Origin of the sequence: Stenotrophomonas sp. YIM B13575, from assembly GCF_042787595.1 — a bacterium.
Taxonomy (GTDB): domain Bacteria; phylum Pseudomonadota; class Gammaproteobacteria; order Xanthomonadales; family Xanthomonadaceae; genus Stenotrophomonas; species Stenotrophomonas lactitubi_B.
Window position 1 is genome coordinate 1 of record NZ_JBHZOP010000092.1, and the last position, 46,252, is coordinate 46,252.

The window sequence follows — 46,252 nt, forward strand, 5'->3', positions numbered from 1 at the left end:
CCCCGCCACCCCGCGGAACGCCGCTGTTGCGGTTGCCGTTGATTCGGCAGGTGCAGGGCGCAGCCCTGCCGAACCCCCTTTACCCCCGCGGTCGCCCGCGCGAGGGCACCAGTGCGAACGTATCCACTGCCAGCTTCTCGGCGTGGTTCAACCACGCGCGGATTTCCAGATCGTCCACTTCGTGGTCAAGGCCGAACGACACATTGATCTTGCCGTCGGCATCGGGCTGCACCCACTGCTGGGCCAGCACCACCTTGCGCTGCGAGGACACCGCTTCGATCCAGAAACCACGATCTGGGCGCGTGCTCGCCACCAGCTGCAGCATGTACTGGCCGGCGCGGGTACGGCGGCCCTTCTGGGTGATCATGTGTGCCTGGCGCACGCTGGGGCGGGGGCCCTGGAACGCATCCAGCGGTGCATCCACGTCGATTCCGTTGCGCAGCTGGCCATCGCGGTACAGCTTGATGCCGTTGTCGCGGTTCACCAGCAGCGCGCACCAGTCGCCGTCGGCCGAGCCATCCTCGAACGCGGTGCAGCGATCGACGTAGGCGAGTGTGTTGTCCGGGTCGGCGTCGTCGAACTGGCGCGAGGTGTTTTCCAGGTACACCGATTTCAGATCCCAGTCCTTGTCGTACTCCAGCAGCACCGGCGGCTGCACGTGCTGCAGGCCGACCACCACCTGGTCGTCACCGTCGATCTTCAGCTGCCGCGTCGGTTCACCCAGCCACAGCGAGCGGGCGAAGGCGAGGTACTGCGGGTAGTCGCGGCCGCCATCGCGGCGCGCGGCGGCGCTGGCACTCGGTGTGCGCTTGTCATCCAGCAGCGAACGGCCGAAGCCCATTGTCTGCAGGTTCGGATCGAGCAGGCTGAGCAGGGTGGCACCCGAGTCCAGCGTCGAGCCGTCTTCGGCGGCCAGCTGGCGCGGGGCCACGCCGTCACCCAGGAACAACAGCAGGTTCTCGCGCTTCTGCTTGGTCAGGATATGGCTGAGGTCATTGGGCATGGCCAGGTGATCGGAGGCGATCACGATCAGCGTGTCCTTGCCATACGGGCTGGCCTGGATGCGCTCGACCAGCTGCGAGATCAGGCGGTCGGTGCACTTGAGTGCGTTGAGCATGCCGATGTTGCCGTACTGGCTCTGGTAGCGCTCGCCCTTGCAGGCCACCGGCAGATGCCCGGCCGGGTGGTGCGTGTCCATTGTCAGCGTGGTCAGCATGAACGGTGCGTCCTGCCGCGACAGCTGTTCGAAGCGCTGGTAGGCGGTGTCCAGCAGCACGTCGTCATGCACGCCCCACGCCGAGTAGTGGATGCGGCCGATCTTCTTCTGCTGCTTGAACCATGCCAGGTCATGCACTTCGTCGAAGCCATGACTGGCCAGGAACTGGCCCTTGCCGGCGAACTGGCCGTTGGCGCCACCCAGATAGTGGTTGGTGTAGCCCTGCTGCTTCAAATAGTCGCCCAGGCACACGGCTTTGGGCAGGAAGCTGCCCATCCGGTCCATGCTGTTCTCATCGCCCTGCGAGGTGGTCAGCGGCACGCCGCACATCGATGACACCAGACCGGCGATGGTCCAGCCGCCGCCCTCGGCCGAGGCCAGCCCGCGGACATCGAGTGACTTGGCGGCCAAGCGGTTGAGATTGGGCATCAGGCCGGGAAACACGGCCTCATCCAGATAGGTGCGTTCCAGGCTCTCGCCGTAGATCCACACGATGTTGCGCGGGCGCTGCAGGGCCTGCGTGGGGATCTGGTACTCGGGAGCGATACGGGCGAAATCCACCGGGCGCAGTTGCTGGTACAGGCGTTGGCCATCGCGCGCCAGCGGGCTGATCATGATCGTGGCCACCCACAGCGCGGCGAAACCGGCAAACCACGCACCACCGGCCGTGGGTCGGCGCCAACGCTTCACCCGCGTAGCGAACAGCGGCAGCAGCGACACGGCAGCCAGCACGATGAAGCCGGCGATATAGCCCTTGAAGTCGGCGACACCGGCGCCTTCCATGTCCGCACCCAGGTGGTACAGGGTGGCGGCGTTGAGTCCGTCGCCGGACAGCTTGTCGATCAGCCACCACGCACTGAGCGCCAGCAGCAACAGCGAGAACAGACCTGCTTTCCACCACACCCACTTTGCGGACGCGAGGAACAACCAGGACAACAGCAACAGCGACAGTAGCAGAATCCAGAGCATAGGCAGCTTCGGCAGTGACGGGGTGGCGATGGACGTCGTACCGACGCGTGTCCATCCGACCGGCGCTGCTGCAAGCACATCTGCATGACAGGCCGATGACCCGATAGTGCATGCACGAACCTGACTGAAATGTTTGTTGAAATCGCGCGTGCGATATCACGCCGCGAACGTAAATCGAGCGTGAAAACTCACGCTCGATTGCATTAAAAAACGCATGAATGCGCTGTTTTCGTAGATCCACGACACGCGTGGATACGACAACGCATCAACGCTATCGATGTCCACGTTCCTCGCGCGAACGAGCACGCCGATCGAACAACAAGGCGCTGGTCACGATGCCCAGCCCAAGCACCACGCCGATCAACAGCAGCACCAAGGCGATGGCGGGATAGCCGAACACATGCCAGCCGGTATCGATCTTCATCATCATCGCCGCCGCCATGATCAACGCTGCGCTGATGATGCCGGCGGCCACGCGGTTGGCGATCTTCTGCAGGTTCTCCATCAGCCGCGACTCTTCCAGCCCGGTCACCTTCATCTGCAGGCGGTTCTCGGCCAGCAGCGCCATGATGTCCGAGAGCTTGCGTGGCCCATCGCGCAGCAGTTGCTGCACCTCCATGGCTTCGCTGGCCAGGTTGGCGGCCGACAGCGACTTCTTCAGGCGCGCGCGCATCACGTGCTGCAACTGGCGCTCGACGATGCGCCGCGTATCCAGGTCCGGTGCCAGCAGGCGGCATACGGTTTCAAGATTGAGCAGCGCCTTGCCGAGCAGGCTCAGCTCCGGCGGCGTACGCAATCCGGATGAGGTGGCGATGCGCACCATGTCCAGCACCACACGTCCTTCGGAGAAATTCGCGCTGGCCGCATAGCGTGCGATCAGCTGGCCGGTCTCGCGCAGGTAACGCTCTTCATCGAACGCCTCCAGCCGCGTGCTGATGCTGATCAGGTCGTCGGCCACTTCCTCGCCGCGGCCATCGACGGCGGCGAACAGGATTTTCAGCAGCCGCTCGCGCAGGCGTGGCGGCATGTGCGCGACCATGCCCAGATCGAAGATCGCCAGGCGCCCGTCGGGCATCACCCGCAGATTGCCGGGATGCGGATCGGCGTGGATCTCGCCGTGCACGAAGATCTGGTCCAGGTAACCGCGGATCAGCGCCGCGGCCAGCGGGTCCATCGCTTGTTCGGTACGCCGCACATCGGGAATGGCATCCACGCGTACGCCACTGGCCAGTTCCATGGTCAGCACGCGATGGCTGCAGTAATCCCACAGTGGCTGCGGAATCCACAGGCGCCGGAACGGCTTCAGATGGCGGCCGAAGCGCGACAGGTTCTCGGCCTCGGCGTGGTAATCCAGCTCCTGCATCAGGGTCTTGGAGAACTCGTTGAGCCAGTCACGCAGGCGCACGCGGCGACCGATCTGGGTCAGATGGTCGGCGGCCAAGGCGAAGCTGCGCAGCACGTCCAGATCCGAACGCAGCTGCGCGGCCACTTCCGGCTTCTGCACTTTCACCGCGACCTCGCGGCCGTCATGCAGCACCGCGCGATGCACCTGGGCGATCGACGCGCAGCCCAGCGGTTGTGGGTCGAATGCGGCGAACAGCTTGTTCACCGGCGCGCCCAGCTCCTGTTCGACGATGGCGTGGATGCGTTCGACCGGGATCTCGGCGACCTTCTCCTGCATCCGCTCCAGCGCGGTGGCGAACTCCACCGGCACCATGTCCGGGCGCGTGGAGAGCATCTGCCCGAGCTTGACGAAGGTCGGCCCCAGCGCTTCCAGGTCACTGACGAACTGCTCGGGATTGCCGTCGGGTGGCACATCGGTGTGGCTGCCGGCAGCGTCCAGGTTCATGCCGGAGAACACGCCGGAATGGCGGTAGCGCATCAACAGGCGCAGGATCTGGCTGCGCCGGTTCATGCCCCGGATCAGCGGGGGATTGCCTGCGGCGGTGGGCGGCTTGCTCAAACAGAACTCCTCGAAAGCGACGACCCGGCGGCCGTGATCTGGCGGCCGGGTAGCGCCGGGCCATGCCCGGCGGGATCGGAATACGCTTGCAGTGTCCCTGTGCAACGGTAGGCGCGCGGTGAATCCGCTACCGCAGGCGGCGCAGGATCGGTCAGAATCCGCTCATTCCCTTTACTGGATCCCCCATGGCCGGTGCCAGCCTGTTTGCCCTGCTCGACGATATCGCCTCCCTGCTCGACGACGTCTCGGTGCTGACCAAGGTCGCCGCCAAGAAGACCGCCGGCGTGCTGGGCGACGACCTGGCGCTGAACGCGCAGCAGGTGACCGGCGTCAATGCCAACCGCGAACTGCCGGTGGTGTGGGCGGTGGCCAAGGGCTCGCTGGTGAACAAGGTGATCCTGGTGCCGGCTGCGCTGGCGATCAGCGCATTGGAAGCCTGGCTGCACAGCCGTGGCTGGAACGTACCGCTGATCGTGCCGCTGATGATGATCGGCGGTGCCTTCCTGTGCTTCGAGGGCGTGGAGAAGCTGGCACACCGGTTCCTGCATTCCGCCGATGAGGACGCCGAACACCAGGCCGAGCGGCGCAAGGCGCTGGCCGATGCGCAGGTGGACATGGTCGCGTGGGAGAAGGACAAGGTGAAGGGCGCCATCCGCACCGACTTCATCCTCTCGGCCGAAATCATCGTGCTGTCGCTGGGTGTGGTCGCCACGGCGTCGTTCATCAACCAGGTCAGCACCTTGGTGGTGATCGCGCTGGCGATGACCGTGTTCGTCTACGGGCTGGTCGCCGGCATCGTCAAGCTTGACGACCTGGGCCTGTACCTGTCGCGCAAGGGCGCGGCGCTGGCGGCGGTCGGCCGTGGCCTGCTGGTATCGGCGCCGTGGCTGATGAAGTTCCTGTCGGTGGCCGGTACCGCGGCGATGTTCCTGGTCGGTGGCGGCATCCTGGTGCACAACGTGCCGGCGCTGCACCACGCGGTGCAGGCGCTGGGCGGCGAAGGCCAGTGGGGCTGGCTGGTCAACGCGCTGGGCAACATGGTGGTCGGCATCATCGCCGGTGCGATCGTGCTGGCGGTGGTGACCGGCGTGCAGAAGCTGCGCGGCAAGTAGCGCAGGGGTCTTGCCCGGTAGAGGCCGACCTTGGTCGGCGGTTTGTTTGCCGCGCGTGCCAACCAAGGTTGGCACCTACCAAGCGGTTTCCGGCACCTTGCCCGGTAGGGGCCGACCTTGGTCGGCGGTTTGTTTGCCGCGCGTACCAACCAAGGTTGGCATCTACTCGCGAACTATCCCGCGTGCACCCGGTTCTTGCCTTCGCGCTTGGCCACATACAGGGCGTCATCGGCGCGCCGCAGCAACGTATCGGCATCGTCGCCCGGCTGCCATTGCGAAAGCCCGGCACTGAAATGCACCGGTACCCGCCGGTCCTGCACGGTCAGTACGCGATGCGCCAGTGAACGCTGCAGCCGCTGCACCGTGGCCATGCTATCCGCGCCGGGGGTTTCCGGCAGTACCAGCACGAACTCGTCGCCGCCCAGCCGGGCGATGCCATCGGTGGCACGCAGCAGCAGGCGGCACACCCCCACCAGATGCTGCAGCAGCGCGTCGCCGCCGGCGTGGCCGTGTTCGTCGTTGGTCTGGTGGAAATCATCCAGGTCGATCACCGCCAGCCCCAACGGCGAGTTGTTGCGTGCGGCGCGGGCCAGTTCACGTTGCAGCAGTTCGTCCAGGCCGCGCCGGTTCAGGGCCTGGGTCAGCGGATCGATACGCGCCAGATCGCCGGCTGCGCGCAGATCCTGTTCCAGCTGGTTGATGCGATGTTCCGCGCGTTCCACTTCCTGCCGTGCGCTGGCCAGGTGATCGCGCGCCTGCGCGGCCTGCTGCTGCACCTTGCCGGTGTCCTGCATCACTTCCTGCAGCAGGTGGTTGAGGTCGGCGATGCTGCGCGCCTCGCGCAGCTGCAGCGCGTAGCTGCCGATGCGGTCGTGGTATTCACCGGTACTGGCAGCCATGCCGTCCATGCGCTCGATGAACTCGCCCATCAAGCTACGCATGGCCGCTTTCGAATCGTCGATTCCCTGCCGCAGCAGGCCCTGTTTGTAGATCACCTCGCGCAGCTCGGCGCGGGTGCGCTCGACCGATTCGGCTTCCAGCGGCCCGGCCAGCAGCTGGCGCACGGCTGCGATCTGGCCCTGCAGCCAGCTGCGGTCATCCAGCAGCTCGCTGACGTTCTCCAGCAGCAGTGCGAACAATTCCAGCAGCAGTGCCTGCTGTTCCTGCCAGCTCTCGGCGCGCACGCCGATCTGGTGACCCAGTTCGCGCGCACCTTGTTCGATCGGCTCCAGTGCCGCGCCCGGTTGCCACTGGCGCAGGCGTACGGCCAGTGCCTCGGCCTGCTCGCGCAGGTCGGGATCGTGCTGCAGCAGCGCCACCACCGCGCCGCCCAGCAGCAACCGCAACTGCTCGGACAGGCGCAGGCTGTCGGGCTGGCCATCGGGCGAATGCTGGTCGATGGTGCGGATGTACTTGTCGATCAGCTGCCGCATCGCCCGGCCATAGCGCGGCCAATCGGCACTGGCCTGCGCCGACTGCAGGCGGTCGCCCATGTCGCCCAGCTCGCCGGGCAGGGTGGCCATGCCATTGGCGAACGCGGCCAGCAGCGGCTCGGGTGCATCGGCTCCGGCGAACAGCTGCTGCAATGCCACGCCGCTGCCGCCCTGCAGTACCACCCGATCGCCGCGCCCGTCGTCGACCACCGCGCGCACGCGCGCAGGCGGTCCGATGGCGGTGCCGGGGGCAGGGCGGGGGTCGGGCTGGTCCGTCATGGAACGAATCCTGGGGTGGCAGGGAGGCTGGTCACAGCATATCGGCGCAACTGGCGGTGGCTTGAACCGATAGGATGGGCGACAGGATGCCGCAGTGGAGGTGGGTATGCGTGTGATGTTGCTGGGGGCGACGGGACTGGTGGGCGGGCTGGCCCTGCCGATGCTGCTGGACGACCCACGCTGCCGCGCTGTGGTGGCCCCGACCCGACGGTCGCTGGACCTGCGCGACCCGAAACTGCACGCCCCGGTGCTGGACTTCGATCAGCTGCCGGATGGGCCCGGCTGGGCACCGGTGGATGCAGTGGTCTGCGCGCTGGGCAGCACGATGGCCCAGGCGGGAAGCCGCGAGGCCTTCTACCGGATCGACCACGACTACCCGCTCGCCTTCGCCCGCCTGGCCAGGACCCAGGGCGCGCGTGCCTTCGTACTGAATTCGGCGGCGGGGGCCAATCCGGGTTCGGCCATCTTCTACAGCCGGGTAAAAGGCGAGCTGGAGCGCGACCTGCGCGCGCTGGGCTTCGCTTCGCTGACCCTGGTCCGGCCGGGCCTGATCGGCGGCCACCGCCCACAGGCGCGCCGCGGCGAACAGTTTGCCCTGCAGGTGCTGGGTGCGTTGCGGCCGGTGCTGCCGCGAGCGTGGCGTATCAACCCGGCCACGCGTATCGCGCGCGCGCTGGTGAACGCGGCACTGGCGCCGGCACCGGGCGAGCACGTGGTGGCTTCGAAAGACCTGGTGGACTGATGTCGCGCGCGCTGCGTCTGACCCAGCTGCTGCAGGTGCTGCGCCGCCACCGCCGGCCGGTGGCCGGGCAGGCGCTGGCCGACGAGCTGGGCATCAGCCTGCGCACGCTGTACCGCGATATCGAAACGCTGCGCGAACAGGGCGCCGACCTGCGCGGGGAAGCCGGTGTCGGCTACCAGCTGGAACCGGGCGACGTGCTGCCGCCGCTGACCTTGCCACCGGCGGAAATCGACGCGCTGGTGCTGGGCCTGCGCTGGGTAGCGGCACGCACCGAGCCGGCGCTGGCCGAGGCCGCGCGTGATGCGTTGGCGCGCATCGCCCATGTGCTGCCAGCAGCACGCCGCGAAGCACTGCGTGACAGCGGCCTGCGGGTGGGCCCATCGCGTACGGCAGCGAAGGTGCCCCCGGCGCGCCTGCAGACCGTGCGCGAAGCGGTGGGTACGCAGCAGCGGCTGCAGTTCGCCTATGAGGATGCACAGGGACGGCGTACCGAGCGCGTGGTCTGGCCGTTCGCACTGGGCTACTTCGATGAAGTGCCGATGTTGGCGGCGTGGTGTGAGGGTCGCGAGGACTTCCGCCATTTCCGCCTGGATCGCATCCGCCATGTGCGTGCGTTGGAAGAGTGCTACCTGGTGCCGCGTGCCACCTTGCTGCGGCGCTGGCAGAAGGCGCAGGGCATCGCCCCGGATTGGCTGGACCGTTCGTGACGGACCAGCTTTGGTAGAGGTCGAGCTTGCTCGACGCTTTTGCTCTTTGCTCTTTGCTCTTGGTAGATGTCGAGCTTGCTCGACTGCTCTTGTTGTTCGCGGAGAGCAGTCGAGCAAGCTCGACCTCTACCAGAGCCAGGGCGCCAGCCGTCGAGCAGGCTCGCTGCTGCTGACAGGATCTGTCAGCAGGGCAGGGCCACCATGAACGCTCCCAACAACGGAGGTTCCCCATGTTCAAGCCCAGCACCCTGCTGCAGTACGTGCGCGACGTCGCCACCAGCGCCACGTTCTACAGCGGCATCCTCGGCAAACCACCGGTCGAGCAGTCGCCCGGCTTCGCCCTGTTCCTGCTTGGTGATGGCGCCGCACTGGGCCTGTGGCAACGCGATGACGTGCAGCCGCCTGTCACTGCCGAGGCAGGTGCAGCCGAGCTGGCGATGGTGGTGGCGGATGCAGCAACGGTGCATCGCATGCACGACGAATGGCGCGCGCTTGGCGTGCAGATCACCCAGGCACCGGTGACGCTGGAGTTCGGCCACACCTTCGTGGGCGTCGATCCCGATGGCCACCGACTGCGTGTCTACAGCCGCGCCGAGGGCATGATCGCGCGCGATTGATCAGCGCGAAGTAGATCCACGCCATGCGTGGATGAAGACGCACAAAAAACGCCGGGCATTGCCCGGCGTTTTTCCAGTTCATGTGCCAACCAACGGTTGGCACCCACCGATCAGGTGGTCGATCAGTTGGCCAGCGCCAGATCGTCCATCATCGCGCGCAGGAAGCGGGCCGCTTCACCGCCGGTGGCGGCGCGGTGGTCGAACGTCACCGACAGCGGGATCACCTTGTGCGCTTCCACGCCGCCCATCACCGGGGTCATCTGGTGGCGGGCACGACCGGCACCGACGATGGCCACGCACGGCGGCACCACGACCGGGGTCGCGTAGCGGCCGGCGAACATGCCGAAGTTGGACAGCGAGATGGTGTAGCCGCTCAGTTCCGACGCTGCGATCGAACGCGCTTCCACCTGCTCGCGCAGACGGTTCACGCCTTCGCGGATGCCGCGGGCATCCAGCATGTCGGCATTGCGCAGCGCCGGCACGAACAGGCCGTCGTCGGTATCAACGGCGATGCCGATGTCCACCTGCGCATGCAGGGTGCGGGTCAGCGCTTCACCATCGAACCAGGCGTTCATCGCCGGCACCTTCTGCGCGGCGACCACGATCGAGCGCACCAGGCGCGCGGTGACGTCGTTGCCCGGCAGCCAGGCGTGGATGTCGGCGTCGTCGTTCAGCGTGGTCGGCACGACCTTGCTGTGCGCATCGGCCATGACGCGGGCCATGTTGCGGCGCACGCCCTTCAGCGGCTCCGGCTGGCCCTTGGCAACCACGCCGGGCGGCTGGGTGCGCATCGGCTTGCCAGCGGCAGACAGCGGGGTGCGTGCGTCGGACTGGACCGGCGCGGCCACCTGCGCCGGGGCCGGTGCGGCAGCAGCCGGTGCAGCAACCGCTGCCGGTGCGGCGCCGATCTTCGCGCTGCCATCGGCAGCGGCCTGCTTGACGTCGGCCATGGTCACCGCGCCATCGGTGCCGGTGGCACGCACGCGGCTCAGGTCCACGCCCAGCTTGCGCGCGGTGGCACGCACGGCCGGCACGGCCTTGACGCCGCCGACGGCCAGCGCCTGTTCGGCATGCACCGCGTTGGAGCTCTGCATCGCGCCGACCACGGTGCCGGCGTCATCACGCTCGGCGGCGGCCGGCTTGGCTTCTTCAGCAGCTACCGGCGCGGCTGCGGTCGGCAGCGGCGGCGGCGTCGGTGCGGCCGGAGCGGCCGGAGCGGCATGACCGTGGCTGTGGCCGGTGTCCTGGCCGTCAGCGCGCTGCGGCAGGTTCGGGTCCAGCGCGAAGCTGGCCAGCACCGCGCCGGTCGGGATGATGTCGCCGGCAGCGCCGGACAGCTTCAGCACCGTGCCGGAGAACGGCGAGGGCACTTCGACGACGGCCTTGGCGGTCTCCATCGAGACCAGCGGCTCGTCCAGCTTGATCACATCGCCTTCCTTGACGAACCACTCGACGATGGTCGCGTCCGGCAGGCCTTCGCCCAGGTCGGGCAGGTTGAAGTTCTTGGTCTGGCTCATTTGCAGTTCTCTTCCAGCAGTTCCAGTTCGCGGGCAGGCAACCAGCCCGTCGCGCCATTGGCGCGCTCGGACCACCACCACCCGCCGTGTTCGTGATGAAGCTTGACCATCTCGCCGTTCTCCACATCCAGCTCGCGGGCGTCATAGTCGCGCAGGGCTTCTGCGCGACCATCGTCCAACAGCTGCAACCACGCTACCGGTGCCCATCCGGCGCGCCCATCGCTGGTGCGCACCCAGGCAAACGCCGGCCATTCCTCGTCACGTACACCTACTTCGACGATCTGGCCGGTGCGGAACCGGAGCGGGTTGGGATACTGGCTGCGGTAAGCCCCGAGAAGGCGGGCCCGCATGTCAGCCTGCCGCCACCGCGCGCTTGGCCGCCGCCACGATCCGCTCCACGCTCGGCAGATATTTCATCTCCAGGCGGAACAGCGGAATGTGGGTGTCGTAGCCGGTAACGCGCTCGACCGGAGCCAGCAGGTCGTACAGCGATTCCTCGGCCAGGCGTGCGGCGATTTCCGCGCCGAAGCCCGCGGTCTTCGGGGCCTCCTGCACGATCACGCAGCGGCCGGTCTTGGCCACCGACTCGGCGATCGTGGCGAAGTCCAGCGGACGCAGCGTGGCCACGTCGATGACTTCGGCACTGATGCCTTCGCCGGCCAGCTTGTCGGCCGCTTCCAGCGCTTCCTTCACCTGCGCGCCCCAGGTCACCAGGGTCACGTCGGTGCCGTCGCGCAGCACGAAGCACACGTCCAGCGGCAAGGCTTCGCCGTCGTTGACGACCACTTCCTTGTACTGGCGGTAGATGCGCTTGGGCTCCATGTAGATCACCGGATCCGGTTCGCGGATCGCGGCCAGCAGCAGGCCATAGGCGCGCTGCGGCGAGGACGGCAGCACCACGCGCAGGCCCGGCACGTTGGTGAAGATCGCTTCGTTGGCTTCGCTGTGGTGTTCCGGCGCACGGATGCCACCACCCCACGGCACGCGCAGCACCATCGGGCAGTGCAGGCGGCCACGGGTGCGGTAACGCAGGCGCGCGGCGTGGCAGATGATGTGGTCGACCATCGGGTACATGAAGCCGTCGAACTGGGCTTCGGCCACCGGCTTCATGCCCTGTGCGGCCAGGCCGATGGTGAGGCCGGCGATGGTGGTTTCATCCAGCGGGGTGTCGAGGATGCGGTCGGCGCCGAAGCGCTGCTGCAGGCCGGCGGTGGCGCGGAACACGCCGCCGTTGACGCCCACGTCTTCGCCCAGCACCAGCACCGACTTGTCATGCTCCAGCTCCCAGGCAAGTGCCTGGGTGATGGCTTCGATGAGGGTGATCGGGGTGTCGGTCATGTTCTGTTCTCCGCGCGCGACGGCAGCGCTGTCGGCGGCGTTGGTGTGCGCGCTGGACGCGCCGTTCTTGATCTCATCCATGGCGCTGCTCCAGGGCGATCGCCTGGGCGCGCTGGGCCAGCAGGTCCTGCGGCGGGTCGGCATAGAGGAAATCGAACATCGCCTCGACCGGCTGCACCGGCGTGTTGAGGTACAGGTTCACTTCCTCGTCCACGCGCTTGCCGCACTCGGCGGTCCAGGCCGCTTCTTCTTCCTCGCTCCAGACACCGGCGTTGGTCAGGTACTTGCGCAGGCGCAGCATCGGCTCGCGCTGCCAGGCATCCTTCACTTCGGCGTCGTCGCGGTAGCGGCGCGCGTCATCGGCGGTGGTGTGGTCGGACAGGCGATAGGTCATCAGCTCCAGCACGGTGCCGCCGTCGCCGGCCAGCGCACGTTCGCGCGCCTGCAGCATGGCGGCCATCACCGCGATCAGATCGTTGCCGTCCACCTGCAGGCAGTGCAGGCCGCCCGCCAGGCCCTTCTGTGCCAGCGTCTCGGCACCGGTCTGCGCCGAACGCGGGACCGAGATGGCCCAGCCGTTGTTGACGATGCACAGGATCAGCGGCAGCTTGTAGGCGCCGGCCGAATTCAGCGCAGCGTAGAAGTCGGTCTTGGAACTGCCGCCGTCGCCGCACACGGCCACCGCGATCTGCGGTTCCTTGTTGAGCTTGAACTTCAGCGCAGCGCCTGCGGCGTGCAGGCACTGGGTGGAGATCGGCACGCAGAACGGGAAGTCCTTGGCCGCATTGCCGCCGTAGTCGTTGCCGCGCTCGTCGCCGCCCCAGTACATCAGCACGTCGTGCGGGCGCACGCCACGCATGAACATCGCACCGTACTCGCGGTAGGACGGTGCGAACACGTCGTCCTTCTGCATCGAGGCGCCGATACCCACATGCGCGGCTTCGTGGCCGAGGCAGGCGGCGTAGGTGCCCAGCTTGCCGGTGCGCTGCAGCGCGATCGACTTGCCGTCGAACACGCGCACGAACAGCATCTGCTTGAACATCGGCAGCAACGCGCGCGGGTCGCGCAGGGCTTCGGGCAGGTCATCGCGGACGAGCGTGCCGTCCGTGTCCAGATACTGCAGGTATTCGATCTTGAACTCAGCGGCAACCGTCATTGCGTACTGCACCTTCGACAGAGAAGTTACAAATGATATGAATCGCCATGTTAAGGAATGCGTACGAAAAAGCTCTCCTGCGGCGCAGCACGGCCTGCCGGCCTTTGTACCCCCTTACGGGTGCATGATGCCAATAACTTCAACGTATTCAGCCATTGCTGCAAAGCATCACAACGCGCCTTGGGCTGAGCGCCAGTAGAACGGCGCAAACGGTTCCACGCGCAACGGCCGTTCCACAGCTGCGCCGCACGCCCCGGTACGGTCATCACGGCTGCCAGCGCGGCGGCAACGCGCTACCCTTGCCGCCCCCGATCTGGTCCCGCCCATGTCCGTCGACAACAACCAACGCGATCTCGAAGCCGGTATCCACACCGATCTGCAGGGGCGGCTGACCTACGGCGGCTACCTGCGGCTGGACCAGCTGCTCAGCGCACAGCAGCCGCTGTCCAACCCGCCGCATCACGACGAGATGCTCTTCATCATCCAGCACCAGACCTCCGAGCTGTGGTTGAAGCTGCTGGGCCACGAGCTGGGTGCGGCGATCGCCTTCCTGCAGCGCGACGAGGTCTGGCAGTGCCGCAAGGTGCTGGCGCGCAGCAAGCAGGTGCTGCGCCAGTTGACCGAGCAGTGGTCGGTGCTGGAAACGCTGACCCCGTCCGAGTACATGGGGTTCCGCGACGTGCTGGGCCCGTCCTCGGGCTTCCAGTCGCTGCAGTACCGCTACATCGAGTTCCTGCTGGGCAACAAGAACGCGCAGATGCTGCAGGTGTTCGAGCACGACACGGCCGGGCAGGCGCAGCTGCGCACCGTGCTGGAGGCGCCGAGCCTGTACGAGGAGTTCCTGAAGTACCTGGCCCGCTTCGGCCACGCGGTGCCGGCGGTGTACGAGGCGCATGACTGGACCCAGCCGCATGTGGCCGATGACGCACTGCAGCCGGTCTTCGAACGCATCTACCAGGACACTGACCGCTACTGGCGCGAGTACGCGCTGTGCGAGGACCTGGTGGACCTGGAAACGGCCTTCCAGCTGTGGCGGTTCCGCCACATGCGCACGGTGATGCGGGTGATCGGCTTCAAGCGCGGCACCGGCGGCTCCTCCGGCGTGGGCTTCCTGGCCAAGGCGCTGGAACTGACGTTCTTCCCTGAATTGTTCCAGGTGCGTACCACCCTGCAGGTCGCGCCCCCGCCGGATCTGGCCTGACCCCCATTCAGCTTGGTCGCCCGCGGCTGGCTGGATCGTTTCAGATGCAAGTTCAGCGAGCAGGCCGCGACCTGCCTCAAACGGCGTGTATTTGACGTGAACGCCAGAATTCGGTGATCCTCGCGCGTTGCTTCACCGCACATTGGACGTGCCTCCATCCACCGAACCAGGAATTCCGCATGAGCGTAAACGCCACTGCGAACACCCCAGAGCCGGCGCTGCCGGACTTCAACACCACGATGGGCCACCCGCGCCCGTTGTGGATGCTGTTCATGACCGAGTTCTGGGAGCGCTTTGCGTTCTACGGCATCCGCTGGGCGTTGGTGCTGTACATCGTTGCCCAGTTCTACAACGGCAACGCCGCCGGTGAAGGCGACGCCAGCCGCATCTACGGCGCCTACCTGGCGCTGGTGTACGCCGCCGCTATCTTCGGTGGTTACGTGGCCGACCGGGTACTGGGTTACCAGCGCTCGATCCTGACCGGCGCGATCATCATGGCCGTCGGCCTGTTCATGATCTCGCTGCCGCAGGAGCACATCTTCAAGCTCGGCCTGGCCACGATCATCGTCGGCAACGGTCTGTTCAAGCCCAACATCTCGACCATGGTCGGCAAGCTGTACGGCCTGAAGGACGAACGCCGCGACTCGGGCTTCACCATCTTCTACATGGGCATCAACATCGGCGCGATGATCGCCCCGGTGCTGACCGAGTACCTGGCCCGCAAGGTCTTCGGTACCTCGGAAATGCCGTCGTACAAGGTCGTGTTCATCGCCTCCGGCGTGGGCATGCTGATCTCGCTGGTGTGGTTCTACATCGGTCGTGCCGGCCTGAAGGGCATCGGTGCACCGCCGGTCGGTGCTGAAGGTTTCGGCCGCATCATCATGGTGCTGGTCGGTTCGCTGTTCGCCATTCCGGTGGCTTACTTCCTGCTCGCCACCGGCGCCACCGCGCTGGCCTGGATCCTCGGCGTGATGTTTGCCGCGCTGGCCGTGCTGCTGCTGGTGGAAGGCATCCGCGAGGGCAAGGTGCAGCGCGACCGCGTGATCGCCATGCTGATCATCTTCGCCTTCAACGTCATGTTCTGGATGTTCTTCGAACAGGCCGGCAGCTCCTTCACCTTCCTGGCCGAGAACATCGTCAACCGCCAGCTGGGTGATTGGACCTTCCCGACCGCGTGGTTCCAGTCGGTCAACTCGGTGGCGATCATCACCCTGGCGCCGATCATCGCCTGGATCTGGGTGGCCCTGGGCCGCGCCAATCCGTCCATCCCGCGCAAGTTCGGCCTCGGCCTGCTGTTCAACGGCGCTGCCTTCGCACTGCTGATGTTCGCCCTGTCGACCATGGTCGTGGACGGCAAGATCCCGTTCTGGACCCTGTTCATGGTCTACGTCATCCAGTCGGTCGGTGAGCTGTGCCTGTCGCCGATCGGCCTGTCGATGGTGACCAAGCTGGCCCCGGTGCGCCTGGTCGGCTTCGGCATGGGTGGTTGGTTCCTGTCCACCGGCATCGGCAACAACCTGTCGGGCATCTTCGCCGGTGCGGTCAGTGGTGAAGGCGGCATGACGGTCGAATCGGCCCTGAAGGGGTATACCTTCGGTTTCTGGGCCTTGATCGGTTCGGGTGTGGTCCTGTTCCTGGTCGCGCCGCTGATCAACAAGCTGATGCACGGCGTGAAGTAATGAGAGGGTAGTGGGCATGCGTACAACGTTCGGTGGTGCAGTGGTGGCAGTGGTGTGTGCGGCGCTGATCGGCGCCTGTTCGCAGCCTCAACCTCCCGCTGCTCCCGAACCCACGCAGCCCCTGGATACCCGCCCCACCGAGCCACCGGTCGCTGACCCCAGCGAACCGGTGGCCTCGGGCAACACTCCGGCGGCGGCTGATATCGCCGCCATCGCCGGGCTTGGCGCGCAGTTCGACCCGGCCCGCGACCCCGTTGCCGACCTGGAAACGGCCAAGGTCGAAGCCCAGCGCGGCAACAAGCGGATCATCCTGGAAGTGGGCAACGCCGCCTGCGAGCCCTGCCATGCACTGGACGAAGCCGTGGAAGGCAATGGCGATCTGCGCCGCTTCCGTGATGCCCACTACGTGTGGGTCAAGGTCAACGACAGCGCCGAGAATCCGAACGCGGCCTTCCTGGGCCAGTTCCCGCCGCTGCAAGGCGAACACCCGCACCTGCTGGTGATCGATGCCGACGGCACCCTGCTGGCGCCACAGCCCAGCGAAGCGATGCACAAGGGCAGGACCGTGCAGACCGCACGCGTGATGGCGTTCCTCAAGCAGTGGGCGCCGCCAACGCCGCGGTAGCGTCCGGCGCCTGCCGCCCGCTGCCCGGCCATCCACGCGTGGCGTGGATCTACAGATCATTCCCCTTCGGCCGTTAATGGCAAGGACCTCACTGCGCCACCCGGCGCGACCGGAGCGCCCATGCACAGCGACCACGCCGAACGCCTGCTCGAACCTGCCAGCTCACTGGCCGAAGGTGAGGCACCCGATGGCGTGAGCCTGCCGCCGCAGGAAGCCCTGCTGGACGACGCCGGCACCGGCGCGGAAGCCCTCGAACTCGCACCGCGGCATCGGTTGCCGCAGATCGCCTTGCCCGACAACGTGGTGCTGAAGGGCGCGGTGCAGAAGCTGGTGGAACAGAAGGCACGGCTGGATCGACTGGCCGCCGAAGGGCAATTGGCCGGTCTGCTGCCGCCGGAATGGCACGGCAACGGCGTGCGCGCGATCGACCTGTCCAGTTTCGTGCAGGGCGTGCTGCCGTTCCTGCAGCCCGGCGAGCGTGGTGAAACCGCACCGGCCCGCCTGCCGGTGCGCCATGTGCTGGGCGATGACAGCCGTTGGGGCCTGGCCGACGTACCCGAACCGAAGTCACTGGCCTGGTATCTGGCCAGCGATGACCGTGCCACCGCGGGCAGCAAGGATGTCGCCGAGGCCTATCTGGTCGGCGCGCTCGGCCTGGCCTGGATGCAGGAAGGGCGCAGCCGCCCCGGCTTCCTGCGTGCGATGGACCAGGACAGCCTGGCGGCACGGGTGACCATGCTGGGCTACCCGCCGCCGGGCGAGCTGGCGTTGTACAGCGTGACCGCGCACGGCCAGCCGCAGATCTGGTGCGTGCATGGCCGGCGCAGGCTGCGGCCGCTGGTGGCGCCGTGGCTGAGCGTGCCCCTGCTGACCGCCTATGGCGTGCCCGCACCGGTGGCGTGGCCGGGGAGCTTCCCGCCCGTCGAGGCTGTGGCCGAGGCGATTGCCGCCGCCCGTCCGGGCAAGCTGCTGCCGGAAGTGGATCTGGGCAGAGTGGTCGCGAAGATCGCCGAAGACGCCGCGTCCGAGGCGTGGCAGCCGGTCAGCCTGCTGCAGCTCAACACCTGGTCGCCGCGCTGGCCGTTCTTCCTGGGCACCTTCGTCGGCCTGCCGTCGCTGCTGCTGGTCACTGCCGCGCTGGCGTTGCCCGGGGCCGTTGAAGCGGCCACCGTTGCTGCCTCGCTGGGCTTTGCCGGTGGCGCCATCGGCGCGCTTGCGGTGCCGTGGATCCATGCGCGGCGCAAGCATCTGAGCTGAGTACGTGGGCCATCCGCGCGTGGTGTAGATCTGTTGACCCCCTAACGGTCGATCTCTGCAGCAGTGAACTCCATGCGTTGCCGTGCACGCTCCGTGGCGGCCTGCAGCCGTTGCTTGAGCACTTCACGTGAGGGAAGAGATGTCAGGTACTCCGCCACATGGATGCCTGAGCGGTCCAGTTCCAGCAACTCGATCTGGCCTGCCTTCTTGCCTGTGCAAAGGATGATGCCCAGCGGCGCCTCCTCACCTTCCTCTCGCTCATACCGATCCAGCCAACGCAGATAGAGCTCCATCTGGCCCTTGTACGCTGGCTTGAAGTCACCGATCTTCAGTTCGACGGCCACCAGCCTGCGCAGGCGGCGGTTATAGAACAACAGGTCGAGATGGAAGTCATCGTCGTCGATCTGGATGCGTTTCTGGCGGGCGACGAAACTGAAGCCTGCCCCGAGTTCAAGCAGAAATCCCTGCATCTCACGCAGGATGGCGCCTTCCAGCTCCTGCTCGTCCCAGCATTCCTTCAGCCCGAGAAAATCCAGTACGTACGGGTCGCGCAGGACAAGACCCGGGGAGAGCTGCTGGTTCCTGCGCAACGCCGACAGCTCATTGGCAATGGTCTGCTCGGGCTGGCTGGAAAGGGCCGTACGTTCGTACAGCATCGAGTCGATGCGCTGGCGCAACATGCGGACGCTCCAGCCTTCTGAGCTGGCCATCTGGGCGTAGAAGTCGCGCTTGAGCGGATCAGACAGCGGGATCAGCGCGATGAAATGGGTCCAGCTCAATTGTCGTAGCAGTGATACGACAATCTGCTCGTCGGCAAATGCGATGGAGAACTGCACCATCCTGCGCAGGCTCTTTTCACCGAACGAACCGCCGAACTCGGCAGACAGTATCCTGGCGATGCGCTTGAACAGGACCTCTCCATAGCGTGCCCGGCGTCCACCCATCTGATCGACATGGATGCGACGTCCTATACGCCAGTACAGCAGCGTCAGTTCGGCATTGACGGTCCTCACCATCCCGGCGCGGGCCCTGGATATCAGTTCCCGGATATCAGCCAGCAGATCGTGGGTATGCGGCAGGGTGAGGGGCGGTGTGTCATCCATGAGTTGCCTTCCAGCAGGGTCAGGGTTCGGCAATCACCCGCAGCGCACTGGCATAGCCCTTGGCGAGACTGGTCAGGTCGAGCAGCCGGTTCAATGACAGCAGCAGGCCCGGCTGGCAGGCCTTCAGGCGATGATGTTCAAGCCACGCCTCGGTGACGGTTTCCAGTGTGGCCAACGCCTCGTCGATGCGCTGCAGGTCGGCTTCGCGGTTGATGGGAGCGGCAGGGGGATGATGGGGGCGAGTCATGGCGAAGCTCCGGGGAGGGGCCGCCGGAAAGGCGGCAGGCGATGCGTGGTTGAAAGACCGTGATCCGAAGGAAGAACGGCGGCCATGCGGCCCCACGCACCGCCCGCCAAAGCAGGGCAGCGCGAGTCGTCGCCGCCCGCGATGGGCGGCGACGGGTGCGGCGTGGTTTCCTTCGGATCATCGGGCTTTCAACCCCGGCAGCGGTGCTCCGCTGCGCGCCTACCCTCGGGCCGATGGGGCCGGCCGTCCAATAGGCAATGCCATTCGATGCGCGAATTTCGATACAACCGCTCTGTCGGTCAGGACTCTACCGGCCCGATGCCGAAACATCAGGTGGTAAACGCGACACGTCGAGTCGAACCCGGCCGAAAGACCGTTCGTCGGCGGGCCATGAACACCGCGCGTTGCACGTCATCAATGGCCTGTGCCGGATCCCTCACAGCGCAGCCCGCGACATCATCCACGCCTGGCGTGGATCCATGAGTCGACCAAGGTCGACACCGACCAAGGGCGGCGGGGGGAGCCGCCCCGAAGGGGTCAGACCCCTTCGCCCATCCGCTCCAGGCCATCGCCGGCCAGGCGCAGGATCAGCTTCTCCAGCACCTGCTCCTCTTCCTCGCTCAGCACCGACATCAGCTTGCGGGTGATCTCGATCACCATCGGCGCGATCGTCTCGTACACCTCGAACCCCGCCGCCGACAGCGCCAGCACCGAACGGCGGCGGTCATCGCCATGCGTCTCACGCTTGATGAAGCCGCGTTCCAGCAGGCGCGCCACGGCACGGCTGACCGCCACCTTGTCCATTGCCGTGCGGTCGGAGACCTCGCTGGCCGACGAGCCGGGGTACAGCGCCAGGATGGTGATCACCCGCCACTCCGGGATGGCCAGGCCATAGCGGTCGCCGTACAGCTTGGCGATGTTGCCGCTGACCCGGTTGGACAGCACGCTCAGCCGGTACGGCAGGAACTGTTCCAGGTCGAGCAGGACGTGGGAGGCACGCAGGCGGGTGGAAGCGGGATCGGCGGGGCTCATGTTGCGGTGCACCTTGCTGGTGGTTTCAAGTGTAACTATAAGTGTTGGGTCCGTACCCTGCATTCTCGCCGGGTCCAACCCCGCCCGCACCTGGTTTGTGCCGATGCGGCACCGATTCGGAGCCACGCCATGAATACCGCAGTCCCGTCCGCCTCGCATCCCAACCCCGGCATGCAGGTCACCACCTTCGAAAACCCGATGGGCATCGACGGCTTCGAGTTCGTCGAATTCGCCGCACCGGCCGGCCGTGGTGCCGAGCTGCACGAGTACTTCCGCAAGATGGGCTTCAGCGCGGTGCTCAAGCACAAGCAGCGTCCGATTACCGTCTATCGCCAGGGCGACGTCAACTTCCTGGTCAATGAAGACCCCGATTCGTTCGCTGCCGATTTCGCCGAGAAGCACGGCCCGTGCGCCTGCGGCTTCGCCATCCGCTTCAAGAAGCCGGGCGCGGAGGTCTACCAGACCGCGCTGGGCAATGGCGCCGAAGCCATCGCCTTCAAGCCGGAGAGCAAGGCGGTCAACGCCCCGGTCATCAAGGGCATCGGCGACTGCATGCTGTACCTGGTGGATCGCTACGGCGATGCCGGCAGCATCTTTGATGGCGACTACGAGCTGATCGCCGGCGCCGAGCTGCGCCCGAAGGGCTTCGGCCTGACCTTCATCGACCACCTGACCCACAACCTGTACTTCGGCAACATGCAGCAGTGGTCGGACTACTACGAGCGTCTGTTCAACTTCCGCGAGATCCGCTACTTCGACATCAAGGGCCTGAAGACCGGCCTGGTGTCCAAGGCGATGACCGCGCCGGACGGCATCGTGCGCATTCCGCTGAACGAGTCGTCCGACCCGAAGAGCCAGATCAACGAGTACCTGGACGCGTACAAGGGCGAGGGCATCCAGCACATCGCCTGCTTCACCGAGAACATCTACGACACGGTCGAAGCAATGCGCGCGCAGGGCGTGGATTTCCTCGACACGCCGGAGACCTACTTCGACGTGATCGACCAGCGCGTGCCGAACCACGGTGAGGACGTCGCCCGCCTGGCGAAGAACAAGATCCTGATCGACGCCGACCCGGAAACCCACCAGCGCAAGCTGCTGCAGATCTTCACCCAGAACTGCATCGGCCCGATCTTCTTCGAGATCATCCAGCGCAAGGGCAACGAAGGCTTCGGCGAAGGCAACTTCACCGCGCTGTTCGAGAGCATCGAGCGCGACCAGATCCGTCGCGGCGTGCTGTAACGTTTCCACAACGGCACCTTCCCACCGGTAGCGCCGGGCCATGCCCGGCGGCTTCCCCAAGGCTTCCAGGAACCCCCATGTCCCCCTCCATCACCGCCCGCGGCTACCAGTCCGGTTTCGGCAACGAGTTCGCCAGCGAGGCCGTGCCCGGTGCACTGCCCGTCGGCCAGAATTCGCCGCAGAAGGTGGCCCATGGCCTGTATGCCGAGCAGCTGACCGGCACCGCGTTCACCGCACCGCGCGGCAGCAACCGCCGCAGCTGGTTGTACCGGATCCGCCCAGCGGTGACCCATGGCGAGTTCACTCCGTTCGCGCAATCGCAGCTGCAGGGCGATTTCGGTGCGCAGCCCGCTTCGCCGAACCAGCTGCGCTGGAGCCCGCTGCCGCTGCCGGAGCTGCCGACCGATTTCGTCGAAGGTCTGTACACGATGGGCGGTAACGGTTCGCCCGACGCGCATGCCGGTGTTGGTATCCATCTGTACGCGGCCAACCGTGACATGGTCGGCCGCTACTTCTACGACGCCGACGGCGAGCTGCTGATCGTGCCGCAGCTGGGCAGCCTGCGGCTGCTGACCGAGCTGGGCGTGATCGAGATCGAACCGCAGCAGATCGCGGTGATTCCACGCGGCGTGCGCTTCCGTGTCGAGCTGCCTGACGGTCCGAGCCGTGGCTACATCTGCGAGAACTACGGCGCGCTGCTGAAGCTGCCCGACCTGGGCCCGATCGGCTCCAACGGCCTGGCCAATCCGCGCGACTTCGAGACCCCGCATGCCGCGTTCGAAGACATCGACGGTGATTTCGAACTGATTGCCAAGTTCGACGGCCGCCTGTGGCGTGCCCCGATCGACCATTCGCCACTGGACGTGGTCGCCTGGCACGGCAACTACGCGCCGTACCGCTACGACCTGCGCCGCTTCAACACCATCGGCTCGATCAGCCATGACCACCCGGATCCGTCGATCTTCCTGGTGCTGCACTCGCCCAGCGACACCGCGGGCACCAGCAACATGGATTTCGCGATCTTCCCGCCGCGCTGGCTGGTGGCGCAGAACACGTTCCGCCCGCCGTGGTTCCACCGCAACATCGCCAGCGAGTTCATGGGCCTGGTGCATGGTGCCTACGACGCCAAGGCCGAAGGCTTCGTACAGGGCGGTGCGTCGTTGCACAACTGCATGAGTGGCCACGGTCCGGATGCGCCGACCTTCGACAAAGCCTCCAGTGCAGACCTGTCCAAGCCGGACGTGATCAAGGACACGATGGCCTTCATGTTCGAGACCCGTGGGGTGATCCGCCCGACCGCGCAGGCGCTGGCCGCCGGTCACCGGCAGGGCGATTACCAGCAGTGCTGGAACGGCCTGCGCAACAATTTCCGTTGATCGTCCGTATCCACGCATGGCGTGGATCTACTGGGAAGCGCGATACCGCATCCACGCATGGCGTGGATCTCCCGGGTGGCGCGATTCCGCATCCACGCATGGCGTGGATCTACCGGGTGGCGCGATACCGTATCCACGCGTGGCGTGGATCTACCGGGTGGCGCGATACCGCGTCCACGCATGGCGTGGATCTACTGGGAAGCGCGATACCGCATCCACGCATGGCGTGGATCTACTGGGAAGCGCGATACCGTATCCACGCATGGCGTGGATTTACTGGGAAGCGCGATACCGCATCCACGCATGGCGTGGATCTACCGGGTGGCGCGATACCGCATCCGCGCATGGCGTGGATCTACCGGGTGGCGCGATACCGTATCCACGCATGGCGTGGATCTACCGGGTGGCGCGATACCGCGCGCGGCGTGGATCCATCGGGGTTCGTGATGCAGTAGATCCACGCCATGCGTGGATGCTGTTCGCCGGATCAGGCGATGGCCGCGAACGCGTCGCAATGCTCCACCGGCAATGCCTCCATCAGCCGCTGCCGCACGCGTTGGCAGTAGCCTTCCGAGGTCAGCGCCGGCAACACCTGCAGCGCTGATTGCATCACCCGCAGGACCTCGCCTTCGGCACGCGCCTGCTGCAGGTCGCGGAACAGCGCCGCTGCATTGGGATGCCGCTGCATCTCCAGGATTCCCAGCACATAGATGCGCGCGGCGACCAGCGAGCGGCGTCGCTCGACGGGCGCGGCGGAAGCTGCGGCGACTGACGGCGCCTGCGGGGCAGCAGCCACCACCGGCGCGAGTTGCGTGGAGGCGGCGGTGTCCGCAGCGGTCACCAGGTAGCCGGCCTGGATCAGCTGGATCACCATCGCTGCCGCGTCCTGCCCCAGCAGCGTGGTCAGCTCGGCGATGCTGCGCTGGCCATCGCACAGGATCAGCAGCCGTCGCTGGCGCATGTCCAGCGGCGCGCGGTGGGCCTGCAGCGCGGTTCGGGCGAGGTCGGTCTTGCGCGGTTGCATGGGGAGGACAGCCAAGTCGGTGCTTGCCCAGCCTGAATGAGGGCGATGAAACCGCGATGACAATGCAGCGCCTGCACGCGCGCTGGGGTAGCGTGCACCCACCCTGTGCCAAGGATCCGCACCGATGAAGCACCTCCCGATCGCCGGCCTGCTGTTGTTGTCGCTGGCCGCCTGCAACCGTAGTCCCGAAACTGCCGCGGCGGACGCACCTGCCGCCGCCACCGCACCGGCGAAGGATGCCTCCGTCCCCGCCGACGCCGATCTGGCCACCGCTTCGCCGGTGGACCCGCGCCGCGACAGCCCGGCACGCCTGGATGGCTTCGGCGGCGCCACGCTGGGCGCCGGCATCGCCGAGGTCCGCAGTGGCTTCGGCACGCCGTTGCAGGGTCTGGGCACCGATGCCGCCGGCAAGCCGCTGCCGGCCGACGATGCCAATGAGGGCTGCTACTTCCTGCGCCCGCAGGACGCCGAGGACCCGCGCCTGATGTTCGAGGCGCGCAAGCTGGTCCGCTACGACGTACGCAGCCCGTCCATCGTCGCCCCCGGTGGCGGCCGCGTCGGCATGACCCTGGGCGAGCTGCAGGTGCTCTATCCCGAGCGCGCCGACGTCGGCCCGGACAAGTACGACGACAAGGCCCAGCACCTGCGCGTGCGCCCGGCGCAGGAGGGCGCGGCGATCATCGATTTCGCCCTCGGCGCTGACGGCAAGGTCGGTGCCTGGCGGGTCGGCAGGACGCCGCAGGTGGACTACGCCGAAGGCTGCGGCTGATCCACCCTCCTCGGCTCACCCGCAGCGGGTGGGCCGAGCGTAGAATCGCGCCACGACCGCTGGGGAGTGCTCGATGATCGCCATTGCCATTGCCTGGTTCCTGCTCGGCCTGCTGTTGCTGGCCCTGGGCGGGGACTCCATCGTCAAAGCCGTTTCCGGCCTGGCGCAGCGCTTCGGTGCCAGCGCATTCACCGCCGGCCTGCTGTTGCTGGGCATCACTACTTCGCTGCCGGAGCTGGCGGTCAACGCCCGCGCGCTGGTGGTCGGCCAGCCCGAGCTTGCCTTGGGCAACGCCGTCGGCAGCAGCGTCGTCAACCTCGGCCTGACCCTGGCAATGGCTGCCATTGCTGCGCCGCTGTTGTTGCGTGCCCGCCTGCAGACGGTGCTGTGGTGGGCGCTGCTGGCCGCGGGCCTGCTGCTAATCGTGTTCGGGCTGGATGGCCGCCTGCTGCGCTGGGAGGCTGGCGTGCTGGTGGCCGGGTTCGTGGTGGTGCAGTTCCTGCTGCTGCGCCGCGGGCGCCATGAGAGCGCCGAGGTACAGGCGATCATCGCCGAGTCGGCACTGAGCCGCACCAGTCTGCCGTTGAATGTGCTGCGCGTGTTGATTGCCGCCGTGGCGCTGTATTGGGGCGCGCGCCTGGTGGTCGGTGCTGCCGCTGATTTCGGTGCTGCGCTGGGCTGGACGCCGCTGCTGGTCGGTCTGTTGCCGGTGGCGATCGGCACCGCGTTGCCGGAGGTGGCAGCCGCCGTCGCGGCGGCGCGCCGTGGTCACGGCGACATGGTGCTGGGCCACGTGCTCGGTTCCAGCGTGGTCAACCTGATGCTGGTGATTGGTGCGATGGGGCTGCTGCAGCCGCTGGCGCTGCCGGCTTCGTTCGTGCGCCTGGAACTGCCGGCGCTGCTGGCCTTCGCATTGGTGCTGTACCCGATGCTGCGCGGCGACCTGCGCATCAGCCGCATCGAAGGTGCGGTGCTGCTGGGCGCGTTCGTGGCCTGGTTGGGGCTGGAAATCGCGCTGGTCACACCGGTCTGAGGTAGTGCCGGCCGCTGGCCGGCAACCTCGGCGAACTCGCAGCCAGGCATGGCCTGGCTCTACTGGCGGTTATCCGGGGTCGTGCCGACCAACGGTCGGCACCCACCGTCAACGCGCGGTGGTTTCCTCTTCCCGCTCCGGTTCCGGCGGCGGCAGCTGTTCCTCTTCCGCACGCTCGTTGCCCGGCAGGCTGGGGCGCGTTTCCATCAGCAGCGACAACGCCGCCTTGGCCATCAGGTGCGCGCTGATCGGTGCGGTGATGAACAGGAACACGGTGATCAGCAGCTCGCGCGGCTGCGGGTCCTGGCCCAGGAAGATGTGGTAACACACCGAGCACACCAGCACGCAGCCCACGCCCAGCGTGCTGGCCTTGGTCGGTGCGTGCAGGCGCTTGAAGAAGGTGGACAGCTTCACCAGCCCCAGCGCGCCGACCAGGATGAAGAAACAGCCGAACAACAGCAGGATCGACAGCGCGATCTGAATGAAGGTGATCATTCGACGATGTCCCGGCGCAGCACGAACTTGCTCAGCACCACGGTGCTGCCGAAGCCGAGCATGGCGATGATCAACGCCGCCTCGAAGTAGATCGCCGAATTGAGGTACATGCCGAACAGCATCAGCTCGGCGATGGCGGTCACTGACAGCGTATCCAGTGCAAGGATGCGGTCGGGCACGGTCGGCCCGCGCAGCAGGCGCCAGGTGGCCAGCAGCATGGCCAGGCCGACCACGTGCATGCATACCACCAGGGTGGTCTGGATGATCTGGAATCCAGTCATGGGAAGATCTCCATCAACGGGGCTTCATAACGGCGCTTGATCGTGTCGATCAGCTCCTGCGGGTCTTCCAGGTGCAGCACGTGCACCAGCAGGAACTTCCGGTCGTCGCTGAGTGCGGCCGACACCGTGCCGGGAGTCAGCGTGATCATGCTGGTCAGCGCGGCGATGCCGTGGATGTTGGCGATGTCCAGCGGCAGCCAGATGAAACCGGGGTGGATGTTCTTTTCCGGGCCCAGCACCTGGATGGCCACGCGGATATTGGACATCAGGATGTCCCACAGGGTCACGAACACCAGCTTCGGCAGCGGCCGCAGGGTGCCGATGCGGGCGAACTCGCGGTCCAGGCGCGCAGCGAACAGCGGAATCACCACGCCCAGCAGCAGGCCCAGCAGGAACTGGCCGAGCGTGAAGCTGTCGGACATCAGCAGCCAGAACACCACCACCATCACGCTCAGCGCAGGCGAGGGCAGCAGGCGGCGGATCGGGGAACGCTTGGCGGTCATGGCTGGCGGATCTCCGGCGTGGTCGCGCGCAACTGCTGCACGTAATCGCCCGGCTGCAGCAGCTGGGTGGCGATGGCGTCGGTGTGCTGCATCAGCGGCGCAGCGAACAGCGTCATGCCGATGCCGTACGCCAGCAGGATGCAGGCGGCAAACAGCTCTACGCGACGCAGCGGTGCCTTGCGCGGTGGCGGTGCATCGGGATCGGGCAGCGGCACGCGCCAGAACAGGCGGATGCCGCCGCGGGTCAGGCCCATGATGACCAGCAGGCTGCTGACCAGCACCGCCGTCCACACCGCGCCGGTGTACTGCGCGGGCATGCCGGCCAACAGTGCGGCCTTGGCCAGGAAGCCGGACAGCGGCGGCAGGCCGGCCACCGACACCGCCGCAATCAGGAACAGCACGGCGGGCGTCTCCTTGCCGGGCATCGGCGCGATCACTTCCTTGCGGTCGCTGGCGCCGCCACGGCGGCGTCGGATCAGGTCGGCGACCAGGAACAGTGCGGCGGCGACGAAGCTGCTGTGCGGCAGGTAATACAGGCCGGCCGACAGCACCTTCGGCGTGCCAACAGAGAACGCGATGAACAGCGTCGCCGCCGAAACGATCACCAGATACGAAATCAACACGCGCAGGCGCGCTGCGGCCAATGCGCCCAGGCCACCCAGCACCAGCGTCGCTACACCGGCCCACAGCAGCCAGTCACGGCCGTAGCCGGCCATCGCTCCCGCATCCTCGCCGAACCACAGCATCTGGATGCGCAGCACGGCATACAGGCCCACCTTGGTCATGATCGCAAACAGCGCCGCCACCGCCGCCGGTGCACGCGCATACGATTCGGGCAGCCACAGGTACAGCGGCATCAGTGCGGCCTTGGCGCAGAACACCAGCAGCAACAGCCCCATCGTCGCCTTCACCAGGGTCAGCTGCGCCGGCGGCACCTCGGCAATGCGCTGCGACAGCTCGGCCATGTTCAACGACCCCAGCGAGGCGTACAGCAGGCCCAGCGCGATCAGGAACAGGGTCGAGGCGGTGACGTTGAACACCACGTAGTGCAGGCCGATGCGCATGCGCAGGCCACGGCCGCCACTGAGCAGCAGGCCGTAGGAGGCGATCAGCATCACCTCGAAGAACACGAACAGGTTGAAGATGTCGCCGGTCAGGAAGGCGCCGTTGAGGCCCACCAGCTGGAACTGGAACAGCGCATGGAAGTGCGGTGCGCGCCGATCCCAGCCCGAACACGCGTGCAGCAGGCAGGGAATGGCCAGCAGCAGGGTGGTCAGCAGCATCCAGGCGGACAACTGGTCGGCGACCAGCGCGATGCCCAGCCGCGACGGCCAGTCGCCCAGCAGGTAGACGCGGATGTCGCCGCCTGCTGTGTCGGCGAACAGCAGGCCGACCACCACCGCCAGTGCGGCCAGCGATGTCCACGCCACGGCACGCTGTACCTTCGGCCCATAGCGCCGGTGTTCAACGAACAGCGACAGCGCAGCACCGAGCAGCGGAACCAGGATCGGCAGGATCACCAGATGATTCATGCGCGGTCCTCGCCCCGGCGCGGCGGTGCATCGTCGTCCGGCTCGTGCGCGTCCACATGGTCACTGTGGTTGTCGCTGCGGCTGCGCATGGCCAGCACGATACTGACGGCGGTCATCGCAAACGCGATCACGATTGCAGTCAGTACCAGCGCCTGCGGCAGCGGATCGGTGTAGTTGCCGAGGTGGCTTTCCACGCCTTCCTGCAGCACCGGCGCCTTGCCCTGCACCACGCGGCCACCGGCGAAGATCAGCAGGTTGGTGGCGTAGGACAGGAAGGTCATGCCGAGGATCACATCGAAGCTGCGCGCGCGCAGCAGCAGGTAGATGCCGATGGCGGTCAGCACGCCGATCGCAGAGGCCAGGGCCAGTTCCATCAGTGCATCTCCCCCGTTCGTGCCGAGCGGCGTTGCAGGTCGATCTCGCCCTTGCGCGCGGTGCGCGTCCGCGAGGGTTTCACGGTGGCCATCATCGACAGCATCAGCATCGCGCCACCGAACACCACCAGGTACACGCCGATATCAAAACCAATCGCGCTGGCCAGCGGTACATCACCGATCAACGGCAGGTGCAGGTCCAGGTGACCACTGGTCAGGAACGGCACACCGAACAGCATCGAGGCGGCGCCGCTGAGGATGGCGATCAGCAGGCCGGTGCCGATGCAGCGGATGTAGTCGAAGCCGAAGCGCGATTCCACCGATGCGGTGCCCTGGATGACGTACTGGATCAGCAGCGGCACCGCCAGCACCAGGCCGGCGATGAAGCCACCGCCCGGCGCGTTGTGGCCGCGCAGGAACAGGAAGATCGACACCGTCAGGGTCAGCGGGAACATGATCTGGGCAAGATCGGCCGGCACCGGCAGCTTGATCGGCGGGCCGGGCATGATCTGCTCCGGCGCCATCCGCGTACGCCGCAGCAGCGCATGCACGACCAGTGCGGCAATACCGAACACGGTGATCTCGCCGAAGGTATCGAAGCCGCGGAAGTCGACCAGGATCACGTTGACCACGTTCTGGCCGTACGCCTCGGGCAGCGCGCGGGCAAGCAGTTCGCCGGCCATGGTGTTCGGCGGCAGGGTCATCGCGCTGTAGGCCAGCGCGCCGAGGCCGGCACCGGCCACGATTGCGATCAGTGCGTCACGGCGCTTGCGCCAGCGCGGCCGCTCCGGGCCGGACTGTGCGGGCAGATAGTTCATGCCCAGCAGCATCAGCACCAGGGTCACCATCTCCACCAGCAGCTGGGTCAGTGCCAGGTCCGGTGCGGACAGGAACACGAAGGTCAGCGCCACCATCAGGCCGACACCGCCGACCAGCAGCACCGCCAGCAGGCGCTGCTTGTACATGCGCAGCGTCGCCACCGCGCAGGACATCATCACCAGCCACAGTGCCCAGCCCAGCAGCGGTATCGGCTGCGGCTTGGTCCAGTCCGGCGATGCGGGATTGGCAATGTAGGGCGCGGCGGCAACCACGATCGCCACCAACACCAGGCCCAGCAGCATGCGCTGCAGGCTGCCGTTGGCGATGCCGGCGGTCAACCGTTGCGCACCGGCCGACAGCAGGTCCAGCTGGTGGTGGAAGACGTTGCGCCCCGGCGTGGTGTTGGTTACCGCGTGCAGGTCGATCAGCTTGCGCAGGCCGAAGTAGAGGGCCACGCCACCGACCACGCCCGCGGCGCTCATCGCCAGCGGCAGGTTGAAGCCATGCCAGATCGACAGGTTGTACTCGGGCATCGCGCTGCCGAGGATCGAGGCGGCTGCCACGTGCAGTACCGGGGCCACGGTCACGGCCGGGGCGATACCCACCGCCACGCAGATCACCACCAGGATCTCCACCGGCACCTTCATCCAGCGCGGTGGCTCGTGCGGCACGCGGTCCAGGCCATGCGGGCCCTTGCCGAAGAAGGTGTCGTGCACGAAGCGCAGGCTGTAGGCCACGCCGAACACACCGGCCAGCAGCGCGGCGATCGACACCGCCGTGCGCATGGTGTCGGTGCCACCGGCCGAGAGCGCTTCGGCGAACAGCATTTCCTTGGACAGGAAGCCATTGAGCAGCGGGATGCCGGCCATCGCCAGCGAGGCGATGATCGCCAGCGCGCTGGTGAACGGCATCAGCTTGCGCAGGCCACCGAGCTTGCGCATGTCACGGGTGCCGGTCTCGTGGTCGATGATGCCGGCGGCCATGAACAGCGAGGCCTTGAAGGTGGCGTGGTTGAGGATGTGGAACACGCCGGCGACCACCGCCATCGGCGTGGACAGGCCGAACAGCAGGGTGATCAGGCCCAGGTGCGAGATCGTCGAATAGGCCAGCAGGCCCTTCAGGTCATGCTGGAAGATCGCGTTCCAGGCGCCGATCAGCAGGGTGATCGCACCAATGCCGCTGACCGTGTAGAAGAACAGATCGCTGCCGGCCAACGCCGGATGCAGGCGCGCCAGCAGGAACACGCCGGCCTTCACCATGGTGGCCGAGTGCAGGTAGGCCGACACCGGGGTGGGCGCGGCCATCGCGTGCGGCAGCCAGAAGTGGAACGGGAACTGCGCGCTCTTGGTGAAGATGCCCGCCAGCACCAGGAACAACGCATAGGGGTACAGCGCACTGGCGCGGATCTGCTCGCCGGCGGCCAGCACCACGTCCAGGTCGAAGCTGCCGACGATGCGGCCGATCAGCAGCACGCCGGCCAGCAGGGCCAGGCCGCCGCCGCCGGTGATCACCAGCGCCATCCGTGCGCCCTCGCGGGCGTCCTGGCGATGCGACCAGAAACCGATCAGCAGGAACGAGCTGATGCTGGTCATTTCCCAGAAGATCATCAGCAGCAACAGGTTGCCCGACAGCACCATGCCCAGCATGGCGCCCATGAACAGCAACAGGTAGGTGTAGAAGCGGTGCGCGCTGTCCTGCGGGCTCAGGTAGTAGCGCGCATACAGCACCACCAGCGCACCGATGCCCAGCACCAGCCCGGCGAACATCCAGGCCAGGCCATCCAGGCGCAGGGTGAAGTCCAGGCCGATCTGCGGCAGCCACGGCACCATCGTCCGCACCACCTGGCCATCGAGCACCGATGGGGTCAGCCAGGCGAGGATCGCCAGCCCGCCCAACGGCGCCAGCGCCGCCAGCCAGGCAGCAGTCGAGCGCGAACTACGGGGGAAGGCTGCGACAGCCACTGCCATGAGGAACGGCAGGGCCAGCAGCAGGGGCAGGCTGGGGAGCATGCAGGGAATCCATGATTCACGAGCAGGTCAGGGAGCATAACAGGCCGCCAAATGTCGCCGAAACCCATTGAACAGCGATCAATTGCATGTAACGTGCGCTGATTCATTTTTTCTGCGATGCAGCATGCGGCGCGGATGCCCCGTCAGGACCCGGTTGGCAGGTCCACCCTACGCCCACGCAGGGAGACCGCAGCCCCTGTCGCACAGGGACCGCCGCCGCTGGGCGGGGCAAGGTGGGGAGGTCACCGCGGCAGGCTGGCAGGCGCGCCGTGCAGCGTGGGTGATGGCATCTGCCCGTTCAGGAAACGAACGCGTCGATGCGGCGACGCTGGTCAGTAGCGCCAGTCGAGCTTGCGATAGGCCTTGGCCATCACCCAGGCCGGGCCGATCAGCAGGTAGGTCAGGTCGGTCAGGAAGCTGGGCTTGCGGCCTTCGAACTTGTGGCCGATGAACTGCGCGATCCAGGCGACGACGAAGACGCCGATGGCCAGCGAGCGCAGGTTGTGCAAGCCGATTTCCGCTTCCAGCAGCCGGCACAGGCAGCCGAACACGAAGAACTGGATGAGCATGCCGATGCCCAGCGGGCGCGACAGTTTGTTGTAGAAGCACCAGGCGCTGAACATCGCGAACGCCGACCAGATGCCGTACTGGAACCAGGTGATCAGCGGCGGCACGCACCACAGCAGGGCCACCACCGACCACAGGATCGCCGGCACCGCCACCAGGTGGATGCGCTGGTTGACCACATTGCGGTGGTCGTCGGAGTAGCTGGCGAAATAGCGGTCGATCGGACGCGCAAGCTGGGTGGTGGTCTGCATGCGGCCAGCATACCCCGGCCGGGGCCGCCAGTAGAGCCAGGCCATGCCTGGCTGCCGGGGGGCGCAGGAAACCGCCCCCAGCCAGCCCGGGAAACCGACAGTAGAGCCAGGCCATGCCTGGCTGCCGGGGGGGCGCAGGAAACCGCCCCCAGCCAGACCGGCCGGGGGCGCAGGGGAATCAGTCGACGCTGATTCCGGCCAGGCGCTGCAGCGCCTCGGCGTACTTGGCGCGGGTGCGCTCGATGATCTCGGCCGGGATGCTCGGGCCCGGGGCGGTCTTGCCCCAGTCCAGCGTCTCCAGGTAGTCACGCACGAACTGCTTGTCGTAGCTCGGCGGGCTGGTGCCCACTTCGTACTCGTCGGCCGGCCAGTAGCGCGAGGAATCCGGCGTCAGCATCTCGTCCATGATGTACAGGCGACCATCGGCGTTGGTACCGAACTCGAACTTGGTGTCGGCCAGGATGATGCCGCGCTCGCGCGCGTAATCGGCCGCGAACTTGTAGATGCGCAGCGTGGCGTCGCGCACGCGCTCGGCCATCTCCGCACCGACCGTCTTCACCATCGCGTCGAAGTCGATGTTCTCGTCATGGTCACCCACGGCGGCCTTGGTCGAGGGGGTGAAGATCGGTTCTGGCAGCTGCTCGGCCTGGCGCAGGCCGTCGGGCAGGTCGATGCCGCTGACCTTGCCGGTGCGCTGGTAGTCCTTCCAGCCGCTGCCGATCAGGTAGCCGCGGGCGATCGCTTCCACCGGCACCGGCTTCAGCTTGCGGGTGACCACCGCGCGCTTGGCGTACAGGGCCGCGTCCACGCCTTCGGGCAGCACGCTGGCCACATCGATGCCGGTCAAGTGGTTGGGCATCAGGTGCGCGGTCTTGGCGAACCAGAAGTTGGACACCTGGCAGAGCATCTCGCCCTTGCCCGGAATCGGGTCGGGCAGGACCACGTCGAACGCCGACAGGCGATCGGTGGCGACCATCAACAGGTAGTCCCCCGGCGGGGTACCGGCCGGCAGCCGCTCGCGCGGGATATCGAACACATCACGCACCTTGCCGCGGTGGCGCAAGGGCAGGCCGGGGAGATCGGATTGCAACAGCGTGGTTGGCACGGGCACTCCTGGGGCTTCGTCGATACGGCTGCCCAACGGACCCGGCGGGCCCGCTGACCAGCGGGCGGCCTAGTGTAAAGCGGTCCGGGCCCGCTGTGACGTAAAATGAGCGTCCATTTCGTCGGCCGACCCCGGAGCGCCATGCGCTGGTACGGAAAACTGCTCGGTTTCATCGCCGGGGCCCTGCTGTTCCGGCCCAATCCGCTGTTCGGCGCGGTGGTCGGCCTGTTGATCGGCCACGCTTTCGACTCGGACTGGTTCCGCCTGAACAAAGAGAACCCCTACCGCGAGCTGGGGCTGACCTCCGAGGCCACCGATGCCGAGGTCGAGCGCGCCTACCGCAAGCTGATCTCCCAGTACCACCCCGACAAGCTGGGCGGCGCCGCCCCCGAGCTGCAGCAGCAGGCCGAGCAGAAGTCGCGGCGCATCAACGCCGCCTACGACCGCATCAAGACCCTGCGCAAGCGCTGACCCCACAGTCCCGCCTGCGGGCGGGAGACCCCTTTCCCCGTTCCGAAGGCCCCGGCCATGTCCAACTGCCTCATCGCTCCTTCCATCCTCTCGGCCAACTTCGCCCGCTTGGGCGAAGAAGTCGACAACGTCCTGGCCGCTGGCGCCGATTGGGTCCATTTCGACGTGATGGACAACCACTACGTGCCGAACCTGACCATCGGCCCGATGGTATGCCAGGCGCTGCGCAAGCACGGCGTCACCGCGCCGATCGACGTGCACCTGATGGTCGAGCCGGTGGACCGCATCATCCCGGACTTCGCCGAGGCCGGCGCCACCTACATCAGCTTCCACCCGGAGGCCAGCCGCCACGTGCACCGCACCATCCAGCTGATCCGCTCGCTGGGCTGCAAGCCGGGCATCGTGCTGAACCCGGCCACCCCGGTGGATATCCTCGACTGGGTGCTGGACGACCTCGACCTGGTGCTGCTGATGTCGGTCAACCCGGGCTTTGGCGGCCAGGCGTTCATCTCGTCGGCATTGGACAAGCTGCGCGTGGTGCGCAAGAAGATCGATGCCAGCGGCCGTGACATCCGCCTGGAGATCGACGGTGGCGTGAAGGCCGACAACATCGGTGAGATCGCTGCCGCTGGTGCCGATACCTTTGTCGCCGGCTCGGCCATCTTCAACGCCAAGACCAGCTACCAGGACGTGATCGCGCAGATGCGCGCCAACGTCGCTGCGGCACGGGGCTGAGCCATGAGCACGGTGGCCGTGTTGAACATCCGCCCGGCCACCGTCGCCGACGCTGGCCTGATCCTGCGCTTCATCCGCGAACTGGCGATCTACGAGAAGGCCGAGCATTCGGTGCAGACCGATGAAATCGGCATCGCTGACAGCCTGTTCGGCGCCGACGCCACCGCCCGCGCGCTGATCTGCGAGGCGAACGGCGAAGCCATCGGCTACGCGGTGTACTTCTACAACTATTCCACCTGGCTGGGCCGCAAGGGCATCTACCTCGAAGACCTGTACGTGAGCCTGGAAAAGCGTGGTTCCGGTGCGGGCAAGGCGCTGCTGAAGTACATCGCCCGGCAGGCGGTGGCTGAAGGGTGCGGCCGCTTCGAGTGGTCGGTGCTGGACTGGAACACGCCGGCCATCGAGTTCTACACCGCAGCCGGCGCCAAGCCGCAGGACGAGTGGACGGTGTACCGGCTGGAAGGTGAGGCGCTGCACGATTTCGCCAACGGTTGAGGCGGAATGCATCCACGCATGGCGTGGATCTACTGAAGACGGTGCGTGGGCACAGTAGATCCACGCCATGCGTGGATGCGCCTGGCAGGCAAAAAAAAGCCACGCCAAACACTGGCGTGGCCTTGCTGCATGCGTGGGAGGCTGATCCTGCCTCCATCCGTCGTCCCTGCTATGGCCTTCCATTCTCCGGGTGTTCGGTGACAACCGGATGACATGATGTCGTCAACGACCCTGCCGGGAGTGGCGCAGGCGCACTAGAATGGGCTGATGAAGAGCGATGTCGCTGACCTGCTTGAATCGTGGTTTCAGTTTGCAGCAGAAGATGCGCTGGTGATGGATCTGGAATACATCAATGCTGAGGCGCACGGTAATCTCTGCGCATTCTCTCCGCCGGCGGAGGTGACCCTGGATGTCGAGCAGGTGGTTGCCTTCATTCACAGGGTTGCCGCGCACCGGTCCGCGCAGGTCGCAGGCCACGCAATGACGTTCTACTGCTGGCATGACATGAACGTGCGCCAGCTGCGCCTGAGCCTGGTGTCATCCGTGCACGGTAAGCTGCCATTTGGCTGCCACCACGTCGAGACAACGGATATCCGCAGCGTTGTGCAGCCCATCGTGCTTGATGACTGGAACAACCCTCGATTCATGTGTTTCGAGGGAAGTGATGCGTCTGACGAATTCGACACCGACACCGTCACCGACGAGCCGCTGTATACGCAAGAACATCCCCTGAGGGTCGCAGTCATTGCGCTTGGCTGAACGGTTGCCACCGCCTTTCACTGGCCCCGAACGCGCGGTTGCTAGCCTGTGCCACCTTTCCCTGGAAGCACCGCATGAGCACACCGCGCTGGCGCCTGATCCTCAACGGCAAGTCCGCAGGCAACGACGACCTGCGCGAGGCCGTGGGCCACTGGCGCGACCGTGGCGTGCAGCTGGAAGTGCGGGTGACCTGGGAAGACGGTGACGCCGAGCGCTACGTGGCCGAGGCCATCGACCACGGCGTGGACGTGATCGTGGCGGCCGGTGGCGACGGCACGCTGAGCGCGGTGGCCGAGACGCTGGCGCATCGTGACGAGCCGGCCGGGGCGCTGCCTTCACTGGCGTTGGTGCCGATGGGCACCGCCAACGATTTCGCAACCGCTGCCGGCATTCCGGTGCAGCCGCAGGAGGCCTTCGCACTGATTGCCGGCAGTACGCCGCGTCCGATGGATCTGCTGCGTGTCGATGCCGACGGCAAGCCATGGTGGTGCGCCAACCTCGCCAGCGGCGGCTTCGGTACCCAGGTCACGGTGGAAACCGATGCGGGCTTGAAGAAGATGCTCGGCGGTCTGGCGTATGTCATCACCGGCATCGCCAAGCTCGGGCGCATCGAACCGATCACCGCGCGCCTGAGCGGGCCGGATTTCCAGTGGGAAGGTGGGTTCATCGCGCTGGGTATCGGCAACGGCCGTCAGGCCGGTGGTGGTCAGCAGCTGTGCCCGCAGGCACTGATCGATGACGGCCTGCTGGACGTCACCGTGGTGCCGGAGCTGGACGGCGAAGTCGCCGCCACCCTTGGACAGATGCTGACCGGTGGCAAGGAAGCGGCGCTGGAACGTGTCGCTACACGCGCGCAGCTGGCTTGGCTGCAGATCGACGCACCGCAGCCGCTGACCTTGAACCTGGACGGCGAACCGGTGCAGGCACGCAGCTTCCGCATCGAATGCGTGGCGGGCAGGGTGCGGATGCACCTGCCGGAGGATTGCGTGCTGCTGTCGCGGGGCTAAGAACGCAGGTTACAGCAGCGGAATGTCTTCTTCCTTGCTCGGGAATTTGAATGCCTCGCGCTTCCTGCGGATGTGTTCGGGCATTGGCGGGCGGGGGATGTTGCGTTCGATCAGCCACTGCTGGCATTTCTTCTGCCACGGCAGGTTGTCCGGCGTGGTGATCTCCCAGTAGATGTCCTCAACCATCAATTGCCGAGCAGATCTTCCCGAACTTTCCGATACGTGCTCGGGAATGGTGGGATCTGCACCGTGCTCCAGCAACCAGTATGCGTAGTCGAATGCGCCTCTTCCTGTGTACCAGCTCAGGACGGTGTCGTCTCCCAGGCTTCTGCGGTTGGATCCATTCACGTCTGCGCCGTTCTTGACCAGGGTCTGGACATTCTTCCACTGGTTCCCGCTGATGAAGGCTTGGAAGAGAAGCGTTTCATTGTTGACGTTTCGTGTGTTGGGATCTCCTCCGTGCTTCAGCAGCAGTTCCAGGAACCGAGGATCGTCCATCTTGGCCGCGTAGACCATCGCGTTGTCGAACCTGATCAGTTCTCCATTCATCTGCTTTGACTCACGCGCATTGGGGTCTGCCCCAACGTCGAGCAGCACTTTGAGTCCCTCGATGTTGCGGGCCCGCAGCGGCCATGCGATCAGCGGAATTCCGTCCCGCGTTGAAAACGCCTTGTCCGGGTTGACGCCCTCGTCCTTTACGAGGTGACGTATGGCATCGGCGTCGCCGCTTTCAGCAGCAATGGCCAGCCGTAATGCCGCTCCCTCGAAATAGCCATCGGCACCGTGTGCAGACGTTCCAGAGCACCCTGCCACAAGCAGAAGCGTGATCCATGCCACACTTGTGAGGAATTTTGTCGTCATATTGTGAAAAATGACGGTCATTTTTTTCCTGTCTATTTGCTGATGACGTGACACTAGCAAAAGGTTCTGGTAATCCATAGGTGCCGCGAAACAAGCGGCACTTCAAGGTGCAATGGAGTTTGCCATGAATGGTTCGGAGAGCGAGGCGCGTGCCCGCGCAGTCAATGAGCAGAATATTCTCGTGCAGCAATTGCGCGACAGTGGGAACGAAAAGGAAGCTGAGCGCCTCCAGGAAACGTACCATGCGCGTGAAATGTCAGGACTGGCTGCTGACGTGTATAAGTCAGCGAAGCACGAGGGAAAGCCCCCGGTAGGATGGGTGCGCGCAAGTAGTGATCCCGACGCGCTGCGCGAAGCTGGCATCAACATCTCGGACGCTGAACTCAAGGAAATGCTGCAGCCGAGGAAGTCCGGATTCCGCGCCGAGATCTATATCCCCGACAAGCGCGTCTTCGGTGAGGATGCGAAACCTGTCGTGGTCTACAAGGGGTCCACGGGTGAAATTCTTGACCCGCTGGCGCCCAATGGAAAACGTGAATCCGGCGGCGAGGATTTCCTCAACAACGGTCAGCAGGGCATCGGCATGCGCAGCGATTATTACGATCGCGCGATGGAACTTGCCGTAGCCATGAACCGTCGTCTGCCCGGCGGCTTCGAAATCGCCGGCCACTCCCTCGGCGGCGGCATGGCTTCCGCCGCGTCCGCAGTCACCGGCGCACGTGCCACCACGTTCAACGCCGCCGGCCTGCATCCGGCAACCCCGGCGCGTTATGCCAAGGACAACGGCCTGCCGACCTTCGACACGCAGCAGTCCGTGCACACCTACCAGACCACCGGTGAGGTGCTGAACGATGTGCAGAACGGCATGCACCGCCTGAGCGAGCATCAGCGTCGTGGCTACGGTGTGCTTGCCAACGAACTGGGCATGGTGCTGAAGGATCCGGCCATGCAGAAGGTCGTCGGTGAAAAGCTGCGCGAGATGCTGCCCCCGGGTGCGCAGACCTCCGCTGCACAGTTCATCGAACAACTGGCGAGCCAGCCGGGCCAGCAGGCGCTGCGCGATATTCCGCTCGCGGCAGGGCGCCTCGAGCTGTTGCTTGAGCCCAAGACCCGCGACGCGCACGGGGCACTCGTCGATCGCCCGCACGTGGCGCCGCCCAGCCAGGTGGCGGAACTGGCGGGCCCGCTGTCCACCGTGCTGCATGCCACGGCGTACGGCATGCGCAGCGGTCGCCTGGCCGGCGAGCAGGTCGAACGGGCCGGCGCCGTCACTGCCCATGCGCTGGACAAGGTGGGCGATGGTGTCGAGCGCGTACTGAAGACCGAAGGCATGGTCATCGGCCAGGTGGTGAACATGGGGTCCACCAGCCTGCAGGTGAGCACCCGGGCGACCAGTACGGTGATCGCTTCGGGGCGCGAACTGACCGGCAGCATCGAAGCCACGCTGCACCGCGTCGAATCGCAAACCCGCTCCCATGGCCTGTCCGCACTGTCGTGGGTGGCTGACCGGGTGGGCGCGGACAACGTCGCCGGCCGGCTTGCCAAGCAGGCCGAAGCTGTCCGTGACCACGGCGAGCACCATGCGCAGCACGCGACGAAACAGGCCGTTGCCGACGCCGCAAGCACGCGTGCGGCGGGTGAACGCGTGGCCGCTGCCATCAGCCACGACGGCCAATGGGTGGCCGGCAAGCTGCAGAACGGGTTCGCCACCGCCGGCGCCCATGTCGATCGTGGCTATGACCTGGTGGCGTCCCAGCTGAAGGGCATCACCGCCAAGGCGCCGATTACCCTGTCCACGCTGGGTGGTGCTGCGGTGGGCATCGGGGCTGCCGCAGCGACCCACGTACCGACCGGCAACCTGCCGTTGGACGCAATGAGGCTGCACAACCTCGACAAGTCCGAACGTGTCATCCGCGGCATGATGCCGGCCTTCAGCGAGGCGACTGCCCGCCATGGCATGGATCCGACCGTCATCCCCAGCCTGGATTCGGAACTGATCAAGCAGGAAGCCGCCGCCCGCAAGCTGGTCGAGCAGCACCAGCGGATACAGCATCCGGAGGATGGTCGTCGCGCCGGCGTGGCGGCAGAACCCACTGCGCGCGCGCCCGGCATCAACGACCCTGGTCACACCGACTACCGGTTGTTCAATGGCGCACAGACCGGCGTGCACGCCCTGGATGCCGCCCACAACCGCGTGCCGAACGTGCAGAGCGACCAGCTCGCCGGTGCACTGGCCGTGCAGGCCAAGCGCGAGGGGCTGGAGTCCATTTCCCACGTGGTGCTCAGCGACGATCACCGCCGCGCCTTCGCGGTGGATACGCCCGACCTGAACGCCGCGCACCGCCGCCATGCCCACGTCGAGGTGGCGGCGGGCATGGCCCAGCCGCTCAGCGCGAGCACCGCCCAGATTGATGCGATCAACGCCAGTCGCGAGCAGGCGCAGGGGGTGTCGCTGGCCCAGCAGCAGGTGCAGGAGAGCCAGGAACAGGCGTGGCGGATGGGCTAGGGCGAAGACAAACCGCCCGTCGCCAAAGGGTTTCCCTGCGGCCAAAGCTGCGATACAGTCATTGGGTGTCCAGCCTGACGACCCCGCATACCCTTTCTTCCGCACGCCGTTGGTGGCGATGGTGGCCTGTTGCCGTCGTCCGTCCCCATAACGCTGTGTCCCGGAAGGAAAGTCGTCTTGATCTCGCACGCTCAGTTTCAGCAGCAGGCCGCTGAAGGCCACACCCATATTCCCGTTGTCCGCGAAGTGCTGTCCGACCTGGACACGCCGCTTTCGGTCTATCTGAAGCTCGCCGACGGCCCCAATACCTACCTGTTTGAATCCGTCGAAGGCGGCGAGCGCTTTGGTCGTTACTCGATCATCGGCCTGCCGGCACGCCGCGTGTACGCCTTCCACGGCCTCACCCTGACCGTACGCGAGCACGGCGATGTGGTGGAAACCCGTGAGGTGGCCGACCCGTTCGCCGAGGTCGAGGCGCTGCGCAGCGCCCACTCGGTGCCCAAGCTGGAAGGCCTGCCGGGCTTCACAGGTGGCCTGGTCGGCTGGTTCGGCTTCGAATGCATCGGCTACATCGAACCGCGCCTGGCCTCGCCGGCTGGCCGTGACGAACTGGGTACGCCGGACATCCTGCTACTGCACTCCGATGAGCTGGCAGTGTTCGACAACCTGAAGGGCCGGCTGTACCTGATCGTGCATGCCGACCCGCGTGTCGAAGGCGCCTTCGAGCAGGCCCAGGCCCGCCTGGATGCACTGACCGCCAAACTGCGTGCGCCGGGTGCAGGCTATCCGGCACCGCTGACCAGCGACGTGCTGGACGAGTCCGATTTCGTTTCCGGTTTCACCCGCGAGGGCTTCGTCGACGCGGTCCAGCGCAGCAAGGAATACATCCGTGCCGGCGACATCTTCCAGGTGGTGCTCAGCCAGCGCCTGAGCGTGCCGTTCAAGGCGCGCCCGGTGGATGTGTATCGCGCGCTGCGTGCACTGAACCCGTCGCCGTACATGTATTTCCTGGATGTTGGCGACCTGCAGGTGGTCGGCTCCTCGCCGGAAATCCTGGTGCGTCTGCAGGACGGTGAAGTGACCGTGCGCCCGATCGCCGGCACCCGCCCGCGCGGCGCCACGCCGGAGCTGGACCAGGCGCTGGAGGTCGAGCTGCTGGCCGATCCAAAGGAACGCGCCGAGCACCTGATGCTGATCGACCTGGGCCGCAATGACGCCGGCCGCGTGTCCAAGGCCGGCACCGTCGAAGTGGGCGAGCAGTTCGTGATCGAACGCTACAGTCACGTCATGCACATCGTCAGCGAAGTGACCGGGCAGCTGCAGCCGGGCCTGAGCTATGCCGACGTGCTGCGCGCCACCTTCCCGGCCGGTACGGTCAGCGGCGCGCCGAAGATCCGCGCGTTGGAAGTGATCCGCGAGCTGGAACCGATCAAGCGCAATGTCTACGCCGGCAGCATCGGCTACATCGGCTGGCACGGCGATGCCGATACTGCGATCGCGATCCGCACCGCGGTGATCAAGGACGGCCGCCTGTATGTGCAGGCCGGCGCCGGCATCGTCTACGACTCCGACCCGGACAAGGAATGGGACGAGACGATGAACAAGGGCCGCGCGCTGTTCCGCGCCGTCGCCCAGGCCGCCAAGGGCCTGTGAGTTTCCCTGTGCTGTGGCCTGCGCCGCAGCCCCCTTCGCTGTTTCCCTTCAAGACAAGGAGTACCGCATGAAGCTGCTGAGCGTTCTGCTGTGGTCGTCGCTGCTGGCCACGATGGCCCCCTCTGCGTGGGCACAGGCCAACACCATTCCCTCGCAGCCACACCTGCTGGTGAAGGGCGAGGCGCGCCGGCTGGTGATGCCGGACCGGTTCGGCCTGCAGTTGAACATCGAAGAGACCGACATGGATGCCGATGCCGCACGTCGCCGCGTGCAGGACAACGTCGCCCGCGTACTGGCGCTGTTCAAGCAGCACAAAGCGGTGGAGGGCAGCGTGCGCGCGGACAACCTGCGCATCGGCCCCGCCACGCGCTATGAGCAGAGCCGGCAGGTCTTCATCGGTACCCGCGTGTCACGCCAGCTGCGCGCCAGCTTTGCCAGCGTGAAGGCGATGCAGGATGTGCTGGGGGCGCTGAAGGCCAACGAGAACGTACAGGTCAGCAGCCTGGCCCCGACGTACTCGGGCGAGGTGGCGCTGCGCCGTGAACTCAAGGGCGAGGCCGCAGCCAAGACCCGCGAGTCCGCGCAGGGCTTGGCCAAGGCCTACGGCACCCAGCTGCGCGGTCTGTACAGCATTTCCGATGTGGCGCCGAACTTCGCCTACGGAATCCAAGCAGGCAGCTGGCCCAGCAGCGGCGATCTGGTGACGCCGCCTTCGCCGCCCTCGCCCGAGGCGCCGATGAACAGCATTGAGACCACGGGCTCGCGCCTGCCCGAATCCATCGAAGCCGGCCCCATCACCTACACCGAAAACGTGTACGCCATTTTCCTGATAAGCGACGGAACCTGACCATGTTGTGGATGATCGACAACTACGACAGCTTCACCTACAACCTCGTGCAGTACCTGCAGACGCTGGGTGCCGAAGTGAAGGTGGTGCGCAACGATGCGATGAGCGTGGACGAGATCGCCGCGCAGAAACCCGAGCGCATCGTCATCTCGCCCGGCCCATGCACGCCCAACGAAGCGGGCGTGTCGCTGGAGCTGATCCAGCGCCTGGGGCCGACCACGCCGATCCTCGGCGTGTGCCTGGGCCACCAGGGTATCGGCCAGGTCTACGGCGGTACGGTCATCCGTGCCGGCAACATCATGCACGGCAAGACCTCGCCGATCCGGCACGAAGGCAAGGGCGTGTTCGCCGGCCTGCCGGACGGTTACCAAGCCACCCGCTACCACTCGCTGGTGGTGGACAAGAACAGCCTGCCCGATGCGCTGGAAGTGACTGCGTGGACCGAGAACGAGGATGGCTCGATCGAAGAGATCATGGGCCTGCGCCACCGCCAGTTCCCGGTCGAGGGCGTGCAGTTCCATCCCGAATCGATCCTCACCGAACACGGCCACGCCCTGCTGCGAAATTTCCTGCAGCGCCCGGCTGCCTGATCCAAGGAGTATTCCGATGAGCTTCTCCCCCCAGGAAGCCCTGCAACGCACCATCGAGCATCGCGAAATCTTCTTCGACGAAATGGTCGACCTGATGCGGCAGATCATGCGCGGCGACGTCTCGCCGATGATGACCGCCGCCATCCTCACCGGCCTGCGCGTGAAGAAGGAAACCATCGACGAGATCGCCGCCGCCGCAACGGTGATGCGCGAATTCGCGCTGGCCGTGCCGGTCGCCGATACCACCCACCTGGTCGACATCGTCGGCACCGGTGGCGATGGCTCGCATACCTTCAACATCTCCACCTGCGCGATGTTCGTTGCCGCTGCCGCCGGCGCGCGCGTGGCCAAGCACGGCAACCGCAGCGTGTCGTCCAAGTCGGGCAGTGCCGATGCGGTCGAAGCACTGGGCGCGGCGATCGAGCTGCAGCCTGCGCAGGTGGCCGCGGCCATCGAACAGACCGGCATCGGCTTCATGTTCGCGCCGATCCACCACCCGTCGATGAAGGTGGTGGCGCCGGTGCGTCGCGAGATGGGGGTGCGCACCATCTTCAACATCCTCGGTCCGCTGACCAACCCGGCCAATGCGCCGTCGGTGCTGATGGGCGTGTTCCACCCCGATCTGGTGGGCATCCAGGCGCGCGTGCTGCGCGAACTGGGCGCCGAGCGCGCGATGGTGGTGTGGGGCCGCGACAACATGGACGAGATCTCGCTGGGCGCGGGCACCCTGGTGGGTGAGCTGCGCGACGGCAAGGTGCGCGAGTACGAGATCCACCCGGAAGACTTCGGCATCGCCATGTCGGCCAGCCGCAACCTGCGCGTGGATGGCCCGGAACAGTCCATCGCCATGCTGCGTGCGGTGCTCGACAACGAGCCGGGACCGGCGCTGGACATCGTCGCCCTGAATGCGGGCGCGGCGTTGTACGTGGCCGGCGTGGCCAGCGATATCGGCGACGGCCTGGCCCGCGCCCGCGCCGTCATTGCCGATGGCAGCGCCCGTGCCCGCCTGCAGCAGTATGTCGACACCACCCGCGCGCTGGTTGCCTGAGCACGCGGTTCAGCCTGACCCACCCGATGGCCGATAATGGTCGTCCTCACCGCCCCAGCACCGACCCGACGACGATGAGCGATATCCTGCAGACGATCCTGGCCCGCAAGGCCGAAGAAGTAGCCCAGCGCCGCGCCCAGCGACCGCTTGAGGAGCTGCAGGCGGCGCTGGCCGATGCGCCACCGGTGCGCGGTTTCGTGCGCGCGCTGCAGGCTGCCGTCGCCAATGGCGATCCAGCGGTGATTGCCGAAGTGAAGAAGGCCAGCCCGTCCAAGGGCGTGATCCGCCCCGACTTCCGCCCGGCCGACATCGCGGTCAGCTATGAGTTCGGCGGCGCCAGCTGCCTGTCGGTGCTGACCGATGTCGATTTCTTCCAGGGGGCCGACGCCTACCTGCAACAGGCGCGCGAAGCCTGCACGCTGCCGGTGCTGCGCAAGGACTTCGTGATCGACGCCTACCAGGTCGTTGAGGCGCGCGTGCTCGGCGCCGACTGCATCCTGCTGATCGTCGCCGCGCTGGACGACACGCAGCTGGCCACGCTGTCCGAACTGGCGATGTCGCTCGGCATGGACGTGCTGGTGGAAGTGCACGACATCGACGAGCTGGAGCGCGCGCTGCAGGTTCCGGCGCCGATGATCGGCATCAACAACCGCAACCTGCGCACCTTCGAGGTGTCGCTGCAGACCACGCTGGACATGCGCCTGGCCGTGCCGCGTGACCGCCTGCTGGTCACCGAGAGTGGCATTCTCGGCCCGCAGGATGTGGCGCTGATGCGCGATGCCGGCATCCACTCGTTCCTGGTCGGCGAGGCCTTCATGCGCGTGGAAGAGCCGGGCGAGGGTCTGCGTCAGCTATTCTTCGCAGCATGAAAACGTACTATCCAACGCCGCGCGAGGATGCGCCGCTGGTGGTCTTCGACTTCGACCACACCCTGTATGACGGCGATTCGGGTACCCACCTGTTCGCCTCGCTGATCAAGCGCAACCCGCTGCGGATGCTGGCGGCGCTGCTGGTCACCCCGATTGCCGGGCCGATGGTGGCGATGCTGCCGACCCGCCGTGCCGGTATCTCGGTCTACGTCTGGATCGGCAGCTTCGGCCTGCACCGCGCGCGCGAGTTCAACAAGGTGATTGATGCCTACGTGCTGCGCAATGAAGCGCAGATGCGCGCCAAGCTGCTGCCACAGGCGCTGGAGGTGTTTGCCGCGCACCGTGCCAAGGGCGATCGCGTGGTGGTGGCCACCGGCGCACCGCCGGAACTTGCCCGCGCGATCCTGGCCTTCGTCGCCCACCAGGACGTGCCGGTGATCGGCACCGAAGTGGGGCCGCGGCTGGGCGGGGTAGGGCCGACCCGGCACTGCCACAACGAAGAGAAGATGCGCATGCTGCGCGAGCGCGGCTACGGCGACATCGATATCGCGTACTCCGACAGCACTGCCGACCTGCCGCTGCTGCTTGCGGCGAAAGCGCCGGTGGTGGTCAACCCGAAGCCGGCCAAGGTGGAATTCTTCCGCCGCGTGCTGCCGGCCGGCACCCGCATCCTCAACTGGGGTTGCGTGGACCGCGGTGGTGACAAGGCCTGACCCGAGCCTGTTGTAGAGCCGAGATCCTATGTTTGTGGTCAAGCCTGCTGGAAGCAGGCTTGACCCACTTTCAGCATGGCTGGATCAAAGTCCCGACCGCTCTTGAAGACGCCCCAGGCGATCTT

At 66.4% G+C, this 46,252-nt stretch carries 44 protein-coding genes; 24 read left to right on the forward strand and 20 right to left on the reverse strand.

Annotation, left to right across the window (positions count from 1 at the left end; genetic code table 11):
- Positions 1-79: 79 nt before the first annotated feature.
- A complete protein-coding gene (locus ACFX4F_RS14780; RefSeq protein ID WP_380656560.1) occupies positions 80-2,185 on the reverse strand; it encodes a phosphoglycerol transferase I in 2,106 nt (701 codons plus the stop codon).
- A gap of 271 nt (positions 2,186-2,456) precedes the next feature.
- Entirely contained in the window at positions 2,457-4,100 is a 1,644-nt protein-coding gene (locus ACFX4F_RS14785) for an ABC1 kinase family protein (protein ID WP_380656618.1), read from the reverse strand.
- 233 nt (positions 4,101-4,333) lie between these two features.
- On the opposite strand from ACFX4F_RS14785, the gene ACFX4F_RS14790 reads away from it, so the two are divergent.
- Positions 4,334-5,260, forward strand: a complete 927-nt coding sequence (locus tag ACFX4F_RS14790; protein ID WP_099819718.1) for a DUF808 domain-containing protein — start codon at positions 4,334-4,336, stop codon at positions 5,258-5,260.
- A gap of 173 nt (positions 5,261-5,433) precedes the next feature.
- On the opposite strand, the gene ACFX4F_RS14795 is transcribed toward ACFX4F_RS14790, so the two are convergent.
- Complete coding sequence (locus ACFX4F_RS14795; RefSeq protein ID WP_380656564.1) at positions 5,434-6,972, reverse strand: diguanylate cyclase domain-containing protein; 1,539 nt, start codon at positions 6,970-6,972, stop codon at positions 5,434-5,436.
- Between the two features lie 106 nt (positions 6,973-7,078).
- On the opposite strand from ACFX4F_RS14795, the gene ACFX4F_RS14800 reads away from it, so the two are divergent.
- From ACFX4F_RS14800 to ACFX4F_RS14810, 3 genes are all read left to right on the forward strand, one after another.
- Positions 7,079-7,714 (forward strand): NAD-dependent dehydratase, encoded by a 636-nt coding sequence (locus ACFX4F_RS14800; RefSeq protein WP_380656566.1) that lies wholly within the window; start codon positions 7,079-7,081, stop codon positions 7,712-7,714.
- Complete coding sequence (locus ACFX4F_RS14805) at positions 7,714-8,421, forward strand: helix-turn-helix transcriptional regulator (RefSeq protein ID WP_380656569.1); 708 nt, start codon at positions 7,714-7,716, stop codon at positions 8,419-8,421. The genes ACFX4F_RS14800 and ACFX4F_RS14805 overlap by 1 nt, the downstream gene beginning before the upstream one ends.
- Positions 8,422-8,651: 230 nt before the next feature.
- On the forward strand, positions 8,652-9,038 hold the full coding sequence (locus ACFX4F_RS14810; protein ID WP_380656572.1) for a VOC family protein: 387 nt from the start codon (positions 8,652-8,654) through the stop codon (positions 9,036-9,038).
- Positions 9,039-9,160: 122 nt separating this feature from the next.
- Here the strand turns inward: ACFX4F_RS14810 and ACFX4F_RS14815 are convergent, their stop codons facing one another.
- Genes ACFX4F_RS14815 through pdhA form a run of 4 tightly spaced genes read right to left on the reverse strand, consistent with a single transcriptional unit; the run spans position 9,161 to position 13,049 of the window.
- Complete coding sequence (locus tag ACFX4F_RS14815) at positions 9,161-10,555, reverse strand: dihydrolipoamide acetyltransferase family protein (RefSeq protein ID WP_380656575.1); 1,395 nt, start codon at positions 10,553-10,555, stop codon at positions 9,161-9,163.
- Positions 10,552-10,905, reverse strand: a complete 354-nt coding sequence (locus ACFX4F_RS14820; protein ID WP_025874583.1) for an SH3 domain-containing protein — start codon at positions 10,903-10,905, stop codon at positions 10,552-10,554. The genes ACFX4F_RS14815 and ACFX4F_RS14820 overlap by 4 nt, the downstream gene beginning before the upstream one ends.
- A gap of 1 nt (position 10,906) precedes the next feature.
- Positions 10,907-11,974 carry an alpha-ketoacid dehydrogenase subunit beta gene (locus ACFX4F_RS14825; protein ID WP_089237416.1) on the reverse strand — a complete coding sequence of 356 codons (1,068 nt, stop codon included), beginning with the start codon at positions 11,972-11,974 and terminating at the stop codon, positions 10,907-10,909.
- On the reverse strand, positions 11,967-13,049 hold the full coding sequence (pdhA, locus tag ACFX4F_RS14830) for a pyruvate dehydrogenase (acetyl-transferring) E1 component subunit alpha (RefSeq protein WP_032976633.1): 1,083 nt from the start codon (positions 13,047-13,049) through the stop codon (positions 11,967-11,969). Before pdhA ends, ACFX4F_RS14825 begins: the two co-directional genes overlap by 8 nt.
- 325 nt (positions 13,050-13,374) lie before the next feature.
- On the opposite strand from pdhA, the gene ACFX4F_RS14835 reads away from it, so the two are divergent.
- From ACFX4F_RS14835 to ACFX4F_RS14850, 4 genes are all read left to right on the forward strand, one after another.
- On the forward strand, positions 13,375-14,250 hold the full coding sequence (locus ACFX4F_RS14835; protein ID WP_180165198.1) for a tryptophan 2,3-dioxygenase: 876 nt from the start codon (positions 13,375-13,377) through the stop codon (positions 14,248-14,250).
- Between the two features lie 179 nt (positions 14,251-14,429).
- On the forward strand, positions 14,430-15,929 hold the full coding sequence (locus tag ACFX4F_RS14840; protein WP_340568690.1) for an oligopeptide:H+ symporter: 1,500 nt from the start codon (positions 14,430-14,432) through the stop codon (positions 15,927-15,929).
- 16 nt (positions 15,930-15,945) lie between these two features.
- Entirely contained in the window at positions 15,946-16,554 is a 609-nt protein-coding gene (locus ACFX4F_RS14845; RefSeq protein WP_380656581.1) for a thioredoxin family protein, read from the forward strand.
- 120 nt (positions 16,555-16,674) lie between these two features.
- The gene (locus ACFX4F_RS14850; protein ID WP_380656584.1) at positions 16,675-17,811 is read left to right on the forward strand and encodes a hypothetical protein; all 1,137 of its coding nucleotides are present in this window, start codon (positions 16,675-16,677) and stop codon (positions 17,809-17,811) included.
- A 41-nt stretch (positions 17,812-17,852) separates the two neighbouring features.
- Here ACFX4F_RS14850 and ACFX4F_RS14855 read toward each other — a convergent pair whose 3' ends face one another.
- From ACFX4F_RS14855 to ACFX4F_RS14865, 3 genes are all read right to left on the reverse strand, one after another.
- Positions 17,853-18,914 carry a YhcG family protein gene (locus tag ACFX4F_RS14855; RefSeq protein WP_380656587.1) on the reverse strand — a complete coding sequence of 354 codons (1,062 nt, stop codon included), beginning with the start codon at positions 18,912-18,914 and terminating at the stop codon, positions 17,853-17,855.
- Positions 18,915-18,933: 19 nt separating this feature from the next.
- Positions 18,934-19,161 carry a hypothetical protein gene (locus ACFX4F_RS14860; RefSeq protein WP_099819708.1) on the reverse strand — a complete coding sequence of 76 codons (228 nt, stop codon included), beginning with the start codon at positions 19,159-19,161 and terminating at the stop codon, positions 18,934-18,936.
- Between the two features lie 537 nt (positions 19,162-19,698).
- Complete coding sequence (locus tag ACFX4F_RS14865) at positions 19,699-20,193, reverse strand: MarR family winged helix-turn-helix transcriptional regulator (protein WP_050815698.1); 495 nt, start codon at positions 20,191-20,193, stop codon at positions 19,699-19,701.
- 129 nt (positions 20,194-20,322) lie between these two features.
- Here ACFX4F_RS14865 and hppD point away from each other — a divergent pair, with 129 nt between their 5' ends.
- Together hppD and hmgA are read left to right on the forward strand one after the other, a co-directional pair.
- Positions 20,323-21,435, forward strand: coding sequence for a 4-hydroxyphenylpyruvate dioxygenase (hppD, locus tag ACFX4F_RS14870; protein ID WP_251474013.1), 1,113 nt, complete (start codon positions 20,323-20,325; stop codon positions 21,433-21,435).
- Between the two features lie 77 nt (positions 21,436-21,512).
- A complete protein-coding gene (gene hmgA, locus ACFX4F_RS14875) occupies positions 21,513-22,811 on the forward strand; it encodes a homogentisate 1,2-dioxygenase (RefSeq protein ID WP_380656592.1) in 1,299 nt (432 codons plus the stop codon).
- Positions 22,812-23,298: 487 nt separating this feature from the next.
- Here the strand turns inward: hmgA and ACFX4F_RS14880 are convergent, their stop codons facing one another.
- Positions 23,299-23,835, reverse strand: coding sequence for a hypothetical protein (locus ACFX4F_RS14880; RefSeq protein WP_099819706.1), 537 nt, complete (start codon positions 23,833-23,835; stop codon positions 23,299-23,301).
- Positions 23,836-23,959: 124 nt separating this feature from the next.
- On the opposite strand from ACFX4F_RS14880, the gene ACFX4F_RS14885 reads away from it, so the two are divergent.
- Both ACFX4F_RS14885 and ACFX4F_RS14890 read left to right on the forward strand, forming a co-directional pair.
- On the forward strand, positions 23,960-24,604 hold the full coding sequence (locus ACFX4F_RS14885) for a hypothetical protein (RefSeq protein WP_099819705.1): 645 nt from the start codon (positions 23,960-23,962) through the stop codon (positions 24,602-24,604).
- 73 nt (positions 24,605-24,677) lie between these two features.
- The gene (locus tag ACFX4F_RS14890; RefSeq protein ID WP_380656596.1) at positions 24,678-25,637 is read left to right on the forward strand and encodes a sodium:calcium antiporter; all 960 of its coding nucleotides are present in this window, start codon (positions 24,678-24,680) and stop codon (positions 25,635-25,637) included.
- A gap of 108 nt (positions 25,638-25,745) precedes the next feature.
- Here ACFX4F_RS14890 and ACFX4F_RS14895 read toward each other — a convergent pair whose 3' ends face one another.
- The 8 genes from ACFX4F_RS14895 to ACFX4F_RS14930 all read right to left on the reverse strand — a co-directional run bounded on the left by ACFX4F_RS14895 (position 25,746) and on the right by ACFX4F_RS14930 (position 33,573).
- On the reverse strand, positions 25,746-26,132 hold the full coding sequence (locus ACFX4F_RS14895) for a Na+/H+ antiporter subunit G (RefSeq protein ID WP_205405217.1): 387 nt from the start codon (positions 26,130-26,132) through the stop codon (positions 25,746-25,748).
- The gene (locus ACFX4F_RS14900; protein WP_025874598.1) at positions 26,129-26,413 is read right to left on the reverse strand and encodes a K+/H+ antiporter subunit F; all 285 of its coding nucleotides are present in this window, start codon (positions 26,411-26,413) and stop codon (positions 26,129-26,131) included. Before ACFX4F_RS14900 ends, ACFX4F_RS14895 begins: the two co-directional genes overlap by 4 nt.
- Positions 26,410-26,916, reverse strand: a complete 507-nt coding sequence (locus tag ACFX4F_RS14905; protein WP_380656601.1) for a Na+/H+ antiporter subunit E — start codon at positions 26,914-26,916, stop codon at positions 26,410-26,412. Before ACFX4F_RS14905 ends, ACFX4F_RS14900 begins: the two co-directional genes overlap by 4 nt.
- Complete coding sequence (locus tag ACFX4F_RS14910; RefSeq protein ID WP_099819701.1) at positions 26,913-28,448, reverse strand: monovalent cation/H+ antiporter subunit D; 1,536 nt, start codon at positions 28,446-28,448, stop codon at positions 26,913-26,915. Before ACFX4F_RS14910 ends, ACFX4F_RS14905 begins: the two co-directional genes overlap by 4 nt.
- Positions 28,445-28,822, reverse strand: a complete 378-nt coding sequence (locus ACFX4F_RS14915) for a Na+/H+ antiporter subunit C (RefSeq protein WP_025874601.1) — start codon at positions 28,820-28,822, stop codon at positions 28,445-28,447. The genes ACFX4F_RS14910 and ACFX4F_RS14915 overlap by 4 nt, the downstream gene beginning before the upstream one ends.
- Entirely contained in the window at positions 28,822-31,650 is a 2,829-nt protein-coding gene (locus ACFX4F_RS14920; protein ID WP_380656606.1) for a monovalent cation/H+ antiporter subunit A, read from the reverse strand. Before ACFX4F_RS14920 ends, ACFX4F_RS14915 begins: the two co-directional genes overlap by 1 nt.
- 332 nt (positions 31,651-31,982) lie before the next feature.
- On the reverse strand, positions 31,983-32,468 hold the full coding sequence (locus tag ACFX4F_RS14925; RefSeq protein ID WP_099819699.1) for a DUF962 domain-containing protein: 486 nt from the start codon (positions 32,466-32,468) through the stop codon (positions 31,983-31,985).
- Positions 32,469-32,646: 178 nt separating this feature from the next.
- Positions 32,647-33,573 (reverse strand): phosphoribosylaminoimidazolesuccinocarboxamide synthase, encoded by a 927-nt coding sequence (locus ACFX4F_RS14930; protein ID WP_380656609.1) that lies wholly within the window; start codon positions 33,571-33,573, stop codon positions 32,647-32,649.
- A 141-nt stretch (positions 33,574-33,714) separates the two neighbouring features.
- On the opposite strand from ACFX4F_RS14930, the gene ACFX4F_RS14935 reads away from it, so the two are divergent.
- From ACFX4F_RS14935 to yegS, 5 genes are all read left to right on the forward strand, one after another.
- Positions 33,715-34,044: a DnaJ family molecular chaperone gene (locus tag ACFX4F_RS14935; protein ID WP_005411327.1), complete on the forward strand. Its 330-nt coding sequence runs from the start codon at positions 33,715-33,717 to the stop codon at positions 34,042-34,044.
- Positions 34,045-34,101: 57 nt separating this feature from the next.
- The gene (gene rpe, locus ACFX4F_RS14940; protein WP_099819697.1) at positions 34,102-34,779 is read left to right on the forward strand and encodes a ribulose-phosphate 3-epimerase; all 678 of its coding nucleotides are present in this window, start codon (positions 34,102-34,104) and stop codon (positions 34,777-34,779) included.
- Positions 34,780-34,791: 12 nt separating this feature from the next.
- Positions 34,792-35,274, forward strand: coding sequence for a GNAT family N-acetyltransferase (locus ACFX4F_RS14945; protein ID WP_099819950.1), 483 nt, complete (start codon positions 34,792-34,794; stop codon positions 35,272-35,274).
- Between the two features lie 267 nt (positions 35,275-35,541).
- The gene (locus ACFX4F_RS14950) at positions 35,542-36,033 is read left to right on the forward strand and encodes a hypothetical protein (protein ID WP_099819696.1); all 492 of its coding nucleotides are present in this window, start codon (positions 35,542-35,544) and stop codon (positions 36,031-36,033) included.
- A gap of 74 nt (positions 36,034-36,107) precedes the next feature.
- Complete coding sequence (gene yegS / locus ACFX4F_RS14955) at positions 36,108-37,040, forward strand: lipid kinase YegS (RefSeq protein ID WP_099819695.1); 933 nt, start codon at positions 36,108-36,110, stop codon at positions 37,038-37,040.
- A gap of 9 nt (positions 37,041-37,049) precedes the next feature.
- Here the strand turns inward: yegS and ACFX4F_RS14960 are convergent, their stop codons facing one another.
- Entirely contained in the window at positions 37,050-37,922 is an 873-nt protein-coding gene (locus ACFX4F_RS14960) for an ankyrin repeat domain-containing protein (protein WP_243380018.1), read from the reverse strand.
- A gap of 298 nt (positions 37,923-38,220) precedes the next feature.
- On the opposite strand from ACFX4F_RS14960, the gene ACFX4F_RS14965 reads away from it, so the two are divergent.
- The 7 genes from ACFX4F_RS14965 to ACFX4F_RS14995 all read left to right on the forward strand — a co-directional run bounded on the left by ACFX4F_RS14965 (position 38,221) and on the right by ACFX4F_RS14995 (position 46,127).
- Positions 38,221-40,407 carry an XVIPCD domain-containing protein gene (locus ACFX4F_RS14965; RefSeq protein ID WP_380656615.1) on the forward strand — a complete coding sequence of 729 codons (2,187 nt, stop codon included), beginning with the start codon at positions 38,221-38,223 and terminating at the stop codon, positions 40,405-40,407.
- Between the two features lie 177 nt (positions 40,408-40,584).
- A complete protein-coding gene (gene trpE, locus ACFX4F_RS14970) occupies positions 40,585-42,060 on the forward strand; it encodes an anthranilate synthase component I (RefSeq protein WP_180165224.1) in 1,476 nt (491 codons plus the stop codon).
- Between the two features lie 67 nt (positions 42,061-42,127).
- On the forward strand, positions 42,128-42,907 hold the full coding sequence (locus ACFX4F_RS14975) for an SIMPL domain-containing protein (protein WP_116862779.1): 780 nt from the start codon (positions 42,128-42,130) through the stop codon (positions 42,905-42,907).
- Between the two features lie 2 nt (positions 42,908-42,909).
- On the forward strand, positions 42,910-43,497 hold the full coding sequence (locus ACFX4F_RS14980; RefSeq protein WP_088101793.1) for an aminodeoxychorismate/anthranilate synthase component II: 588 nt from the start codon (positions 42,910-42,912) through the stop codon (positions 43,495-43,497).
- Between the two features lie 16 nt (positions 43,498-43,513).
- Entirely contained in the window at positions 43,514-44,545 is a 1,032-nt protein-coding gene (gene trpD / locus ACFX4F_RS14985) for an anthranilate phosphoribosyltransferase (protein ID WP_089237368.1), read from the forward strand.
- A gap of 74 nt (positions 44,546-44,619) precedes the next feature.
- On the forward strand, positions 44,620-45,414 hold the full coding sequence (trpC, locus tag ACFX4F_RS14990) for an indole-3-glycerol phosphate synthase TrpC (protein ID WP_033832398.1): 795 nt from the start codon (positions 44,620-44,622) through the stop codon (positions 45,412-45,414).
- Complete coding sequence (locus ACFX4F_RS14995; RefSeq protein ID WP_099819691.1) at positions 45,411-46,127, forward strand: haloacid dehalogenase-like hydrolase; 717 nt, start codon at positions 45,411-45,413, stop codon at positions 46,125-46,127. The genes trpC and ACFX4F_RS14995 overlap by 4 nt, the downstream gene beginning before the upstream one ends.
- The last annotated feature ends 125 nt before the right edge of the window (positions 46,128-46,252 follow it).

Excerpts from the sequence above, each read along its gene's own strand:
- hmgA (WP_380656592.1), top strand. The coding sequence starts at position 21,513 with ATGTCCCCCTCCATCACCGCCCGCGGCTACCAGTCCGGTTTCGGCAAC.
- hppD (WP_251474013.1), top strand. The coding sequence starts at position 20,323 with ATGAATACCGCAGTCCCGTCCGCCTCGCATCCCAACCCCGGCATGCAG.
- ACFX4F_RS14855 (WP_380656587.1), bottom strand. The coding sequence starts at position 18,914 with ATGGATGACACACCGCCCCTCACCCTGCCGCATACCCACGATCTGCTG.
- ACFX4F_RS14915 (WP_025874601.1), bottom strand. The coding sequence starts at position 28,822 with ATGGAACTGGCCCTGGCCTCTGCGATCGGCGTGCTGACCGCCATCGGC.
- ACFX4F_RS14885 (WP_099819705.1), top strand. The coding sequence starts at position 23,960 with ATGAAGCACCTCCCGATCGCCGGCCTGCTGTTGTTGTCGCTGGCCGCC.
- ACFX4F_RS14805 (WP_380656569.1), top strand. The coding sequence starts at position 7,714 with ATGTCGCGCGCGCTGCGTCTGACCCAGCTGCTGCAGGTGCTGCGCCGC.
- ACFX4F_RS14925 (WP_099819699.1), bottom strand. The coding sequence starts at position 32,468 with ATGCAGACCACCACCCAGCTTGCGCGTCCGATCGACCGCTATTTCGCC.
- trpC (WP_033832398.1), top strand. The coding sequence starts at position 44,620 with ATGAGCGATATCCTGCAGACGATCCTGGCCCGCAAGGCCGAAGAAGTA.
- ACFX4F_RS14795 (WP_380656564.1), bottom strand. The coding sequence starts at position 6,972 with ATGACGGACCAGCCCGACCCCCGCCCTGCCCCCGGCACCGCCATCGGA.
- pdhA (WP_032976633.1), bottom strand. The coding sequence starts at position 13,049 with ATGACGGTTGCCGCTGAGTTCAAGATCGAATACCTGCAGTATCTGGAC.
- ACFX4F_RS14910 (WP_099819701.1), bottom strand. The coding sequence starts at position 28,448 with ATGAATCATCTGGTGATCCTGCCGATCCTGGTTCCGCTGCTCGGTGCT.
- ACFX4F_RS14920 (WP_380656606.1), bottom strand. The coding sequence starts at position 31,650 with ATGCTCCCCAGCCTGCCCCTGCTGCTGGCCCTGCCGTTCCTCATGGCA.
- trpD (WP_089237368.1), top strand. The coding sequence starts at position 43,514 with ATGAGCTTCTCCCCCCAGGAAGCCCTGCAACGCACCATCGAGCATCGC.
- ACFX4F_RS14840 (WP_340568690.1), top strand. The coding sequence starts at position 14,430 with ATGAGCGTAAACGCCACTGCGAACACCCCAGAGCCGGCGCTGCCGGAC.
- ACFX4F_RS14900 (WP_025874598.1), bottom strand. The coding sequence starts at position 26,413 with ATGACTGGATTCCAGATCATCCAGACCACCCTGGTGGTATGCATGCAC.
- ACFX4F_RS14785 (WP_380656618.1), bottom strand. The coding sequence starts at position 4,100 with ATGAACCGGCGCAGCCAGATCCTGCGCCTGTTGATGCGCTACCGCCAT.
- ACFX4F_RS14800 (WP_380656566.1), top strand. The coding sequence starts at position 7,079 with ATGCGTGTGATGTTGCTGGGGGCGACGGGACTGGTGGGCGGGCTGGCC.
- ACFX4F_RS14780 (WP_380656560.1), bottom strand. The coding sequence starts at position 2,185 with ATGCTCTGGATTCTGCTACTGTCGCTGTTGCTGTTGTCCTGGTTGTTC.
- ACFX4F_RS14810 (WP_380656572.1), top strand. The coding sequence starts at position 8,652 with ATGTTCAAGCCCAGCACCCTGCTGCAGTACGTGCGCGACGTCGCCACC.
- ACFX4F_RS14835 (WP_180165198.1), top strand. The coding sequence starts at position 13,375 with ATGTCCGTCGACAACAACCAACGCGATCTCGAAGCCGGTATCCACACC.
- ACFX4F_RS14890 (WP_380656596.1), top strand. The coding sequence starts at position 24,678 with ATGATCGCCATTGCCATTGCCTGGTTCCTGCTCGGCCTGCTGTTGCTG.
- ACFX4F_RS14880 (WP_099819706.1), bottom strand. The coding sequence starts at position 23,835 with ATGCAACCGCGCAAGACCGACCTCGCCCGAACCGCGCTGCAGGCCCAC.
- ACFX4F_RS14860 (WP_099819708.1), bottom strand. The coding sequence starts at position 19,161 with ATGACTCGCCCCCATCATCCCCCTGCCGCTCCCATCAACCGCGAAGCC.
- ACFX4F_RS14820 (WP_025874583.1), bottom strand. The coding sequence starts at position 10,905 with ATGCGGGCCCGCCTTCTCGGGGCTTACCGCAGCCAGTATCCCAACCCG.
- ACFX4F_RS14995 (WP_099819691.1), top strand. The coding sequence starts at position 45,411 with ATGAAAACGTACTATCCAACGCCGCGCGAGGATGCGCCGCTGGTGGTC.
- ACFX4F_RS14905 (WP_380656601.1), bottom strand. The coding sequence starts at position 26,916 with ATGACCGCCAAGCGTTCCCCGATCCGCCGCCTGCTGCCCTCGCCTGCG.
- ACFX4F_RS14825 (WP_089237416.1), bottom strand. The coding sequence starts at position 11,974 with ATGGATGAGATCAAGAACGGCGCGTCCAGCGCGCACACCAACGCCGCC.
- rpe (WP_099819697.1), top strand. The coding sequence starts at position 34,102 with ATGTCCAACTGCCTCATCGCTCCTTCCATCCTCTCGGCCAACTTCGCC.
- ACFX4F_RS14935 (WP_005411327.1), top strand. The coding sequence starts at position 33,715 with ATGCGCTGGTACGGAAAACTGCTCGGTTTCATCGCCGGGGCCCTGCTG.
- ACFX4F_RS14980 (WP_088101793.1), top strand. The coding sequence starts at position 42,910 with ATGTTGTGGATGATCGACAACTACGACAGCTTCACCTACAACCTCGTG.
- ACFX4F_RS14815 (WP_380656575.1), bottom strand. The coding sequence starts at position 10,555 with ATGAGCCAGACCAAGAACTTCAACCTGCCCGACCTGGGCGAAGGCCTG.
- ACFX4F_RS14960 (WP_243380018.1), bottom strand. The coding sequence starts at position 37,922 with ATGACCGTCATTTTTCACAATATGACGACAAAATTCCTCACAAGTGTG.
- ACFX4F_RS14865 (WP_050815698.1), bottom strand. The coding sequence starts at position 20,193 with ATGAGCCCCGCCGATCCCGCTTCCACCCGCCTGCGTGCCTCCCACGTC.
- ACFX4F_RS14975 (WP_116862779.1), top strand. The coding sequence starts at position 42,128 with ATGAAGCTGCTGAGCGTTCTGCTGTGGTCGTCGCTGCTGGCCACGATG.
- yegS (WP_099819695.1), top strand. The coding sequence starts at position 36,108 with ATGAGCACACCGCGCTGGCGCCTGATCCTCAACGGCAAGTCCGCAGGC.
- ACFX4F_RS14895 (WP_205405217.1), bottom strand. The coding sequence starts at position 26,132 with ATGATCACCTTCATTCAGATCGCGCTGTCGATCCTGCTGTTGTTCGGC.
- ACFX4F_RS14845 (WP_380656581.1), top strand. The coding sequence starts at position 15,946 with ATGCGTACAACGTTCGGTGGTGCAGTGGTGGCAGTGGTGTGTGCGGCG.
- ACFX4F_RS14850 (WP_380656584.1), top strand. The coding sequence starts at position 16,675 with ATGCACAGCGACCACGCCGAACGCCTGCTCGAACCTGCCAGCTCACTG.
- ACFX4F_RS14950 (WP_099819696.1), top strand. The coding sequence starts at position 35,542 with ATGAAGAGCGATGTCGCTGACCTGCTTGAATCGTGGTTTCAGTTTGCA.
- ACFX4F_RS14790 (WP_099819718.1), top strand. The coding sequence starts at position 4,334 with ATGGCCGGTGCCAGCCTGTTTGCCCTGCTCGACGATATCGCCTCCCTG.